Origin of the sequence: Streptomyces sp. NPDC053427 (assembly GCF_044544985.1) — a bacterium.
Lineage (GTDB): Bacteria > Actinomycetota > Actinomycetes > Streptomycetales > Streptomycetaceae > Streptomyces.
This window is the reverse complement of sequence record NZ_JBITYA010000015.1, coordinates 1-55,631: the sequence shown is the minus strand read 5'-3', so window position 1 is coordinate 55,631 and position 55,631 is coordinate 1. Positions and strand designations below refer to the sequence as shown.

The window sequence follows — 55,631 nt, the reverse complement described above, 5'->3', positions numbered from 1 at the left end:
GTACGGACCGCCGGCCCGCCGCCGATCCGGCAGGCGCAGACCGCACACCTCGATCGGACCCGGCAGGCACAGACCGCACACGTCCATCGGACCCGGCAGGTACGGACCGCCGGCCCGCCGCCGATCCGGCAGGCACAGACCGCACACGTCCATCGGACCCGGCAGGTACGGACCGCAGGCCCGCCGCCGATCCGGCAGGCGCAGACCGCACACCTCGATCGGATCCGGCAGGCACGCCGACCACCGCCCCGACCGATAGCGAGCGCACACCTTCGGCAGACCCCGCGCGCGTCAACTCCCCTGTGGACAACGGGACTGCGGGCAACGGCACCGTGGGCAACGGGACTGCGGGCAACGGAACCGTGGGCAACGGGACTGCGGGCAACGGAACCGTGGGCAACGGGACTGCGGGCAACCGAACTGCGGACAACGGAACCTCCGCGCCGGCGGACTCGCAGCGCTCAAACCGCGACGTTCCGCAGAAGGAGACCGGACTCACGGGCGCGGCAGAGACCCCGCGCCCCACCACCGTCGCCACGGCGGCGGGGGAGCAGGCCGGCGCCCCGAACCCATCCGCCGATGAGCCTCGTGAAGGCTCCCCCGCCTCGGACCAGGAGCCTCAAAAGCGAGGCCGGATCAAGCAGATCTGGCAGTCGATCACCCAGTCAGGCCCGGCCGAGCCGACCGAGATCACCACTGAGGTGGACCACCCGCAATTCGGCAACTACAACAAGCTGCCGGAGCACCAGGCCGACCGTTACGGCACTCCGCTGGACCGTCCCGACGGGACGCGCGTGCCGCTGTTCGACGGGCCTCCGTCGCGTGATCAGGCGCAGCAGGGTGAAATCGGTGACTGCGGCATCATCGCCACCATGGGAGCCGTCGCGAGCAGGTACCCGGATCTCCTCCAGGACATGATTCGCGAGACGGAGGACGGCAACTACGAGGTCCGCTTCCACGAGGTCGCGCGCAACAGGTACGGCAACAACGCTCCGACCGGGCGCATCCTGACCGTGCGGGTCACTCCCGACGTGCCCGTGTACAGCGACTTCCCCACCTACACCACCAACGCCAACGCCAACGACGTGGGTGTGGCCTGGCCAGCGATCTTGGAGAAGGCCATCGCGGGCTTGGACCAGTTCTGGGACGACAAGACGCGCGAGCACATGTTGCAGTTCCCCCGCTACAAGGACTTGGACGGCAACCTGCTGACGGGCTACTCCCGTATCACCCACGGCTCCACATCGGGCGACCGTGCCGAGCTGCTCGCCCAGATCACGGGACGTACGGCGGAGAATCACGATGTCCCGACGCAGTTCGATATGAACGGCCGCAGCCCGGAAAAGCAACTCCTGGCCCACCTGCGGGAGCTCACGGAAAGCGGCAGGCCGGTTGTTATCGGCACCGTCCCCAAGGGAACGGGTGTGGAGAACAAGATGGAGAAGGGCCTCCGGAGTTCCCACGCCTACGAGATCGTCTCGGTCGACGACAGGGGACTGATTCAGTTGCGCAATCCGCACAACGTGGAGCATCCCGAGCCGCTGACCGTCAAGGAATTCATGAAATACTGCAGCGACCAGTACGCATCTTTGGAGGATGAGAAGTGAGTGCCGACACGATTCATCTCTGGCACGGGATTCAGAAACATATCGAGAACGCGAGGTTCTCAGTGAGCGATATCTACCGGGAGTCCGACGCCTCGGTCAGGGTTCGGCTCGTGAGCGTCGCCACCGAAGAGCGGATTCACATCCTCCGCGTTGGTGAGAACTTCCCCGTGGGCGACGAGACATGGCAGCTCGCCGACTTGACGGGTTGGCCGAGCGAGGACGACTGGACCGTGGTGCTGCGCCGCGTCGCGACTGCCCCAGCCTGAGACCGCCACCGCCCACTTCTGCCGACGACACCGCCTGCCCGGGTCATGCGACAGCAAGAGCCCGGGCCGTTCCTTCACACGCGGCCACGCGTAGGGTCGAGGAGCCATCGCGCAACGAAGGAGGACCATGCCCGAGCCAACCACCGACACCCCCGGAATCCCCGAGGAAGAGGTCGCCGGTCGCGTCGGCGCATGGTGGCGTGAGGGTGGGCACGCCGGCCAAGTGGCGTTTCTTGTCGCTTTGGCCGGCCATGACGCCTCGGCTGTCGTGCGGGAGATTCACGAGCACGTGCCCGGCAGTGTTGTCGTCGACGCCACCGGTCTCACCGCCGAGCAGGTCATGCACCAGGCCCTCACGGCGCTCGGAGTCGATCTCTCCGCGGACAAGCGGGATGACTGGCGTTTCGCGCTCGGCTCCTGGCCCGAGGAACGGTTGCTGCTGGTCGTCAACGCGCACCGTGCCGGGCCGACCCGGCGGTCGTACGAGCCCGAGCGGCTGGTGACCCTGACGCTTCCGTGGTTGGCGCGTGGCAAGTTGGCCGTGGTGGCCCATGTGGTTCCCGAGTTGCTGCCGACCCACGTTGATCCCAGGGCGGTGTTTCGGCTGTCCGCGGCGGCCGTCGAGTCTCTGCCGGCGGTAACGGAGTCCGTTGCCGTGCGGGCGTTGGCGCTGGCCGAGCCCCGCTTCGTACCTCTTCCCGTCTGGGCCCAACTTGTCGCCGGGCTGAGCGGTGCAGCGGTATCCGAGGAGGAACTCGCGGATATCGCAGCGGAACAGTCCGACGTTCTCCGACTCGGGCCGCTCGGGGCTTTCTTCGTCGACGAGGCCGTGGCCGAAGCCGTGCGCCGCGAGATCGATTCCGCCGAACTCGCCCGTGTCAATGAACATGTGGTCGCTTGGCTCATGCGCTCGGCCCCGGATTTTCGCCACCCCGAAGGGTGGGCCAGGCGCGGTGCCGTCGGCCTGTACGCCGCCACCGGGGTCGCCATGCACGCCGTACAGGCGGGAACGTACGACGATGTTCTTCGGGACGGACGTGTCATCGCCAATCTGCCGCAAACGGCGCTCATGGACGCGGCACGAAGCATCACCTTCCTCATCCCCGGAAACACGGCCGCCGCCGACGCGCTTCATCTGTGGGGTTGGGGCGTCACGCCACAGCGCCAGACGGAGTGGGCCTCGTGGCTGCACTTGATGGCCTTTTCGCGCGACGATCACGCATTCGCGTCGGGTGTGACCTCCTCAGGCGTTGCACTGCCCTGGCGAGTGAAATGGGCACATTGGCGCCCGCCGGGTGGATATCACGCACGCTTTCTCCGGGCCGGAAAGTTCGCCGCGTCGGCGGAAGTGCGATGGCGGGGACGAGCCGCCATCGCCGGTTTGCAGCAGCGGACGGTGAACGGGGAACGGCAGCCGTACGTCTCGATCTGGGACGTGGAGGCGGGAGACCATGTCGCAGGCCCCTGGGAGTACGACGAGGTTCCGCAGGAGCATCGTGCGGATCTCACCTGGCCCGCGTCGTCCGGGAACGGCTCCGCCGCGCCGGCTCGGGTCCAAGAGTTGTTCGCCGCGTCGTCCACCCGAGGAGACGACCGCGCTTTCATGCTGCCCTGCGCGCCGCTGGCCGTGGGTGAAGTCGTCGTCTTCGCGGGCGCCCCGGGACTGATCGCCATCAAGCCAGCGGAGGGAGTGGACATCTCCGCCTTCGGTGCCCGGCTGCAACCTCTGAGCGGGGACTACACGGACGCGGGCCCGTGCCATCCGATCGACGCGCCGGCACCGAGTCACGAGGACCTCATCACACTGTTCGGCGAGGACCTGCTCTATCCCATCGAGGTCGAGGACTTTCCGGATCGGCTCACCCATGCGGGGACGCGCGAACTTCTCCTCGATTTCGGTCTGCCCTACATGAACGAAGGGGCCATGGGGCTTTTTCCGTTCGGCAACTGGGAGATGGGAATTCTCGACGAACTTCCCTCCTGGCCCGAGGGAATCGAGCCCGTCCCCGAAAGCGGGCCCTTCTTCCAGATCGGCAAGTGGATGGGCGGCAAGCTCGTCGTCGATGGGCCCACCGGACACGTCCTACGCGTTCCCACGGAGCCGGGCCAGGGGCACCTCGCCGGCCTTCCCATCGCGCACAGCCTCGAAGATTTCCTCACCATGGTCGCGCTGTTCGTTACCGGGTGGCGTACGCGGGACATTGCGCCCCGGGCCAGTTCCGAGCGCGAGCAGGTCGCATATTGGGTCCTGGGGGCGCTGGCCGAAGTCGATGAGACGGGCGGCGAGCAGCCCGCCTGGTCGTACGTGCTCCACAACACGTGACGCCGATCAGCCGGAAAGGCGCGCGACAAGGCGCCTCAGCCCCTCCTGGCAGTTGACCCCCGTCTGGAGCGCCTTCCAGGCCTGGGCGACCTGCAGCTCAGAGAGGCCGGGCAAGGTCTCGTCGATCCGTGTGCGCAGGCCCGGCATGGGCCTGGTGCCGATCAGGTCCTCGGGGCGCATCGTGGCCATCAGCCCTTCGACCGCTGGACGGTCGGCCTGGATCGGGAGGTCGGCCAGGACCAGTGCGGCGACGTCCACCGCCGCGAACTCCCGTGCCGCCGCTTCGTCCTTGAGCAGCTCGTCGACGACCCCACCGACGTGCACGAAGGGGGCGAGCAGGTGCTCGAGCCCGTTCAGGTCGAGGCCTGCGCGCAGGCGTGCGCGTTGGCGGTCCAGCCAGACGCGCAACACCTCACGGCCCAGAGGGGTACGGCAGAGGCCGGGGGTGCTTTGCCAGCTGTTCCGTTCCGTGGCGCGATGCGGGCGGTAGTGACGGTGGTACGAGATCCCTGCCTCCGGCAGCCCCACCAGCTCGAGTTCCGCGTCGAGCGCGCTGCGCAGCTCGCGGTCGAAGCGCGGGTCGGCAAGCAGCAGCGTCAGGTGCGGGCGGCGGTGGACGAGCATGTTGGCGATGCCCGCGCCGCCCAGTTCCGGCGGAGGGTCCGCCAACGGAACCCCGTGTTCGAGGAGTTCGTCCGCCAGGTCGAGCGGGATGAGGGCGCGCCTGCGGTCGGGCTCGGGGTAGGGCAGGCGCACCGGAACGGCGTCGGCCGCCAGGCGTGGGGCGAGGCGCACCGCCAGGTCGTACAGCTCGTCACTCCGTACGCGCCACGTCGGCTCGCTCGCCAGCCAGTCGTGCAGCACGCGGGCGGCCTCGCCGGCGGGGAGCCCCGGCCGTTCGCCCGTCAACAGGGCCAGGGCACCGCTGCGTCGGAGCAGCGACAGCCAGTCCTCCGTGCTGTTCGCGTCGTCGGGGATCAGCCGCAGCACGTCGTGCACCGTTTCCGGGCGCCGCTCGACCAGCAGCTCCAGGGCCTTTCCCTTCAGGGCGTCGACCCAGAACTTGTTCACGTCACCCGCGCACAGCCCGACCTTCGGCACGATGCCCTCGAGCAGCGCGGCCACTTCGGACTCGGGATTCGCTCCCGCCGCACGGGCCACCTTGCGCAGATCCGCGGCCATGCCCGGATACAGGTCGTGGGGCGTGTGGACGCGTCGCACCAGTACGTCGCGGAATCGACGGAGTTGGTCCGGCGAGACCACCGCGCCCCGGGGAGCCAGTTCCTTGGCACGCGCGCGTAGTGCCCCGTTGGCCAGCGCTCCATGGTCCGCGAAGGTGGCGTATCGGGCGTCGAGCCAGCGCTCGTCGGGCTTGGTGTGGTGCTCGCGTTCGGCGCTCCTGGCGCGCGTGAAGTACCCGGTGGCGTGCTCCTTGTGCTCTCCGCCCGCCTTCAGGCACATGTCGGCGAGTTCGTCGAGGAAGGCGGGGAGGAACCTGGGTGCCGTCGCGGCCAGGTTCTCCAAGTCGTCGTCCAGGATGGACTTGTAGAGAGGCGGGCTGCCCCAAAGGCTCCAACCGAAGGCGTAGGCCGCCTCCAGGGCCTCCTGCTCCCGGCCGGGATTCGCCGCCATCAGCCGCTCAGGGAACGGGAGTTCACTGTCCCCGGTATCCCCGGTGTCCCTGGGAGCCCCGGTATCCCCGGTGTCCCTGCGAGCCCGGATGCCGGTCGCGAACGTGTCCGTCAGCTCCCATTCCTCCTGCGACGCCAGCAGCGCGTCCCAGTGACGTGCGAAGGGAGACTCCAGGAGGAGCGTCATGGTGTGGCCGTCGGGGTGGACGTACGTCCGCGCGATCAGCGCCGCCTCGTCGGCATCCGATGCGGACGGGTCCCCCGCCGGCTCGACCCCGGCGTCGGTGAGCGCCTCGCGCCACACGGCGTCGGACTCGGCGAGGGCCCTGGGCACGCGCGTGCCCGCGGCGGCCCAGGCTTCGGCCTGCACGCGCGCGTCCCTGCGGTGTCTCGTGAGCGCCCGCCGCAGCCGGTACAGCCGGCGTACGCCTTCGGTGTCCGCGAGCCGGTCGGGTATCTTCTGAAGCTTCTTGCCGCGTGGATTGCGGTAGACGACCTGGAGTTCTTCGTCCAACTCGGCGGTGTAACCGTCCACTTCGTAGCGCCGACCCATGGTGCGGTACTGCCTCCCCGTCCTTACTGTCGCGGCCGTCCTCGTCCGCCTACCCCTGTACCGCTGTACCGCCTTCGCGTACATCCTCTCCGGTTGGGGACGTCGCGACGCGGCGCAGCATCACGAGCCAGTCGTCCTCGCTCGGCCAACCCGTCAAGTCGGTGAGCTGCCATGTCTCGGCGCCCACGGGGAAGGTCTCCCCGACACGGAGGGTGTGGATCCGCACCTCGGTGGCGACGGTCACGAGCCGGACCCTGACCGAGGCGTCGGACTCCCGGTAGATGTCCTGCACCGAGAAGCGGGCGTTCTCGCGATGTCGCTGAATCCCGTGCCAAAGAGCCACCGTGTCGGCGTTGCTCACTTCGCATCCTCCCGGCGGATGGGGCGATCAGAACAACCCGTGCCACATCTGCTCGACGATCACCGACCACCAGTTCCTCGGGTCGTCCAGGGCCGACGCGTCGATGGCGACGAGTTGCTCCTGGAAGTCGGCGACGGCGCTGCCCGCCAGGATCGGGTCGAGCGCGATCATCCTCTCGCGCGTGGTGTGCATCAGCGCGAGGGAGCGGACGAAGGCGGACACCGAGGCGTTGACCCGGCGGCCCGCGCCGCTTTCCGGAGTGACGGCCCAGAGCTGGCCGACCGGCTCACCCTCCAGATCGGACCCCGTGCACTGGACGGTGATCAGGGCGACCCCGTCGGTGCCGATCCTGACGTGACCCTCCAGGGACGCGAGGGAGTCGGGGCTCGCCTGGGAGCCGACCTCGCGCAGATGCGCGGCGGCATTGCCGAACAGGCCGCCCGGAAGCCCCGCCTCCGGGCTGTCGGCCGTGAAGAAGAACGGGATGTCGGTCGGAAGCCCGGCCCGTGTCAGCGTGCCCTTGGTGGCCTCGGGGAGCGGGGTGCCCGCCACGACGTCGGCGTCGTAGCGACGTACGTCGTCAGCGCCGAAGGCCTCCGTCAGCTCGTGGCCCAGGGCAACATCGCTGAGCGGCTCGGCCGGCTCGACGCCGGTCGGCACCGGCGCGCGGTGAGGCCGTGGCGGCGGCTGCTGCCCCGCGATCCGGTGCGTCTGCTCGACGTGCTCGATCAGCCCGGCGACCGCCTCGGCGCGCTCCTCGCCCCGCAGGCCGTACTCCTGCGTGCAGGAGAACCGGGCGTTGGGGTAGACACGGCCGATCAGCCGGCCCGGGTACCCGCCGGGGAGCAGGCTGGAGCTGAGGTCGGTGTGGATCGCAACCACGTTCTGAGCGGGGACGCCCAGGCTGTCGAGCTCCACCATCGCCTGGTACTCGGAGTGCGGCTCACCGGGGGCGGAGTTCTTGAAGAGGCTCGTCTCCTCGCCGGTGCGCGGGTCGACGTAGGTGATGACCGTGGTGTTGCCGGGGCCGGTGACCGGCGGCTGCGCGGGCGGCGCGGCCTCCTGGCCGCCGCCGTGCTTTTGCTGATACATCCGCACGACCTCCTCGACCGGCACGGACGGCCAGGTGCTCAGCTCGCCGGTGTGGCGGTCGACCACACCGCAGGAGTGGCCGATCGTGGCCGGCGGCCGGCGCTTGCCCGTGACCGGGTCACGCTCGAGCGGCGGGGCCGCGGCCCACACCACCCAGCCCAGATCGAACTCCTGCATCCGCACCTCACGGTGCGCCTGTCCCTCGGGGTTGAGCCACCCCTCGGCGGTCGCGAGCGCCTGCTCCTGGCTGATCACGGGAATCCCTTCGAGTCTTCGGGCGGACGGGGCCGGTGCGGCCGGGGTCGGTGCCGGGCGCGCTCCGCGGCCTCGTCCGAGTGGGCCTGGGTGCAGGCGGTCCGGTGCGGGCACCTTCGAGAGGCTTCGGGCCTCTGAGCCTAACGGCCTGCGGTGGGTGGGTGTCAGGCGGTCGGGTGGGCATCGGGCCCGGGGGCTTGTGGAGCCTGTGCGGCTTCCGGCTCGGGCTCGGCCGCCCGTGGGTCGGGTACGGAGCGCCGAGCGGTCGTGGCATGGGGCTGCGCCGGGCGGATCTGCAGCGCCTTCACACCGCTTTCCGTGGCAACAAGGAGGATGCCGTCGGGGGAGAGGTCGGTTCCCGTGAAGGGCGAGGCGGAGATCAGGGCCGTGACGATCTTCTCGTCGCCCTTCTGCTCGCCGCGACGCCAGACGCGTACATAGTCGGCGCCGCGGCTGAACCCGAGCGGCCCCGTGGCGCGCTCGTCATCCGAAAGGCGCAGGATCCGGGCCGGGTCGGCATCGATGACGGAGCCGGTGGCGAGGTCCTGCACCAGCACGGCGGGGGCCTGGGGATCGTCGGCCTTCAACGGGCGCGAACCCGGGGTGCCTCGAGGCACCGCGCTCACCGCGACCGCGAGCGGGGCCGACTCCGGAGGCTCCTGCCCCGCAGGGGCCTCCGCGGCGCTGTCCGACGCGGCCGCGGACGGGGGCAGTTTGCCGACGGTCACGGCGTCGACCCCGGCGACCGGCACGCTCCACAGGGTGTGCCAGGGAAGCTCGGGCACCGTGCGGCGCAATACCGCCGCATACTCCAGCAGTCCGTCTTCGACGAACGCGGTCTCCAGGAGCGCCGCTCGAAAGAGGGCGGGTGCCTGGGCGCGGGTGAGCAGCGGGGCCGTACGCAGATATGTGCGCGCCGGTGCGTCCAACCGCTCCGGGGGTACGGCCTCCACCGCGGCGCGCAACCGCACCGGCTCGGCGTGGGTGAACAGGCCGGGGTCGGTGAGGAGCCGGGGGAGCAGACCGGCCTCCAGGGTGTGTCCCGCGATGTGATCGCGAACGTACGTCCCTGCCTGCGCCCAGTCCTGATGGGGTACGGCCTCCAGCAACTCCATGGCGATACGCGCCTGAGCGCCCGGAACATCCGGAATGCCCGCCCGAACGGCCTCGCCGATGCCCGGGTGCTGCAATCCAAGGAGCGTCCGCTCGCCCTCGGGGATGCCTTCGCCGGCCCTCTCGATGGGGCGGACGAAGGGGGCGGCGAGCAGCATGCCTCGCGCCATGTCCTCGCTCATGTCCCGCCCGGCGACGGCGGAGGCGAGCGGGGTCAGCAGGTGCACGGGCAGGCCGTCGCCCTCGGCAAGGGCGAGGGGCGCGAGGAACTGCCGCAGGATGCGGGGGTGGGTGTCACGTCGCTGGGCGTGCAGATCGAGCACTTCGCCGACGCTGCCGGGCAGTTGGCTCTCATCCGCCGGGTCGAACCCCTCCGGGTGCATCAGGATCGACTGCACGGCGAGATGCACGGTCAGGCGGCTGCCCGCGCCGTCTTCCGCGTGCCGGGCGATGTCCTCGGCGAGCGCGCGTCGAGCGTCGGGATCGGTCGTGAACGGCAGTTCCGGGGCGCCGAATTGGGGATTGAGCAGCGCCTCGGCCTGCAGCACAAGCCCTTCGGGGTCGGCCCACTCGGGTGCGTCGAGGTCGATGATCTGGGCCACGCCGGGCGGCAGGCCCTCGGCGAGCTCGACGGCGAACTCCCGGGGCACGTCGGCGAGAAGGCGTACGGACTCGACGGCGGCGAGGGGCTTCAGCGCGTCCCGCACCACGCGCGCGGGCTCACCCGCCCCCCGCACCGGACCGGCCCGATCCACATCCGGCACCACGATCGTCACCGGCCGCCCGGACAAAGGGAGTTGACCGAGTTCGGGAAAGATGTCGGCGGTGCGGGTCGCGGACAACTCGTAGTGATCGGCGAGCAGCCACAGGGTCTGCGCTGCCGTCAGCCCGGCGACGCTCGGCACCGCGGGTGCGGGCAGGTCCGGAGGCACGGTCGCCGGATCGAGGGCGTCCAGCTCGAGCCCCATGCGATGCTCCGGGTCGCAGAGCATCAGGAACCCCGTGAGCAGCCGCGAGCACCCGGCGCCCGGACTTCCGGTCAGGATGACGACCCGAGGCGCGCCCGGCCTCTCCATCCGCCACGCGGCGAGCGCGCGCAGCGCGGCATTGCGCCCCCCGATGTAGGGGTGGGGCTCATGGGCCTTGGCCTGTTCTGGGGCCTGGGTCGGGCTGGTCATTGTCTCCCCGTTGTCCTGTCCGTCCGGCACCGTCAAGTCGTGTTGACCGTACGTCGTTCATCCTAGGCGCGTCGCACGGGGTGAATCGCACCCCGGCCGCCGCTTGTCCCCCACGTGTGGCGCGGCGCCGGCGACACGGCTCGGTGATCGATTCCGGCGGGGCGAGCTCGTACACCGACGTGGCGCCGACGTGCCGTTCGACAGGCGTGGTGGGAAAGCGCGCGGGCGACCTCACGGGGTGTCTGCGGCCACCCCGTGAAACGTTCGTACCCGCATCATGCCGCACCCCACTGACAACGCCCCTGACCTGTCGGTACCGAAGTCGTGGCCGGTCGCTGCGCCACGACAGGGGGCACGAGGCGACGTGGAGGCTGACCCCGATCTGGCGGTTGCCGACCTTTCCCGGGGTGCCGGAGTACACGGGCCCTCGGGAATGGATCACGGCATTCCGTGGCTGTCCTGCAGGGATCGCCATCGAGCCGGCGATTGCCACCACTCGGCCACACAGAAGCAGTATTGAAGGAGTGTCACCACCATGTCCGTTACACCGCCCGCCGCCGAGCGTGTACGCGTCTCCGCGGAGCCCGACTGGTACGAGTCGGCCGGCATATCGCTGGGCATCCGCGTCGGGAATCTGGTCTTCACCTCGGGCCAGGCCCCGATCGACGCCCAGGGGGCCACGGTCGGCGCCGGGGACTTCGAGGCGCAGGCCCGCCAGGCGCTCGCGAACCTGTCGACGGTATTGACGAACGCGGGCTCCAGCCTCGCCGACGTGGTCAAGGCGACCGTGTTCGTCACCGACATTGCACGGCAGGACGTCTTCGCCAAGCTGCGCGCGGAACATTTCCCCGACAAGCCCCACCTCGCGGAGTCGTTCGTCGAGGTCTCCTCGCTCGCCGACCCCGAGTGGATGATCGAGATTGAAGCCATCGGGCTCGTCCGGTGACGTGAGGGACCCAAGCGGTCGGCTCCCGAAGTCCTTCGGGGGCTGACCCCTGGGCCTGGTGGGTGTGTTCCGCTGCGCCGACGGCGGCTCGGGCGCTCCTCGCCGATCGTCACGCTCGGTTACTATGCTGACTTCATGCCGGAGGCCGGAGGCAAAGGGCGCGCCGTCATTGACGGGCTGCTCGGAAGGGGAGGGGAATCGGTATGCCAGTCGAAACTCCCCGGATTCTCCCCAGGGCTGATTGCGGACGATCCCGTGAAATGCACCCCTTGATGCGAGGCCGTGGAATCTAAGGAAGATGGCTCGTGGAACCTGCGAAAACGCTGAGGGAGGTCGTTGCGACCCGCTATGTCACGCCCTTGCGTGAGGGCGGCTCGCTCCCGGGGATCGTCGAGGCCGACGACCTCGGTACGTACATCATGAAGTTCACCGGTGCCGGTCAGGGCCGCAAGACGCTGGTGGCCGAGATCATCTGTGGGCTGTTGGGGCGTCGGCTCGGGCTGCGGGTGCCGGATCTGGTGCAGATGCAGCTGGACCCCGTGATCGGGCTGAGTGAGCCCGACCAGGAAGTGCAGGAACTGCTCAAGGCCAGCGGTGGACTGAATCTTGGGATGGACTACCTTCCCGGGTCGCTCGGTTTCGACCCGCTCGCGTTCGAGGTGAGCTCGCGCGAGGCGGGGCGCGTGGTGTGGTTCGATGCGCTGATCAACAACGTCGACCGGTCGTGGCGTAACCCCAACATGCTGGTCTGGCACGGCGAATTGTGGCTGATCGACCACGGCGCCACGATGATCTGGCACCACAACTGGCCCAGCGCGGAGAAGGCCGCCGTCAAGCCCTTCGACGCCTCCGACCATGTGCTGGCCAGTTTCGCCCCGGACATCGCCGGGGCCGCCGCCGAGTTCGCGCCGCGTATCACCGAGGAACTGCTTGCCGGGATCGCGGCCGAGGTGCCCGACGAATGGCTGGTCGACGAGCCGGGCTTCGATGCGCCGGACGAGGTGCGCCGGGCCTACGTCAGGGCGCTGCTGGCCCGCGCCGAGATGATCAGCGACCACATCACCATCGGGGACCGCACCGAGGACACCCCCTCGAAGGCACCGGAATGGCTGGCGGGCAAGCTGCCGCGGAGGGTAGTGAAGTGAGCGGTCTGCACAATGGGCGCGATGTTTTCGAGTACGCCCTGCTGAAGGTCGTCCCGCGGGTCGAGCGGGGCGAGATGATCAACGCCGGCGTGATCGTGTACTGCCGGGCGCGGCGCTTCGTCGAGGCCCGTACGCATCTGGACGAGGCCCGGCTGCTGGCCCTGGACCCCTCGTGCGACATCGACGGTGTGCGGGTCGCGCTCGCCGCGGTCGAGGGCATCTGCCACGGCGGCGCGGAGGCCGGACAGGCCGCGGGGGACGACGCGGGGCGCCGCTTCCGCTGGCTGATCGCGCCGCGCAGCACGATCGTCCAGCCGGGCCCGGTCCACACCGGACTGACCACCGACCCCGCCGCCGAGGTGAAGCGGCTGCTGGAGCTGCTGGTGCGCTGAGCCGCCGGAACGCCGCGCGAGGGCGCCGGGCCCGCCTTCGGACGGGACCGGCGCTTTTGCGTCGCGTGAGGTGGGTTACGGCGTGGCAGGGGGGCGTTGACAGCGGGTGGTCGGGCTTCTAGCGTCAGCCCTACTAAGCGGTTGCTCACCTGTTCGAGCGGTGCGGCGAGCCGCTTTCGAGGTTTCGAGGTGAGGAGAACCCGCATGTCCACCACCGAGCAGCGCGTCGCCATCGTGACGGGCGCGGCCCGCGGTATCGGCGCGGCCACCGCCGTACGCCTGGCCGCCGAGGGCCGTGCCGTCGCCGTACTCGACCTCGACGAGGCGGCCTGCAAGGACACCGTCGAGAAGATCACCACGGCGGGCGGTAAGGCCATCGCCGTCGGCTGCGACGTCTCCGACTCGGGGCAGGTGGAGGCGGCGGTCGCACGGGTCGCGGCCGAGCTCGGCGCGCCGACCGTGCTCGTCAACAATGCGGGCGTGCTCCGCGACAACCTGCTGTTCAAGATGAGCGAAACCGACTGGGACACGGTCATGAACGTGCATCTGCGGGGCGCGTTCCTGATGTCGCGGGCCTGTCAGAAGCACATGGTCGACGCCAAGTTCGGCCGGATCGTCAACCTCTCCTCCAGCTCGGCGCTCGGCAACCGCGGCCAGGTCAACTACTCCGCCGCCAAGGCCGGTCTGCAGGGCTTCACCAAGACCCTCGCCATCGAGCTCGGCAAGTTCGGCGTCACCGCCAACGCCGTCGCCCCCGGCTTCATCGCCACCGACATGACGGCGGCCACCGCCGAGCGCGTCGGCATGGGCTTCGAGGACTTCCAGGCCGCGGCCGCCACCCAGATCCCGGTGCAGCGCGTCGGCCGGCCCGAGGACATCGCCAACGCCATCGCCTTCTTCACGGGCGAGGCGGCCGGATTCGTCTCCGGCCAGGTCATGTACGTCGCCGGCGGACCGCTCAACTGACCACAGGAGTACAGGACATGACCGAGCAGGACAACGGGCTCCCCGAGCTCTCCGGCAAGGTGGCGCTGGTCACCGGCGCCAGCCGGGGCATCGGCTACGGCATCGCCGAGGCCCTGGTGGCCCGCGGCGACCGGGTCGTGATCACCGGCCGCAACGAGGACGCCCTGAAGGAGGCCGCCGACAAGCTGGGCGCGGACCGGGTGATCGGTGTCGCCGGCAAGGCGCACGACGAGGCCCACCAGGCCGTCGCCGTGGACCGCGCGATGGAGGCCTTCGGTCGCGTCGACTATCTCGTCAACAACGCCGGTACGAACCCGGTGTTCGGTCCCATGGCCGACCTCGACCTCGGCATCGCGCGCAAGGTCTTCGAGACCAACGTCATCTCGGCGCTGGGCTTCGCGCAGCGCACCTGGCACGCCTGGCAGAAGGACAACGGCGGCGCGATCGTCAACATCGCGTCGATCGCCGGCCTCAACGCCTCGCCCTTCATCGGCGCGTACGGCATGAGCAAGGCGGCGATGGTGAACCTGACTCTGCAGCTCGCGCACGAGTTCGCGCCGGTGGCCCGTGTCAACTCGATCGCGCCTGGGGTCGTCAAGACCAAGTTCGCGGCCGCGCTGTACGAGAACCGTGAGGAGGAGGCGGCGGCCGGCTACCCGATGGCGCGGCTCGGCGTCCCGGAGGACATCGGTGGGGCCGCGGCCTTCCTGTTGTCCGACGCCTCGGGGTGGATCACCGGGCAGACGCTGGTCGTGGACGGCGGGCTGTTCCTCAACGCCGGGGTCTGAGGGCTCCCGGCGGGGGCAGTCCGACCGCGGGGCCGCGGGCCTTGCGTTCGTGTGCGCTCCAAGAGGCAGAGTCCGTGGTGCCGGTCCCGTTCGGGGCCGGCACCACCTGCGTCAGCGGACCCTGTGAGGGAGACACGCCATGCACCACCGCAGCCTCGGCGGCGATCAAGGGCCCCGGATCAGCGCCGTGTGCCTGGGGGCGCTGCCGTTCGGGACCACGGTCGACGAGCCGACCTCGTACGCCATCCTGGACCGCTTCGCCGAGGCCGGCGGCACCTTCGTCGACACCGCGAACAACTACGCCTGCTGGGTGCCCGGCGCGACCGGCGACGAGAGCGAGCTGCTGCTCGGCCGCTGGCTGCGCAGCCGGGGCGCGGCCGGCCGTACGGTCCTGGCCACCAAGGCCGGCGCCCGCCCGGACCCGGCCCGCGGCGACCGGTGGCCCGCCAACGCCGAAGGGCTGGCCGGGCCCGTGCTCCGCGCCGCGCTCGAGGGCAGCCTGCGCCGCCTGGGCACCGACCGGGTCGATCTCTACTACGCGCATGTCGAGGACCGCGGCGTCCCCCTGGAGGAGACCGTGGAGGCGCTGGCCGGGCTTGTCCGGGACGGCAGGGTGGGCGCCCTCGGTGCCAGCAACCATCCGACGTGGCGGCTTGCCGAGGCCCGGACGGTTGCCGCGGGGCGCGGGCTGCCCGGCTTCCGGGCCGTACAGCAGCGGCACACCTATCTGCACCCGCGCCGGGACCTGCCGCCCGGGCTTCAGCGGGAGACCGACGAGGAGCTCCTCGACTACGCGGCCGCGCACCCCGATCTCACCCTCCTCGGCTACTCGCCCCTGATGGCGGGCGCCTACACTCGCGCGGACAGGCCGCTGCCGGAGCGCTACGACCATCCGGGCTCGGTGGTGCGGCTCCGGGTACTGGCGGAGGTCGCGGCGGAGTGCGGGGCCACCCGGAACCAGGTGGTGCTGGCATGGCTGATGGGCGGGCCGGTGCCGGTGGTGCCGGTGCTGGGGGTGAGTTCGGTGGGGCAGCTGGACGAGTGCCTGGCGGCGCTGGACCTTGAGCTGGATCCGTGCCAGCGAGCCCGGCTCGACACCGCTTGAGCGCACCGCCGCAGGTCCGCCGGTCCGCGCCGATGCCCGGATCCGGCGCCCGCGGACCGCGTTGTCAGTGGTCGCCGGTAAGTTCTGATGGTGAGAACGGAACGCACAACGGAGGTTGTTGACGTGGTGACCGACATGCTGCCCGAATCCTGGCGCGGGGTCCTCGGCGAGGAGTTGGAGAAGCCCTATTTCAAGGAGCTGACCGATTTCGTCGAGGAGGAGCGGGCCAAGGGTCCGGTGTACCCGCCCCGCGAGGAGGTCTTCGCGGCGCTGGAGGCCACGCCGTACGACCAGGTGAAGGTGCTGGTCCTCGGGCAGGACCCGTACCACGGAGCGGGGCAGGGGCACGGCCTGTGCTTCTCCGTGCAGCCCGGCGTCAAGACGCCGCCGTCGCTGCGCAACATCTACAAGGAGATGAAGGAGGAGCTGGGCCACCCGGTTCCCGACAACGGCTATCTGATGCCGTGGGCCGAGCAGGGCGTGCTGTTGCTGAACGCCGTCCTCACGGTCCGCGAGGGCGAGGCCAACTCCCACAAGGGCAAGGGATGGGAGAAGGTCACCGACGCGGTGATCCGCGCGGTGGCCGCCCGGCCCGACCCGGCGGTGTTCGTGCTGTGGGGCAATTACGCCAAGAAGAAGCTGCCGCTGATCGACGAGGAGCGGCATGCGGTGGTGCAGGGCGCGCACCCCTCCCCGCTGTCGGCGAAGAAGTTCTTCGGCTCCCGCCCCTTCACCCAGATCAACGAGGCGATCGCCGCACAGGGCCACACCCCGATCGACTGGCGCATCCCCGACCTGAACGCTGCCTGAGCCACAGCCTCCGGCGCGCCGCCCACCGCGCGCGGAGGCTCCCCCCGGCGGTTAGCGTCGGGGGGAGGGACGGCGAGCGAGCGCGGGGTGAGTTGCGGTGACGGAGGAGCGGCCAGACGAGGCGCCCCTGGACGGCGTGCTCATCCGGATCGGCCAGGCGATCATGCTGCATCGCGCCGGCGACCGGGAAGAGGCCCGCAACCGCCTCTCCGAGCTGTGGCACGAGATCGGACCGCAGGGTGACGCCTTCCACCGCTGCACGCTCGCCCACTACATGGCGGACACCCAGGACGACCCCAGGGACGAACTCGACTGGGACCTGCGCGCCCTCGAGGCGGCCGAGGGCTTCGTCACCGAGCGTGCCGCAGGCACGGACACCGGCGCCCTGTGCGCCTTCTTCCCCTCGCTGCACCTCAACCTCGCCGCCGACTACGTCGCCCTCGACCGCCCGGCCGACGCCCGCGCCCAGTTGCTCAGGGCCCGCGCCTCGACCAACGGTGTGGCGGACGGCGAATACCGCCAGGGGCTGAGGGAGGCCATCGACCGGCTGGCGGTGCGGCTCGAAGGCGGCGGGGGTGGCGGCTGGGGCGGGGGCTGGGGCGCGGAGGCATAGGCCCCGGGAACCGGCCGTCCCCGCAGCATCCCCGGGCTATCCCCGCAGCATCCCGTCCAGGAGTTCCGCGCACGACGCGCGCAGCGCGGCCCGGCTCGGCACGGCGCCGTGGAATTGCCCCGCCGTACAGGAGAACAGCATCCCGTCGCACCAGGCGATCGCGCTGAGCGCATGCCGCTCGGGGTCGGTGGAGCCGGCCGCCGTCAGCAGCGCGACCATCGGCTCCCGAAAGGCCCGCCCGGCCCGGTCGTACAGGGCCCGCAGCTCGGGCCGGCGGCCGGCCTCCAGAGCCAGCTCGTAGCGGGCGACGAGCAGCTGCCGGTGGCCCGAGAGGTAACGGTGCAGGGCCAGTGCCAGCGCGTCGGCGACCGCCGCCGGGGTGACGTCCGTGGCGGGTGGCATCTCGCTCGGGGTGAGGACGGCCGCCTCCCGCTCGGCCAGCCGCCGTACCGCCGTCTCCAGCAGCGCCGCGCGGGTGCGCGCGAGATTCGAGGTGGAACCCTGCGGCAGCCCGGCCGCCTCATCGACGGCCCGGTGGGTCAGCCCGCGCATTCCGCGTGCGGCGAGCAGGGCCAGGGCGGTGTCGGCGATCCGCTCATGGCGCGGCGTACTGCGAGCGTTCATGGCAGGTGAGCCTATCGCGCCGACTACAGCTGTAGTAGCGTGAAACTACAGTTGTAGTTACGCGGGCAAGGGGAGGGATCATGGGTCGACGCACCGCCCTCGTGATCGGCGGCGGAATCGGCGGACTGACCGCCGCGGTGGCCCTGGACCGCCGCGGCTGGGCCGTCACCGTCCTGGAGCGCGCCGCGGTCCTCGAACCGGGCCGCGCATCCGGGCGCGAGGCGAAGAACGGAGGCGGCGCGCGGCGAAGCGGGGCGGGGATCGGGCTGGCCGCCAATGCCCAGCGCGCCCTGGACGCCCTCGGCGCCGGCGACGCGGTCCGCGCCCTGGCTGCCCCGCAGATCAGCGGCGCGCTCTGCCTCCCCAGCGGCCGGCGGCTGGCCCGGATGGACACCGCCGCGGCCGCCCGGCGCTTCGGCGGCCCGGTCGTCGTCGTCCACCGCGCCGAGCTCAGCGCCCTCCTTGCCGCCCGGCTGCCCGAGGGCGTCATCCGCACCGACGCCGCCGCCACCCTCGTCGACGAGGGCGATCCGGCACCCGGCGGCCGGCCGGCGCGGGTACGGATCCGTGCGGAGGAGCTGACCGCGGACCTCGTCGTGGCCGCCGACGGCATCCACTCCGCCGTCCGCAGCGCCGTCTTCCCGGGCCATCCCGAGCCCCGCTACGCCGGTTTCACCGCCTGGCGCTTCGTCGTGCCCGCCCCCGACGGCCCGTACCCGGCACACGAGACATGGGGTCCCGGAAGCCTGTGGGGCTCGATTCCGCTGACCGACGGGCGCGTCTACGCCTACGCCACCGCCGCCGTGCCGCCCGGCGGACGGGCCGCCGACGGCGACGAACGGGCCGAACTGCTGCGCCGCTTCGGCGACTGGCACCACCCGGTCCCCGCGCTGCTGGCCGCCGCGGACCCCGCCGCCGTCCTCCGCAACGACGTCCGGACCGCGGCCGCCCCGCCGCCCGCCTTCCACCGGGGACGCGTCGCCCTGCTCGGCGACGCCGTCCACCCCATGACACCCAACCTCGGCCAGGGCGGCTGTCAGGCCATCGAGGACGCCGTCGTGCTCGCCCACGAGACCGCGGCGGACGGCGATCTCGGCGCCGCGCTCACCGCGTACACCCGGCAGCGGCTGCCGCGCGCCATGGAGGTGGTGCGCCGGGCGGAGCGGATCGGCCGCCTCACCACCTGGCGGTCCCGGCCGGCCTGTGCGCTGCGCGCCGCCGGGATGGCCGTCACCGCCCGGCTCGCGCCGGATCTCGCGCTGCGCGCTCTGGACGGCATCGCGGACTGGCGCCCGCCGACCGCCACGTAAGCTTCCGGCACACCGGGGTCATCCGGACCGCGGCACCCCGCGGCGCCGCCCGCGGCGTCGTCCCGGCAGAAGGAGCGCGCGTGAAGGTCGGCTGCATCGGACTCGGAGACATCGCCCAGAAGGCGTACCTCCCCGTACTGGGCATGCAGCCCGGCATCGAGCTGCATCTGCAGACGCGCACTCCGGCCACCCTCCAACGGGTCGGCGACGGCCACCGGCTGACCGGTCGGCAGCTGCACACCGACCTGGACTCGCTGCTCTCCGTCGGCCTGGACGCGGCCTTTGTGCATGCGCCGACCGCCGTGCACCCCGAGATCGTGACGCGGCTCATCGAGGCGGGCGTGCCGACCTATGTCGACAAGCCGATTTCCTACGAGTTCGCCGCATCGGAACGCATCGTGCGGCTCGCCGAGGACCGGGGCGTGGGGCTGACCGTCGGCTTCAACCGGCGCTTCGCGCCCGCGTACGCCCAGTGCCGGGAGCACGCCCGCGATCTGATCCTGATGCAGAAGAACCGCGTCGGCCTGCCCGAGGACCCGCGCACCCTGGTACTCGACGACTTCATCCACGTCGTCGACACCCTGCGGTTCCTCGTCCCCGGCGAGATCGATCACATCGATGTCCGGGCGCGGATGCGCGACGGGCTGCTGGAGCACGTAGTACTCCAGCTCTCCGGCGACAGTGGTTCCCCAGCGCGATCCGGCTTCACGGCCATCGGCGTCATGAACCGGCTCAGCGGCTCCGCCGAGGAGATCCTGGAGGTCTCCGGCCAGGACACCAAGCGCCAGGTCGTGAACCTCGCCGAGATCATCGACCACAAGGGGCAGCCGAGCGTCCGGCGGCGCGGCGACTGGGTGCCGGTCGCCCGGCAGCGCGGCATCGAGCAGATCGTGCTGGCGTTCCTGGACGACGTACGGGCGGGGCGGCAGCCGTCGGCGCGGGACGCGCTGCGCACCCATGAGCTGTGCGAGCGGGTGGTCACCGAGGCGCTCGCGCAGGCCGCCTCCTGAGCGCCCGTACGCCCGCGTACGCGCCGGCGAGCAGCAGAGCGCCCATTGCCCCGTACAGCGCCCAGTCGCCGAACCGGCTGTAGGGGCTGGTGCCCTCGGCCAGCGGCAGATCGTAGACGGCGGCCGCGCTGCGGTCGGTGCCCAGCCGCTCGCCGACCGGCTCGCCGCGGGGGCCGTACACCGCGCTGATGCCGGTGAGCGTGGCGTGGACCATGGGCCGCCAGTTCTCCGCGGCGCGCAGCGCGGCGAGTGAGGCGTGCTGGGCCGGTGCCCAGCTGTCCTGGAACGTCGAGGTGGAGGACTGGGCGACCAGCACCTGCGCCCCGTCGCGCGCCAGGTGACGGCTCATGTCGGGGAAGGCCGTCTCGAAGCACACCAAGGGGCCGATGCGAAGCCCGTCCGCGGTGGCGACCCGCATCACGACCTGATGGGTGCCGCGGATCCGGTCGGTGGTCGCGGCCCTGCCGACATGGGTCGCCCAGCCGAGCAGGGACCTTGCGGGTATGTATTCGCCGAAGGGCACCAGGCGCATCTTGGCGTAGCGGTCGCCGGTCGGCCCGTGCGGCCCGATCAGCACCGCGCTCTTCTCGATGCCCGGCCGGCCCGCCCGCCGCGCATCCGCGTTGATCAGCAGGTCAGCGCCGGTCTGCCGGGACAGCGTGCCGAGCCGGGCGGCGAGTGCGGGATGGTCGCCCGGGTCCTCGTAGAGGCTGCTCTCGCCCCAGACGACGAGCCGTACGCCGCGGCCCGCCAGCGACCGGGTCAGCGACTCGCTCCGGGCCAGCCGCTCGGTGGGGGTGCCGCCGAGACCGGGCTGGACGACGGCGATCCGTACGGTGCCCGAGGGGCGGGGGACCGGCGCCCAGAACCAGGCCGCGGCGCCCGCCAGGACGGGGACCAGCAGCCCGGCGACGGCCGGCCACCAGGACGCGGGACGGGCGATCAGCTCGGCCACCGCGGTGTTCACCGCCACGATCAGCAGGCTCAGCAGCCACACCCCGCCGAGCGACGCCAGCCGCAGCGCGGGCGGCACCTGCCACTGACTGGCGCCGAGCAGCCCCCAGGGGCCGCCCAGGTACTCCCAGGAACGGACGAGTTCGACCATCAGCCAGCCCGACGGCACCAGCACCAGCGCGGCGGCGTACCGCCCGCCCGTCGCCCGCCCGCGCCCGTCCGCGAGCAGGGCGTGCACCAGGATCCCCCAGGGCGCCCACAACGCACCCAGGAGCAGGGCCAGCACGAGGATGAAGACGTGCAGGTTCGGCAGCAGCCAGTGGTGGACGGCCAGCATGAACCCCGCACCCCCCAGCCAGCCGTCCAGCGCCGCCCGCCGCACCGTCGGCGCCGAGCGCACCAGCAGCAACCAGGGGACGAGGGCGAAATACGCCAGCCACCACCAGGAGGGCGCCGGAAAGGTGAGCGCCGGCAGCGCCCCGCACAGCGCCGCGGCCAGGCCACGCCACCAGGGGGAGCGGAGCCGGGACGCCCGATCGCCGAGCGGTGTGCGCATACCGTCTCCTTCTCGTCGCCCGGGTGGGCTCGTCGCGCGGATCGGGCCGTCGGTGAAGATCGGGGGATCATTCCCCGTCGGGCACCACCTCGCGCCATTTCTCGTGGACGACGACCTCGGCCAGCCGCCAGCCGTCGGTGGTGCGGCGGGCGGCGAACGCGTAGCGGCCGGCGCAGGTGTAGTTGGGGGCGGTGGGGCCGGCATCGTCATCCGCAGTGGTGCCGTCGAGCCGCATCGGGTTGAGGTAGTCGGCCTGGACGGTGGCCGTGTCGCCCGGTGCGCCGTCCCGCCGGGCGAGGGTGATCCGGCGATTGACGATCAGGTGCTGACGCACCGAGAAGTGACGCAGCACCTCGGTGAGCCAGTCTGCGATCTCCGCCGTGCTGCCCTCGATGCCGCCCGCGGAGCGGTAGTCGGCACGGCCGTCGTCGGTGAACAGGGCCCGGTAGCCGACCCAGTCCCCGTCATCGAGGGCTATGGCGTAGCCGGTGACCAGATCGTCGATGGCGAGGCGGTCCATGACTGTCGAGTGTTCCGCGCGCTGCGTCATTGCCTCAGTTTTCGGCATACCGCGGCCCCCGCCAAGAGAGCGGGGGCCAAGCGGCGCGGTGTCCCGGGCGGTATCACCCCACCAGCACGGTGTCCTCGGCGAAGCCCTCGCCCGGATTCTGGCCGGAATCCGCTCCGGTCACCGCCTTTGACCCGCCGGAATCCGTCCCGCCCGCCTCCGAGGCGAACTGGGTCCGGTACAGCTCCGCATACCGCCCGTCGGCCGCCAGCAGCGTCGCATGCGTGCCGCGCTCGACGATCCGGCCGCCCTCGACGACGAGGATCAGATCGGCGGCCCGTACGGTCGACAGCCGGTGGGCGATCACCAGCGCGGTCCGGCCCTCCAGGGCCTCGGTCAGCGCCTCCTGGACGGCGGCCTCGGAGGTGTTGTCCAGGTGGGCGGTGGCCTCGTCGAGGATCACCACCCGGGGGTGGGCGAGCAGCAGCCGGGCGATCGTCAGGCGCTGGCGTTCGCCGCCGGAGAGCCGGTAGCCGCGCTCGCCGACGACGGTGTCCAGGCCGTCGGGCAGGCTGCGGATCAGCGCCTCCAGGCGGGCGCGGCGCAGCGCGTCCCACAGCTCGTCCTCGGCCGCCTCCGGCTTGGCCAGCAGCAGGTTCTCGCGGATCGAGTCGTGGAAGAGGTGCCCGTCCTGGGTGACCATGCCGAGCGCTTCGCGCAGCGAGGCCGCGGTCAGATCGCGGACGTCCACCCCGGCCAGCCGGACCGCGCCGCCGTCGGCGTCGTACAGCCGCGGCAGCAGCTGCGCGATGGTCGACTTGCCGGCGCCCGAGGAGCCCACCAGGGCGACCATCTGGCCGGGCTCGGCGCGGAAGGAGACGTCGTGCAGGACCTGCTCCCCGCCGCGGGTGTCGAGGGTGGCGACCTCTTCGAGGGAGGCGAGGGAGACCTTGTCGGCGGCGGGGTAGCCGAAGCGTACGGTGTCGAACTCCACCGACACCGGGCCGTCGGGCACCGCGCGGGCGTCCGGCTTCTCGGTGATCAGCGGCTTGAGGTCCAGCACCTCGAAGACCCGCTCGAAGCTGACCAGCGCGCTCATCACCTCGATATGCGCGCCGGACAGGGCGGTCAGCGGGGCATAGAGCCGGGTGAGCAGCAGGGCGAGCGAGACGATCGCGCCGGGCTCCAGGTGGCCGCGCAGCGCGAGGTAGCCGCCGAGCCCGTAGACCACGGCCAGCGCCAGCGCGGAGACCAGGGTGAGCGCGGTGACGAAGTACGTCTGCACCATCGCCTGACGCACGCCGATGTCGCGCACCCGACGGGCGCGGGCGGTGAATTCGGCGGACTCACGGGACGGCCGGCCCATCAGCTTGACGAGGGTGGCGCCCGGCGCGGAGAACCGTTCGGTCATCTGCGTGCCCATCGCGGCGTTGTGGTCGGCGCCCTCGCGCCGCAGCGCCGCGAGCCGCCGGCCGACCCGCCGGGCGGGCAGCACGAACACCGGCAGCAGGACGAGCGCGATCAGGGTGATCTGCCAGGACAGGCTCAGCATCACCACGAGGGTCAGCAGAAGCGTCGCGATATTGCTGACGACCCCGGAGAGGGTGTCGCTGAACGCCCGCTGGGCGCCGATCACATCGTTGTTGAGGCGGCTGACCAGCGCTCCGGTGCGGGTGCGGGTGAAGAACGCGATCGGCATCCGCTGGACGTGGTCGTACACGGTCGTCCGCAGATCCAGGATCAGCCCCTCGCCGAGGCTCGCCGACAGCCACCGGGTCACCAGGCCCAGGCCCGCCTCGGCGAGCGCGATGACGGCGATCAGTCCGGACAGTCCGAGGACGACGGAGGCGGAATCGCGATGCCAGATCGCGTCCACCACCCGGCCCGCGAGCAGCGGGGTGGCCACCGCGAGCATCGCGGTCACGGTGCTGAGCAGCAGGAACCACACCAGACGGCGCCGGTGCGGGCGGGCGAAGCCGCCGATCCGGCGCAGCGTTCCGCGGGAGAAGCGGCGGCTGCCCTGCTGTGCGGTCATCGTGCTGTGCAGCGAATGCCAGGCGGTGACTTCCATGTCCATCGCGGCCTCCAAGGTGTCGGGGTCGGCACGGGATCGCCGTGGCTGACCGGCGACATGAAAGGAACCTAGGACCTAAACCAATGTTGAGGTCAAGAGATTCCTTGCCGGTCACCCTCCAGGGCGCGCGTCCGGTCCCCCGCTCACCCTTTCAGGACTCCCGTACGGGCCCCGTCCGTCCTCGGGCCGCCCCGACCGCCCGCCCGGACCGCCCCCGCAGCCCGCCGATACCATGATCGCCATGCGACACGGGGGCCATGGCGACGACGCCCACACCACGGCAGCCGCTTCCCACGCGGCGACGCTGTTCCTGCCGCCGCGCCTGACGGCATCGGCCACCGAGCTGCGCGACACCGCCCGGCGGCGCGGACTGCGCACCGTCCAGCTGCCCACCTTCGCCCTCCCGGAGGGACTGCGCGCCGGGGGGCCGGAGCATCTGCACGCCGGGCCGTCCTTCGCCGACGCGCTGGCGGGCCCGCTCGGCATCGCCCCGCTCGAAGCCCCGGCACGCTGGCTCGCCGATCTGCCCCGCGACCTCGTACGGCGCGAGATCCGCGCGCTGGCCCTCCGCGAGGCGTACGCCCTGCGCCGACCGGTCTTCGTCAAGTCACCCAACGACAAGGGCATCCGGGCCATGGTCTACGCCGACGGATCCCGGCTGCCCGGCGCCGACGCCGTCGACCCCGACACCCTCGTGCTGGTCTCCGACGTCGTGTCCTTCGCCGCCGAATACCGCCTCTACCTCCTGGACGGCGAGGTGTGCACCGGCAGCCGCTACGCCGAGGACGGGCGGCTGAGCCTCGGCCCGCTCACCCCGGACGCGGCGGCCTTCGGCGCCGAACTCCTCGCGCGCTGCGGCGCCGGCCTGCCGTCCGCGATCGTCGTCGACGTCGGCCGCCTCGACGGCCACTGGGCGGTCATCGAGGCCAACGCGGCCTGGGCGAGCGGGCGTTACACCAGCGACCCGGAGCGGGCCCTGGACACCGTGCTGCGGGCGGCGGGCCCGGCGGAGCGGGTGACGGCGCGCGACCGGCCGTTCATCAGGGCGACGGCGCGGTGACCGGCCGGCGCTGCCGACGACCCGGAGCGTACCGGCGGGCCGCTGTGCCGCCCGCCGTCTCCGCGATCCGGCCGAGGTCGTCGCGCTCCTGACGGTTACGGTCTGTGCCAAGCCGAAAACCGCTGTTTCAAGCCACGCGGTCAACGGAGTCCGATGACGGGTGTCCGGCGGGCGCCGCCGCGGCCGGATCGCGGAGACGCGTCAGCTCCGTGATGTGCTTCGAACTCGCCCCGGAAAACGGCCCGTTGGCCGCCCGCCTCGGGCACGCGCGCACGAGGCGACGGCGGTCCGACGCGGGAAGTCCGCTCTGAGCTGGTCCGCTGCAATTGAGACAACCTCTTTATGCGGTTCTCGCCAGGGCTTGACGCTACGACAGGCGGGTAAGCCGTAGAACGTAACGCACAGCAGCGATGTCAGGGCACAGCCGACGACCGGATACGGACGCATCCGCCGGGATCGCGACGGGCGCTTCCCCCTTCTCTCCGTACGCCTTCGCCACCTGCGTGGCGCTGTCTCGCTCTCTGGCACGAAAGTGGGTCGGGCTGATGGTCGAGGGCCACAACTACCAGGAATTCGTCGGCCACATCCGCGAGGCGGGCAGCACGATCGTGCTGGAGCTCCGCGGCGAATGGGACATCCTCACCGCCTCGGTGGTCTCCGACCGGCTGGACGCGCTGACCGGCGTGCCGCGCCCCGATCTCGTCCTCGATGTGAGCGCGGTGACCTTCATGGACTGCGCCGGGCTGGGCCTGCTGTGCCGCGCCCGGCACCGGGCGCGCGACCGGGGCGGGCGGCTGCGGCTGACCGGGGTCGCGGAGAGCGGGTGGGTCGCCCGGCTGCTGGGGATGGCCTCGCTGACCGGTGAGTTCGAGACGGTCGCCGAAGCGATCGCCGGAGCCACCTGCCTGGCCGACTGCGTGGCCGTCTGACGGCCGGCGGGCGGAAGGCGGGCGGATGGCCGGCCGCGCGGCACCGGCCCGGGCCGCGCGCGGCGACCGGCCCGGGCGCCCGTGGCTCAGGCCGGCAGGGCCGCCTCGATGGCCGCGACCAGCTCGTCGGCCTCCGGCTCCGTGCGCGGCCGGAACCGGCCCACGACCTCGCCCTGATGGTCGATCAGGAACTTCTCGAAGTTCCACTGGATGTCCCCGGCCGCGCCCTCCGCGTCCTGGGTGCCGGTCAGCTCCGCATACAGCGGATGCCGCTCCGCGCCGTTGACATCGGTCTTCTCGAACAGCGGGAAACTGACGCCGTACTGTGCGGAGCAGAACGTGGCGATCTCCTCGGCGGTGCCCGGCTCCTGGCCCGCGAACTGATTGCTGGGGAAGCCCAGCACGCTGAAGCCGCGGTCGGCATAGCGCTCCTGGAGCCGCTCCAGGCCCGAGTACTGCAGGGTCAGCCCGCACTTGGACGCCACATTGACCACCAGCAGCGCGCGGCCGCGGTAGTCGGCGAGCGAGGCGGGCTCACCGGTCAGGGTGCGCAGGGGAATGTCGTACAGGCTCACGGTCATGCTCCTCAATGCGGTTCCGCGGATAGGGACGGCCATCATCGGTTCCAACAGTGGCGCCCGGCTTGATCTTCCCGGAATCGTCGATCGGCCACGAGACCACCGGCCGCAGCGCCCCCGCACGCCACTCCCGGAGCAATTGGTCGAAGATCGGGGTCGCCTCCTCGGTGGACCGCCGGGCGTACGGGGGCGAGAGGGAGAGGCGCTGGAAAACATGACCCGTGGTCTTTTTGGCGTCCATGTCAGGACTCAACCTGGAGAGTGCTGCCCTGGTTGCGGTGCGTGCGGGGGACGGCGGCCAGATGTGCCTGAGCCGGTGACGGGCAGAAGATACGTTCCCGCGCGGCCCAGTGCCGACAGATCCACCGCCTGCGCCATGGCGTACATCCCGGCGGTGTTCGGATGCACCCCGTCGCCGCTGTTGTACGCGCGCCGCAGCCGCCGCGGCGCGGCCGGGTCGCGCAGCGCCGCATCGAAGTCGACGACGCCGTCGAAGGCCCGCCCGGTACGGATCCAGTGGTTGACCTGCGCCCGCATCCGTTCCCCCGTCGGGCTCAGCAGGGCGTTGGGGGTGATGGTGCCGGCATGCAGCGCGATGCCGGCGGCGTGCGCCCGGCTGGCCAGCGAGGCCAGTCCGGCGATCACCTGGTCGGCCGTCACCCTGGTGCCCCGGTGCACCCCGGTGCCGGCCCCCAGGTCGTTGGTGCCGAGAAGCACGATCGCGTCGGACACGGCGGTCTGCCGGAGCACATCGCGGGCGAACCGCGCCTCGCCGTTGATCCCGAGGTGGATCCGCCCGTCGGCGCCGGTTCCGACGTCGCTCAGCAGCCGGTTGCCGCCGATGCCCGCGTTGACGACGGAGAGCCCGCGGCCGCGCCGCGCGGCAGCGGCCAGCCGCCGCGCCAGCACGTCCGGCCAGCGCACATTGACGTCGTCGGGGATCTTGCCGCCCTCGGTGATGGAGTCGCCGAAGGCCACCACCGTGCCGTCCGCGGTCGCCGCGGCGACATCGACGCCTTCCAGGAAGAACCAGGAAAGCGTCCGGTGGTGGAAGGCCGAGCCGCTCTCGTCGGCGGTGTGATCCCCCCGCGTGGACAGGTAGCTGGTCTGTTTCGCCCCGCCGTGCCAGGTGGTCGGCCCGGTCGGGGTCGGCAGATGGATGCTCACCACCAGGTCGTGGTCGGCGTGCACGGTCAGCCGTACGGGATCGCTGACGACCTCCGCACCTACGGGGACGGTGGCCGAGCGCCGCCCGGCGAAGGTCACCCGGCGCCGGGTTCCCGGCACGGTGGCGGCACCCTTGGCCCGTCGCGCGACCGTCACCGCGCCCAGATCCAGCGGCCGGGTGCCGTACAGGTTGGACAGGCGCAGCCGGACCCGGTCGCCACCGACCGAGAGGCGCACCACCAGGCGGAGGGTGTGGTGGGCGAATCCATGGACGGACCGGCCCCTGCGCGCCGGCGGGGTGAGGGCGGCGGCCCAGCCGCCCACCCAGTAGCGGCTGCCGCCCGCGGCTGCCGCCGGTCTCGCGGCCGCCCCCAGGAGACCGAGCGACGCCGCTCCGGCCAGCAGCGATCTGCGCGGCAAGGGTCGTCCTCGCACGGGTGCCTCCCGTCGTCGGTCACTTCGTCAACAGCGCTCGGTCATGGTCCACGGACGCTCCCATTGCCGTGGGCCCGGTCGGCGTCGTACACGCCGTTCTCGCCCTTCTGGCGGAACCCGAGTGGCTGGTAGAGAAGTGCGGGACGGGGTCGGCGCGACATCGGAGCGGCGTTACGACGGGGTCATGGGGCGGCCTTGTCCATCGTCGCCTCGATGCCGTCCAGGATGACGGCCAGGCCGACCTCGAAGGTGGTCTTCGCCTCGCGCTCCATGTACGGCTCCGAGCTGTCCGTATGGGGTGTGGCGCCCTCGGTCTCGAGGCGGACCAGGAGCGGGAAGCGGTGCTGGAAGTCGGGCACGACCTCGCCGAGCACGGTGGAGCGGGACTGCCACCACTCCTCGTCGGACATGCCCGTGGCCGCCGCGGCCAGCCGCGATTCCGTGACGGTCTGTGCGGCGCCGCGGACGAAGTGGAAGAGCGCCCCGACGATGCGGCGCAGCACGGCGGAGTCCAGCTCGGTGGCGTACAGCAGCCGCACCAGCGTCTCCAGCGCGACGTATTCGTTCGGCCCGAGCACCGGCCGGGCCTGGGAGACCTGGAGCACCCAGGGGTGGCGCAGATAGAACTCCCAGGTGTCCTCGGCCCAGGACGACACCGCGGGTCGCCAGCCCGGCGCGAGGTCGTAGTCGGTCGGCAGCTCGGCCAGCGCCCGGTCGTACATCAGGTCCATCAGCTCGTTCTTGCTGGGGACATAGGTGTACAACGCCATCGCCGTCCGCCCGAGGCGCTCGCCCACCGCGCGCATCGACAGCGCGGCCAGGCCTTCGGAGTCGGCGAGCTCGATCGCCGCGTCGACGATGGCGTCCACGCTCAGCGCCGGTTTGGGGCCGGGCGCTGCGCGCTTTCCGGCCGTGTCCTTGTCCTTGGCGCGCCACAGCAGGGACATCGAACGGCGGGCGTCGCCCTGGCCGGCGAAGAGAACCACTTGCCAACTCCTTACAGCATAAAGTAACGTCGTCGGGAGAACTCTTTACAACGTAAAGATATCAGGGGGCGGGATGGGGTACCAGGGGTCCGGCGAGCGGTCTGTTCGGTCTGCCGCCGACAGTCACGACGTCATCGAGGTCCGCGGCGCACGGGAGAACAACCTCACGGAGGTGTCCCTCGACATCCCCAAACGCCGCCTCACGGTCTTCACCGGAGTCTCCGGATCGGGCAAGTCCTCCCTGGTCTTCGGCACCATCGCCGCGGAGTCCCAGCGGCTGATCAACGAGACCTATACGGCCTTCGTCCAGTCGTTCATGCCGAGCCAGGCAAGGCCCGATGTCGACGCGTTGCGGAACCTGAGCGCGGCGATCGTCGTCGACCAGGAACGGATGGGCGTCAACTCCCGCTCCACGGTCGGCACCGCGACCGACGCCCACACCATGCTGCGGATCATCTTCAGCCGCCTCGGTGAGCCCCACGTCGGCACCTCGACCGCCTTCGGCTTCAACAGCGCCGAGGGAATGTGCCAGACGTGCGAGGGGCTGGGGCGGGTCTCGACGATCGACATCGACGCGCTGGTGGACACCGAACTCTCCCTCAACGAGGGCGCGATCACCGCACCGGGCTTCACCGTCGGCTCCTTCTACTGGCAGACCCTCGCCCACTCCGGCTACTTCGACCCCGACGCCAAACTCAAGGAGTACACCCCCGAGCAGTGGGACACATTCCTGCACCAGCCCGCCACCAAAACCAGACAGGGCACCTTCAACATCACCTGCGAGGGCCTGCTGGTGAAGGTGCAGCGGGTGTATCTCGCCAAGGACCGCGAGTCCATGCAGCCGCACATCCGGGCCTTCGTCGACCGCGCGGTGACCTTCACCGCCTGCGGCGACTGCGGTGGCACGCGCCTCAACCCCGCCGCCCTCGGCTCCCGTATCGCCGGCCGCAACATCGCCGAATGCTGCGCCCTCCAGATCAGCGACCTCGCCGCCTTCGCGCGGACCATCGACGACCCGTCCGTGGCCCCGCTCGTCACCACCCTCTCCCACACCCTGGATTCGCTGGTCGAGATCGGCCTGGGCTATCTGAGCCTGGACCGCGAATCGGGCACGCTGTCCGGTGGCGAGGCCCAGCGGGTCAAGATGGTCCGCCACCTCGGGTCCAGCCTGACCGACGTCACCTATGTCTTCGACGAGCCGACCGTCGGACTGCATCCGCACGACATCCAGCGGATGAACGACCTCCTGCTGCGGCTGCGCGACAAGGGCAACACCGTCCTGGTCGTCGAGCACAAACCCGAGACCATCGAGATCGCCGACCATGTGGTCGACCTCGGCCCCGGCGCCGGATCCGCCGGCGGCCGGATCTGCTTCACCGGCGAGGTCGCCGCGCTACGCCGCTCCGGTACGTTGACGGGCCGCCATCTCGACCACCGCGCCGGGTTGCGCGAGACGGTCCGCCGGCCCAGCGGCCATCTGTCCATCACCGGCGCGACCCGGCACAACCTCAAGGACGTCAGCGTCGACATCCCGCTCGGCGTACTCACCGTCGTCACCGGGGTCGCGGGATCGGGCAAGAGCTCCCTGATCCATGGCTCGCTGCCCCGGCGGGACGGCGTGATCGTCGCCGACCAGTCCGCCATCCGCGGCTCCCGCCGCAGTAATCCGGCCACCTACACGGGGCTGCTCGGCCCCATCCGTACGGCCTTCGCCAAGGCCAACGGCGTCAAGGCCGCGCTGTTCAGCGCCAATTCCGAAGGAGCCTGCCCGCACTGCAAGGGCATCGGGCTGGTCTACACCGATCTCGCGATGATGGCGGGCGTCGCCTCGGTCTGTGAGGAGTGCGAGGGCAGGCGGTTCACCCCGAAGGTGCTCACGTACACCCTGCGCGGCAAGAACATCAGCGAGGTGCTGGCCATGTCCGTGGCCGAGGCCCGCGCGTTCTTCCCCGCCGGACAGGCCCGCACCATCCTCGAGCGGCTGAGTGACGTCGGCCTCGGCTACCTCAGCCTCGGCCAGCCGCTCACGACCCTCTCCGGCGGCGAACGCCAACGCCTCAAGCTCGCCCTCCACATGGCGGAGAAGGCCGCCGTCTACGTCCTGGACGAGCCGACCACCGGCCTCCATCTCGCCGATGTGGACCAGCTCCTGGGCCTGCTCGACAGGCTGGTGGACGACGGAAACACCGTCATCGTCATCGAACACCACCAGGCCGTGATGGCCCATGCCGACTGGCTGATAGACCTCGGCCCCGGCGCGGGACACGACGGCGGCCGCGTGGTGTTCAGCGGCACCCCGGCCGACCTCGTCGCCCACGGCGATTCACTGACGGCCCATCATCTTCGGGCCTACCTCCAACCACCCGCGGCGCCAAGGCCGTAGGGCCGGCGCTACCACCCACCACTTCCCACACCCGCATGGAGGATCCAGTGACGGACGTGCCCGTCGCCCTCATCCAGGTCACCGACGTCCGGCGGATCACGCCGCGCATGGTCCGTGTCACCTTCGCCGGGGACGGCCTCGACGCCTTCCCCACCTGGCCCGACCAGCAGCTCAAGCTGCTCTTTCCCCGACCGGGCCAGACCGCGCCCCGGCTCCCGGACAAGGGCGCGGACGGGGATGTGATGCGCTGGTACGAGGCGTTCCTCGCCATACCCGAGGACGAACGGCCGTGGATGCGCAGCTACACGGTGCGGTCCTACGACGCCGAACGGCACCGGATCACCGTCGACTTCGTCCTGCACGCGGCGGCGGAGGCGCCGGAGGCCGATACCGCAGCCGGTCCGGCCACCCGCTGGGCGGCCAAGGCGCAACGGGGCGACACCCTCGCTCGCTACGGGCCGTCGGCAATCTACGCCAGGCCGCTGCCCCTCGACGGCGCCGACTGGCTGTTGCTGGCCGGTGACGAGACGGCGCTTCCGGCCATCGGTTCGCTGGTGGAGGCGCTGCCCGAGGGCGCCCGCGCGGTGGCGTACATCGAGGTGGCCGACGCCGCGGAGGAACAGTTTTTCGCGACCCCGGCCGACCTCACCGTCCGCTGGGTCCACCGCAACGACGTTGCAGCCGGAAACGGCGAGGCCCTGCTGAGCGCGGTACGCGACGCGGCCTTCCCCTCCTCCGGGGAGGCCTTCGCCTGGCTCGCCGGTGAGGCCGGCACGGTCCGCGCACTACGGCGCCACCTGGTCAACGAGCGCGGCCTGGCCACCACTCAGATCGACTTCACCGGCTACTGGCGCCGCAAACTCACTCAGGACGACGCCCCGACGGCGGAGGACCTGGCCGAGGCGCAGGAGAAGATAGCCGAGGCCCGGGCGCAAGCCGGGGAATAGGACGGCGAACGACGCCCGGTGCGCGACCGGGCGCCGATCACCGCCGGCCCGTCCTCCCGAGGGGCCCGACGGCGCCGGGCGTGACGCTCGTACGACGTCCTCGTACGACGTCCTGGTACGGCCTCACCCCGCCGCCCGCTCGGCCGCGCTCCGCTCCACACAGAACTCATTGCCCTCGGGATCGGCCAACGTCGCCCACCCCGTGCCGTCGGGGCGGCGATGATCGGCTACCAAGGCCGCGCCCAGTGCCAGCAGCCGCTCGACCTCCTCGTCCCGGCTGCGGTCCTGCGGCTGAAGATCCAGATGCAGCCGGTTCTTGGTGGCCTTCTTCTCCGGTACCGCGATGAACAGCAGCCCGCTGCCCGCAGCGGTCACCAAGGCCTCCGGGTCGCCCGGAAAGTCATCCTCGGCGAGCGAGCCGTCCAGCACCTCGGCCCAGAACTGCGCCAGGCGATAAGGGTCGGCGCAGTCGATCGTGATGTGGCGTACCAGTGACGTCATGAGGTGCCTTTCGGTGAGGGGGACCACCGCCCCGCGGGCCCGACCGTAGGGCATACCGCCCGGCCTCGTCAGAAGGTTCGACCGTCGTCGTCCCGCGGATCATGCCTGCCGGTCGGCAGGTGGCCGGGGCGGCCGCCGACGAAGGCAGCCGCCCCGGCCGTTCCGCTCAGCGCCCGACGGAGCTGCGGCGGCGGCCCGCGAGCAGCAGACCGGCGCCCGTGGCGAGGGCGGCCGCCGTACCCCCGACCGCCCAAGAGGTGGCCGATCCGGCTCCCGTGTCGGCCAGTTCGCCGCTGTCGCCGGGGCGCGTCACGGCGCTCCGGGACGACGCGAGGGCGGGCCTGACAGCCTCACCCGTGGCCTCACCGGTGGCCTCCTTCGGCCGGTCGCCGGTAGCCGCCTGGGTGTCCTCGCCGCCCTTGCCGCCGTTGTTGCCGTTGCCGTCGGCGTTGTCGTCGGACCCCGGTGTGGGCTCGTTCTTGGCCGCGCCCTCGGCGGCCTCGTCCTTGGCGCGAGCCTCGTACTGGCCGACCTCCAGGAACCGCCGGACGTCTTCCGGGGTGCCCTGCAAAGCCTTCTTGGCGGCTTCCTTCACCGCGGGGCCGCCGGCGCCGTAGATCTGGGTGGCCCGCACCCGGTCGTCGATCGCGCGGGCCTCGTACTGGCCGACCTCCAGGAAATGCCGGACGTCTTCCGGCGTGCCGTCCAGGGCTTCACTGCCGGCCGCCCTCACCGAGGGACCACCGGAGTGGATGATCTGGGCGACGCGAACCCGGTCGTCCTCCTCCTGGGCGCGACGCAGGCCCGATTCCAGGAAGCGCACGCGGTCCTCCGCCGTGCCGTTCAAGGCCTTCTGCGCGGCCTCGCGGACTCCCCGGCCCGTGTCCTTGTTCGCAAGGATCTTCAAGATGGCGAACCGGTTGTCCTCGTCGCGCGCCGTGTACTGGCCGGATTCGAGGAACTGGCGCATGTCCTGCGCGGTGCCGTCGAGCGCCTTCTGCGCCGCGGTGCGGAGTCCCTTGCCGATGTTCTTGTCGGCCAGCATCCGCAGGATCGCGATCCGGTCCTCTTCCGCCGAGGTGGCGTCTCCCGACGCGTCCTGATGCGCATCCGACGCCGTGTCGGGAGCCGAGGCCGCTCGCGAAGGCGCAGCATCGTCGGCGGCCGCCGGGGAGGCGAACAGGACGGCCGGGGCTATCGCGGCAGCTGCGACCACGGCCGAAACGCGAGTCAACTTCACGTATGACACCGATCCTAGGAAAGATCCGAATATTTGGCAGCCCAGGGTAAAGCAGGCGCAAAACGCGTCGATCACCTGCCCCGCCTGCCATGCCGTAAAGGCACCACCCTCCGGAGCGCTGCACGTATCTCCACCCGCCGACTGCCACGCGAAGATCCATGAGGCTGCGGTGGGGAGAGGGATCCGCCTGATGCGACGAAGGCACGAACTCGCGGCTGGTTGAACCCAGTTGGCTTCGGTGTGCACCGTGCCGGCGACAAGCCCGACAGCCGTGCGGCCCGGGATAATCTGCGGGCATGACCGAGAGCGACACAAGTATCGCGGGGAGCGACGCGGCCCATCAGGCGGAGCAGTTGCGGGCGTGGCTCAAGGCGCGGGCCCCCTTTCACCGATTCCAGGCGGAGGAGGTCACGCGGCACCTGACGCGGTGCGTCGAGGAGTGGGGCGTGAGCCAGCGGTGGACCGCCCGGCGGGAGGCCCCGAGTTGCGCGAAGCCGGCTGAGGGGAGGCCGCCGCGGCAGGGGTATCTGGACGTGAAGTTCTACCGGCCCGGGATGTCTGCGGTCGCCGTGGAGATCGATCGCGGCAACAAACGGTGGTCGCTGGAGAAACTCGAGGCGGAGGCCGCCAACGGGGCGTGCGCGCTGTGGCTGCGGTGGAGTGCGCGGCCGAGCACGATCAGCCCACCTGCGGGCGTCGGGCTCGTGGAGTTGAGGGTGTTGCGCCATCGCCGGCCGGGAAATCAGCCGCAGTTGTATTCCCTGGCCTGACCGGCTCCCGCGCGTCACTGTGCGGTCGACGGACGGGGGCGCCCACCGGATTGCCTGAGCCGGTGGCCTTCGCCCGCGGCGGCGCGGATCAGCAGGGTGGTCAGCTCGTCCGGGTGGGACAGCATCGGGTAGTGCCCGGTGTCCAGGTCGAAGAAGCCGACCTGGGGGTCGGTGAGCTTGTGGAAGCGGGGATCGCCCGACGCCACCAGCGACTCGACGACGGCGATGCTCGCCCCGTTCGCCGTGCAGAAGATGCCGGTGGCCGGGATCCGTGCCGCCTCGCCGGTCAGGCGGAGCGGCTGGGTCAGCGTGCCCAGCGGCTGGGGTGCGGCGAGCCGCTCCAGGCGGCGCCGGGCGGACTCCGGGAGCAGCGCGAGGCTGCCCCACAGCTCTTCGTCGTCCAGGGGCGGCGGCGGCACGATGCGCCCGCCGCCCAGCTCCCGGGCCCGCCGTAGCAGCCGGTCCCGTACGGCCGGGTCGGGCATCACGTCGACCGCCGCGTCGCCGTCGCCGGGCATCCCCGCGTCCAGATGGACGAGGCGGCGGATCCGGTCCGGGCGCCGATCGACGGCCCCCAACGCGGGATGCAGGCCGTAGCAGTGGCCGACGACCACGGTGTCCGCCGGCTCCTCGTGGTCCAGCAGCTGCACCACGTCCTCGATATGCGTCTCGAGATCCGTGCCGGGTCCCGTCAGGTGCCGTCGGTCGCCCATCCCGGTGAGCGTCACCGGGTGCGCCTGATGGCCCCGTTCGCGAAGCCGGGCGGCCACGTCCCGCCAGATCCAGCCACCGGTGTAGCCGCCTGATACCAGGACGAATGCGGTCATGGTCTCTCCTTCGGGTCAGGGTGTTCGCGGCCCGCCGCTACCGGCTTCGGCCGCGCCTGCCGGCACCGTAAAAGCTCCTCCAACGGGAGATTCAAGCCCGGCCGCGCGGGGGGAGGGCGGGTGTGCGGGGCGAGGGGAGGGAGGGGAGGCGCGGTCGCATCGGGTGAGGCGGGCGCTCCGGGGCTGCCGGGGCTTCCGGGCCCGCTCGCGACGTGCCGGCCCGGGCGTCGAGGCCTTTTGCCGCCATCGGATGCATTGTGTCCGCCCCACCCATAGGGGCGGCCCGCCCTTGTCGTCTACAGTTGCAGAATTCCGCAATTCAACAGATGACGCGACGGCCGGTCGGCCTGGACGCGGAGGGCAAGCGTGGGCGGATTCGCCGAGTCGGTACGGGAACGGGTACGAGCTGCGCGCGCCGCCGTCGCCGCCGCGCAGACGGCGGACGACGCCTATGCGCTGGCCGTGGCGGAGGACGAGCTGGACGACGCGCTGCGGGTGGCCGGCAATGTGGGCATCGACCCGGACGGCGGACCCGGGGCCGGGCCGGAGAGCGGGGCGCCGGAGTGAACGGCGCGGGCGTTCCGCTCTATCAGGCGAAGGCCGAATTCTTCCGGATGCTGGGTCATCCGGTCCGCATCCGGGTGCTGGAACTGCTCCAGGACGGGCCGCTGCCGGTCCGCAGCCTGCTGTCCGCGATCGAGGTGGAGCCGTCCGCGCTCTCCCAGCAGCTGGCGATCCTGCGCCGCTCGGGCATCGTGACGGCGACCCGGAGCGGCTCCACCGTCGTCTACGAGCTCGCCGGCGGCGACGTCGCGGAGCTGCTGCGCGCCGCCCGCCGGGTCCTCACCGATGTGCTCACCGTTCGCCATGCGCTGCTCACCGAGCTTCGGAAGGCCGAAGTCGGCGCCGTACGGACGGTCGGAGGGGTGGCGACGGCCGACAGCATGGGGGCGGTGTCGTGACGTACGCGCGCCGCCCCGAGGGGTGATCGCAGATGGCCGCAGCGAGGCGTAAGGGACCGCCGCCGTGGCGGGCGGTCCGCTCCCGCACCTGCATACCGTCGGCCACCGGGCCGGGCTCCGCCCGACCCTGCCGAGGCCGCCACCACCGACGGGGCACGCTGAGAACCGCCCCCGGACACGGCCGCGGCTGCCCGGAATTCGCCGCCCGCCACCGCACGTCACCGCGCTGCGGCCGGCGGCGCGGCACCACCGTCACCGCCGTCCGCCCCGGCCGCCAGCTGGCGCGGCTGCCCGGCGCGGTCCATGTGCCGCACCGCACCGTCCAGCGCGGCGTATGGCGACGGGTGTTGCTCGCCATCCTCGTCAGCCAGCTCCTGATCGTCTTCCTGGCGCTGGTCGTCTACCTGGGGCGGCACGCGGGAACGTGACGGCCGCGCCGCGCTCGGCGCGGCCCGGCCTCACGCGGCGGACTCCCGGGTCCGCCACAGCCAGGCGACGTCCCGCCCGAACGACCACACCAGCAGCGCCAGCGCCAGCCCCACGGCGAGGAACGCCCACGCCGTCGGCACGATTCCGGCACCGGCCACCACCAGGACGATCCCCTGCAAGGCGGCCACCGTCTTGCGGGCCATGCTGTGCGGCAAGTCGCCGCGCAGCCACGGCAGTGCCCAGGACGCCGCGACGAAGGCGTACCGCATGAGGCCGATGAGCAGGACCCATGCGCCCAGCGGCATCGCGACGTAGATGGACAGCACCAGGATGAGGAAGGCGTCCACCTCCATGTCGAAGCGCGCGCCCAGCTCCGTCGCCGTTCCCGTGCGCCGCGCCACATGCCCGTCGACGGCGTCCAGGATCAGGGCCACGGTGGCCAGCGCGACCAGCACCGCGACCGGCACCCGGTGCGCGAAGGAGTCCGCGACCAGGGCCGTCACCCCGCCTACAAGGACCGCGCGGGCCAGCGTGACGCGATTGGCCGGGCCGAACGAGCCCGTCCATGACCGGCGCAGCGCGAGGGTGAGCACGGCCCAGGTGACCACCGCGAACGTGGAGCCCGTCAGCCAGCCCGCGGTACCCAGGCCGACCGCCCGGCACAGCACTTCCAGCATCAGCAGCTGTACGCCCATGCCCGTCGTGGTGTCCTGGCCGAAGGGCCTTGTGTCGTACGGATCTTGTACGGCCACCGTGCCTCCCGGGACGTGTGGCGGAGTCGATGACTGCCGCGTATGGTAACCGCGTCATCATGATCCATCGCAGGCGGCTCCCGCACGGCAGCTTCCCGCACGCAGTTCACCCGCACGCAGCTCACCCGCACCGATGAACCGTCGCCGGAGCGTCCAGGAGGATCCCGATGTCGCGCGCTGCCCGGGCCTTCTGGGTCGTCTCTCCCGGTCGGGGCGAGATCCGCGAGGTCGCGCTGCCCGGACCCGGCGATGACGAGGTGCTGGTGCGTGCGCTGTTCTCCGGTGTGAGCCGGGGGACGGAGAGCCTGGTGTTTCGCGGCGGGGTGCCCGAGAGCCAGTACGCCGCGATGCGGGCGCCGTTCCAGGAGGGGGCGTTCCCGGGACCGGTGACCAGCGGCTATCTCAGCGTCGGGGTCGTGGAGGAGGGGCCGGCGCGGCTCCTCGGCCGTACGGTGTTCTGCCTCTATCCGCACCAGACGCGCTATGTCGTCCCGGCGAGCGCCGTCGTCCCCGTGCCGGACGGCGTCCCCGCGTCGCGGGCCGTGCTGGCGGGGACGGTGGAGACCGCGGTGAACGCCCTGTGGGATGCGGCGCCGCTGGTGGGGGACCGGATCGCGGTGGTCGGCGGGGGGATGGTCGGGTGCAGCGTCGCCGCCGTCCTCGCGCGTTTTCCCGGGGCCCGGGTGCAGTTGGTCGACGCGGATCCCGCGCGGGCCGGGACGGCCACGGCGCTGGGCGTCGCCTTCGCATCGCCCGAGGACGCGCTGGGCGACTGCGACCTCGTCGTCCATGCCAGCGCCACCGACGCCGGACTGGCCCGCTCGCTCGAACTGCTGGCCCCGGAGGGCACGGTCATCGAGCTGAGCTGGTACGGCGACCGGCCGGTCAGCCTGCCGCTGGGCGAGGCCTTCCACTCCCGGCGCCTGACCGTCCGCAGCAGCCAAGTGGGCACGGTCTCCCCGGCGCGGCGCGCCCGCCGCAGCTTCGCCGACCGGCTCGCGCTCGCCCTCGAACTGCTCGCCGACCCCGCCTTCGACGCGCTGATCACCGGCGAATCCGCGTTCGCGGACCTGCCGGGAGTGCTGCCCCGGCTCGCCTCGGGTGAGCTGCCGGCGCTGTGCCATCGCATCCGGTACGGGGACGCGGACGTGGCCCCGGTGACCGGCCCTTAGCGCTGCGGTCCCGTGCCCGTCGCCCGGCCGCGCCTGCCTCGCGCACCTGCGTCACCCTCCCCCTCTGCCACCCCCCCATCTCCCCGTCCGACACCACCGGAGGACCATTTTGTTCAGCATCACCGTCCGCGATCACCTGATGGTCGCCCACAGCTTCCGCGGCGCGGTCTTCGGGCCCGCGCAGCGCCTGCACGGTGCGACCTACGTCGTGGACGCCACCTTCCGGCGCGCCGACCTCGACTCGGACAACATCGTCGTCGACATCGGCCTGGCCACCCAGGAACTCGGCGGAGTGATCGGCGAGTTGAACTACCGCAACCTCGACGACGAGGCCGCCTTCGCCGGCATCAACACCTCGACGGAGGCCCTGGCCAAGGTCATTGCCGACCGGCTCGCCGACCGCGTGCAGGCCGGCAACCTCGGCGAGAGCGCCCGCGAGCTGGCCGGGATATCGGTCACGTTGCACGAGTCGCACATCGCCTGGGCGACGTACGAGCGCGCTCTGTGACCGACACCGGGCCGGGACCGCAGCGCGTGGTGCACTTCGTCCTGCCCGGTGAGGTGGACGACCCGGCCGCCCCCAGCGGCGGGAACACCTACGACCGCCGGGTGTGCCGGGGCCTCCCGGCGGCCGGATGGCGGGTGCGTTCGCATGCCGTGCACGGGAGGTGGCCGCGGCCGGACCCGGCGGCCCGTGGCGGACTGGCGCGCTGCCTGGCCGCGTTGCCGGACGGCGCGCCCGTCCTCCTGGACGGTCTCGTTGCCTGCGGCGTCCCGGAGGTCATCGCTCCGGAGGCCGAGCGGCTGCGGATCGCGGTGCTGGTGCATCTGCCGCTGGCCGACGAGACCGGGCTCGACCCCGGCGTGGCCGGGGACCTGGACGCCCGGGAGCGCCGCACCCTGCATGCCGCACGGGCCGTGGTTGCCACGAGCCGTTGGGCCGCCCGGCGGCTGGTGGCGCGGCACGGGCTCGCGGCCGACCGGGTCCATGTCGCCACGCCCGGCGCCGACCCCGCGCCCCTCGCGCCCGGAACGGACGGCGCGACCAGGCTGCTGTGCGTCGCCTCGGTCGTCCCGCGCAAGGGCCACGGCCGTCTGATGGACGCCCTCGCCGCCGTCGCCGACCTGCCCTGGAGCTGCGACTGCGTGGGCGGGGTGCGGGCGGATCCCGACCTTGTCGGGCAACTGCGGTCAAAGGCATCCGAGTTGGGGCTCGGCGACCGGATGCGCTTCGTCGGGCCGCGGGCCGGTGCGGAGCTGGCGGCGCGTTACGCGGCCGCCGATCTCCTGGTGCTCGCGTCGCACGCCGAGACCTACGGAATGGTCGTCACCGAGGCCCTGGCGCGGGGGATTCCGGTACTGGCGACGGCGGTGGACGGCGTCCCGGAGGCCGTCGGGCGGGCCCCGGACGGCAGCGTGCCGGGGCTCCTCGTACCGTCCGACGACCCCGCGGCGCTCGCCGGGGCGCTGCGCGAGTGGCTCGGGGATCCGGCGGCGCGGCGGCGGCTGAAGATCTCGGCGCGCGGTCGGCGTGCCATGCTGGAGGGGTGGGAGACGACGTCGCACAGGCTGGCGAGAGTGCTGGAACGGCTTCGGTGCGAGCCCCGGACGACGGGGTGAGTACGGCCGGACGGCCCCGGTTCGCCCCGGAATGGCTGGAGTTGCGGGAGCCCGCCGATGCCGCCGCCCGCGCGCCGGGACTGCTGTCCCCGCTGCGGGCCGCGCTGTCCGCCGGGTCCGGGGCCCCGCGGGGGACGGTGATCCGCGATCTGGGCTGTGGCACGGGCTCCATGGCGCGCTGGCTCGCGGTCCGGCTGCCCGGCCCGCAGCACTGGATCCTGTACGACCACGACCCCGCGTTGCTCGCCCGCGCGGCGGAGGCGATGCCCGCGGCGGCCGCCGACGGTGCCGCCGTCAGTGCCACCACGGAGCGCGGCGACCTCGCCCGGCTGACCGCCGCGGCGCTCGCCGGGACCTCCCTGGTCACCGCCTCCGCGCTGCTGGATCTGCTCACCCGCGACGAGGTGGCGGGGCTCGCCGAGGCCTGCGTCGGCGCCGGCTGCCCCGCCCTGCTGGCGCTCTCCGTCGCCGGGCGCGTCGAGCTCACCCCGTACGAGCCGCTCGACGACGAGATCGGCGCCGCCTTCAACGGCCACCAGCGCCGCAGGGCCGACGGCCGGCAACTGCTCGGGCCGGATGCGGTGGTGGCGGCGACGGAGGCGTTCGAGCGGCGGGGCGCGACGGTCCTGACGCGGTCCAGCCCCTGGCGGCTGGCCGCCCCGGAGGCCGAGCTCACCGCCGCATGGCTGCGCGGCTGGGTGGCCGCCGCGCGCGAGCAGCGCCCGGAGCTGGGGGCCCGCGCGGACGCCTATCTGGGACGGCGGCTGGCGGCCTGCGCCGCCGGGGAGTTGACCGTCACCGTGCACCACACGGATCTGCTGGCACTGCCCGGGCCACGCCCGGGGGCCGATCCCTCGGATGCCGGTGCCGCACGATGAAACGGTCCGTCTGGGTGTGGCTGAGGACGCTCGGGGGGCTGGCCATTCTCGCGGTGCTGGTGTGGCACCTAGGGTCCCGGGCCTTCCTGGACGGCCTGCGTCGGATCGACGCCGGAGCGCTGCTGGCCGCCCTCGGCATCGGCCTGCTCACCACGGTGTTCAGCGCCTGGCGCTGGTGCCTGGTGGCCCGCGCCCTCGGACTGCGGCTGCCGCTCGGCCGGGCCGTCGCGGACTACTACCGCGCGCTGTTCCTCAACGCCGCGCTGCCCGGCGGCGTGCTCGGCGACGTACACCGCGCGGTACGGCACGGCCAAAGCGCCCGCGACCTGGGGCGGGGCGTCCGCGCCGTCGTTCTGGAACGGACCGCGGGCCAGCTCGTCCTGTTCGTGGCCGGCGCGGTGGTGCTCCTCGTGCGGCCGTCCCCGGTCCTCGCGCAGGCGGGCCGCTCCCTCGGCGCGCCCGGCGCGGTGCTCGCGGCCGCCGCGGCGGGCGCCCTGGCGCTCGGTGTCGCCTGCTGGAGCCGCCGGGGCGCCTCGCGCGGCGCGCGGGCCGTTAGCGCCACGCTGGCCGAGGCTCGCCGGGCCCTGTTCGCCCGCGGCAGCCGGACGGGCGTGGCGCTCTCGTCCGCGGTGGTCCTGGCGGGATACCTCGGGATGTTCCTGCTCGCCGCCCGCGTGGCGGGAGTCGGCGCGCCCTCGGCCGAGCTGGTGCCGCTGGCGGTGCTGGCCCTGCTGGCGATGGCGCTGCCGCTGAACGTCGGCGGCTGGGGTCCGCGGGAGGGCGTCGCGGCGTGGGCGTTCGGCGCGGCCGGACTAGGCGCGGCGCAAGGCCTCACCACCGCCGTCGTCTACGGGGTCCTCGCCTTCGCCGCGAGCCTGCCGGGCGCCGGGGTCCTGGTCGTACGCGGGGTCGCCGGACTGCGTGCCGGGCGCCCGCAGATCGAGCTCGAAGAGCGTGTCCTCGCCGAGCAGGCTGCGCCGCAGCGGCGGACGTAGCGCGTCGCGCATCACCGGCGTACCGGGAAACCGCAGGCCGGGCACGCCGTCGCCGAGCAGTACCGGCGCGACGGTCACATACAGCCGGTGCAGCGCCCCCGCCCGCAGGAACCTCGAGACGGTGATGCCGCCGCCCTCGACCAGCACCCGGCCGAGGCCGCGCCGTGCCAGGGTCGCCAGGAGGCGCTGCGGGGCGAAGGCATCGGCGTCGGGCAGCACCAGTACGTCGACGTCGGTTCCGCAGCCCGATCCGCCGGCTCCGGATGCGCGTGCCGCCCCCTCCGGCCCCACCACCCACACCGTCGGCGCGGCCCCGTCCCTGAACACCCCGCGCTGCCACGGCACCCGGCCGCGCGGATCGAGCACCACGCGCACCGGGTTGTCGCCCGTGCAGGCGCGCACCGTCAGTTGGGGATCGTCCGCCACGGCGGTGCCGGCCCCGACGATCACCGCGTCGGCCAGCGCGCGCAGCCGGTGCAGATGGCGGCGGTCCTCCTCCCCGGTGACGTAGTCCGCGTCGCCGGTGCGGGTCGCGATGAAGCCGTCCAGGCTCTGGCCGAGCTGCGCCACCGCGGTCCGGGGGCCGGCCAGGCACAGCGGCAGATAGCGCTCGGCCAGCAGCGCCGCCTCGGGCGAGGCGTCCGCCCGCCACCGGAGTCCGCCGTGCCCGTCCGGTACCAGCCCGGCGGCCCCGGCGTCCGCCGCCGTGCGGACGCGCCGCAGCCGGTCCCAGGCCGTCGCCGCGTCGAGCCGCTCAGTCATCGGATTCCGCCGGTATGCCGAACAGTTCCGCATATGCTTCGAATGCCTCGGTGAGCCCGGCCAGCAGTTCCTCGCCTTTCCGGGCGGAGGCGAGGGAGGGGCGTCCGATGACTCCGGAGTCCGTATAGGCCGACATACCGAGCGTCAGCAGGTGTCTCCGCTCATCGGCGACGCAATCCGCCGATGCATAACCGGGCCGTACCACTTCGGGATGGGCGTGCAGAAGAATGGAGGTTTCCACCTCTCCCGCGTGCATATCGCTGTGCGCCGAAGTTTCCGCCCCGGCCCGCGTACGCGCCGCGTCCCAGTCGGCCGAGCCGGGGAAGAGCGCCATCCGCGTCCCCGTCCCGGCGGATTCCTGGACCACGTTGCGCAGTACGTAATTTCCGCCGTGACCGTTGACGAGAATCAGGGTGTGGATGCCCGACCGCCGCAGCGAATCGGCGATGTCCGTCACGACGGCGCCCAGCGTCCGCGCAGAAATGCTGACCGTGCCCGGCCAGGCGGCGTGTTCGTGGGAACAGGAGACGGTCAGCGGCGGCAGTAGCAGGACGGAACGGTCGGCGGCGATCCGCTCGGCGATGGTGCAGGCGATGACCGTATCGGTGGTCAACGGCAGGAAGGGGCCGTGCTGTTCGAAGCTGCCGACGGGAAGCAGGGCGCAGTGCGGCTGCCGGTCCCCGACCTCCCCGGTGGTGTCCGCCGGCAGAAGCCCGCGGGGGGATATCCGGTGTGCCGAAGCGGTCATGACGGATGCGGCCTTTCGTCGTGCTCAATCGCCGGGCCGTCGCAGCATAGGCATGACCAGACACCATGCCAACCGGCCGCCCCCGCCGGTAAGATCGCGCCATGACGGACCCCGATGGTGAAATCGCTGCCGATGACGACACCCAGGTGGAACGGGTGGTGGCGGTCCGACTCCCCACCACACACGGCGAATTCCTCGCCGTGGGCTATCTCGACCTCCGTAGCGGGACCGAGCAAGTGGCCCTGGTGCACGGCGATGTCGCGGGGGAGTCCGTACTGACCCGGGTGCATTCGGAGTGTCTGACCGGAGATGTCTTCGCCTCCACGCACTGCGAATGCGGCGATCAATTGTCCGCGGCGCTGGCGGAGATCGTGGCGGCCGGAAGCGGAATTCTCGTCTATCTGCAGGGCCATGAGGGCCGGGGGATAGGGCTGCTGGCCAAGCTCCGAGCGATGAAACTGCAGGAGGGCGGCCTGGACACGGTGGACGCGAATATCGCGCTCGGACTGCCGGTCGACGCCCGCGAATACGGCGTCGCGGCCGGCATTCTGCGGGACCTCGGAGTCCGGTCGATAAGGCTGCTCTCGAACAATCCGCACAAGCGGGCGGCGCTGCTGCGGCACGGTATCGCGGTCGCCGAACAGGTCCCGCTGCTGATGCCGCCCGGCGTGGAGAACATCCGCTATCTGCGGACCAAACGGGAACGGCTCGACCATGACCTGCCGCACTTGGACGGCATTCCCGGCCTGCCCTGACGCCTACGGAAGGGCCCGCGACGCAGGTACGTTGCGGGCCCTTGCCGGTGAGGTGATCGTCAGGACGCGGCGGGTGCCGCCTCCTCCGTGGCCGCCTCCGCGGCCGCGGCTTCCCGGGCCGGGGCGACGACGCGTTCCGCGAGGTGACCGAAGAGCAGCCCGAAGGCGGTCCACAGCACCAGCTGGATGGCGATCGCCGACAGCCGGAACTGCCAGAGCAGAGTGGCCGAGAAGTCGTGCGGCACCTCGTTGATGGCCGGCAGGAAGGCGTACGCGATCCCGATGGCGACGACGAACGCCGCGCCGGCCGCCACCGTGGCGTACCAGTTGCCCAGCTTGGGAGCCAGCCGCCGGCCGAAGAGCGTGGCGCCGACCGCCAGCAGGATGCCGAGCAGCATCATCAGGAAGTACAGGGCCGTGCGCTTGCCGATGGTGTCGGGGTCACCGACGGACGGCGGGTTGGCCGGGTACTTGAGGAACGGTACGAGGTAGACGGCGAGCAGCGCCCCGCCGGAGAGCAGCGCGGCGGTGGCCCGGGGGCCGAAGCGGCCGATCCGGCCCAGCGCGCAGCAGAAGGCCAGCGCGGCGATGCCGCCCAGCGCCACGCCGTAGATCAGCACGCCGGTCGCCAGCCCGAACGTGGACTGCACGCCGCGGCTGACGACCTCCATCTCGTGCTCGTGGCTGTGCGCTTCCTCGAAGGCGATCGCGGCATCCACCCTCGGCTCGCCCAGCAGGTAGGCGACGACGAGCGCGAGGATGCCGGCGCCGAGACCGGCGAGCATGCCGCGCATCAGGAGATTTCTGATGGTGACGGAGTTCATGGAACGGCTTCCGATCAGTGGCAGGGGAAGCCGAGAAGGTGGCGTCCGTCGTGGACCCACTCGTGGACGTCCGTACCGGACAGCAGCGAGGTGGCGCCCTGCTCGGCGCCGACGAAGTACAGCAGAACCAGCATCAGGACGCCGACGAACAGCGCCCAGGGGGCAATCGCCTTGAGGGGGAGCGGGGCCGGGGTGATGGTGCCGGTGGCCGGGGGTGCGATGGTCTGAGCCATGGCGGGGGACCTCCTGTTAGGGGGAACTCGCGTCCCTAGTTGCGGGAGTGCTAACAACATGCCGGGTCTGGCTCGCCCGGTCCCGGCCCCCTGGGGCTGCGTCAAAACCGGACATACAGTGGCGCGACCGCGCCGGGATCCCACCGGCTTCCGTCATGTCGTCGTCAATATCATCGGGAAGGTACCGCGAACCGACCGGCGGGCCAAGACCACGGAGGGGGCGGAGGGGCGCAGGGAGGGGCGCGCCGCGCGGACAACTCCCTTGAACAGGGACGTTGTTGCCGTCGTCGATGTACAGCGAGGGAAGAGGTCATGACAACTCGGGTGATGTTGGTCTCACCGGCCGCGGGCGATGCGCAGCGCGAGGTGCGCTTCGACGACGACGGGCCGCTGAGTCGGGCCGGTCTGCGGCGGGCCCGCGCGGTGGCCGGAAGCTTGCCCTCCGTGGAGCGGATCGTGGTATCGCCCTCCGCCCGGTGTCGTCGTACGGCCCAGGAGCTCGGGCTGCCGGTGGATTCCACGTCCGAGCCGGGACCGCCCGGCTGCGCGATGGGCCGCTGGCGGGGGCGGACCCTGGCCGAGGTGGCCGGGGCCGAAGCGGAGGCGGTGTCCGCCTGGCTGTCGGACCCCGGGTTCGCGGGGCACGGCGGGGAATCGCTGCGCGCGCTCTGCGTACGCACCGGGGACTGGCTCACGCGGCTGGCCGCCACCCCCGGGCGCGTCCTGGCCGTCGTGGAGGTGGACGTGGTGCGCGCCGCCGCGGTGTGCGCCCTGGGGGTCCCGGTGGAGGCCTTCTGGAGGCTGGACGTGCCGCCGCTCACCGCGACCGAGCTCAGCGGGCGGAGCGGGCGCTGGAACCTGGGGCTGGGTCGGCCGCTGGGGGAGGGGTGCCCGGCGGGCCCGCAAAGTTGATCCGTCCGTCATCTACACATAAAGGCGACATAAGCGCAGAATAAAGAGTGCGCGGTTCCTATGCCGCGAGACGGCCAGGCTTGCGGAGCGAAGGAGGCGAGTCGCATGGCCGACGTCTCACACCACAGGGGAGATCTCGCAGGTCACCCCGACGTATCCGAAATGCAGGAGCGTTACGAGCGCGTGCTCGGCGGACGTGACGTCATCCTCGTGGACGGGCCGGTGTTCCTGGTCGGCCTGTACTGCGCCGCGTCGCCGTGGATCGTCCACTACGCGGCCTCGCAGCCCGCTCTGTTGACCCACAACCTGATCCTCGGCGTCGCCATAGCCCTGCTGGCGATCGGGTTCACCGTCGCACCGGACCGCATGTACGGCCTGAGCGGCGCCATGTGCGCCATGGGCGTGTGGATGATCGTGGCGCCATGGATCGTCGGTAGCAGCCCGGACGCCGGCGTGATCTGGAACAACCTCATCATCGGAGCCCTCACGTTCCTGCTGGGGGCGATGTGCATCGGGGTGGCAGCAAAGAGCCGCCGCACGACATGAGGCATGCCCCGGAGCGGGGCATGTGAGGGCCGCCGGCCCGCTCACCCTCGCCGAGGGCGGGCGGGCCGGCCGGTGTCCGGGGGCAGCAGATGCCCGAAGATCCCGGCCAGCACCAGCCCGCCCGCCACCAGCAGGCCGTGTCCGAGCGCGATGCCGGCGCCCAGGCCGCCGAGCGCGACGGCCAACAGCAGCCAGGCGGCGGCGCGCCGGAACTGCCGGGTGGGCGAGGAGAGTTGGCGGTCGTCGTCGGGGGACACGGGGCGTCCCTCCCCTCCCGGAGCGGGTCGGCGGTCGCGTTGCACGGGCCGGATCGCGGGGGCATTGCCCCGGTGATCCAGAGAACTTAGGGTTCCCTAACAAGGGTGGGTGTGGTGAGCCGGCGGCCGCCACGCCACAGGCGTTGTTGTGCCCTGCCCGGCCCCGCCCGTAACGCAGGAGCCCTTCCCGTGACGTGGGAAGCCCTGCCCGTAACGCCGTTGAACAGAGAGGTGTTCCCGTATGTCCAGCGAGAATCAGTCAGTGGACGAGGGCCGTGAGGTGCTGACCCGGATCGCATACGGCGCCATGGCATCGCATGTCGTGGGCGCCGCCGCCCGCCTCGGGATCGCCGAGCTGATCGGCGACGGCGAGCGCACGGCGGACGAGCTGGCGGCGGAGTGCGCGGCCCAACCCGAGGCCATGGCCCGGTTACTGAGGGCGCTGGCCGGGCTGGGGCTGCTCGGCGAGATCACCCCGGGGCGATTCACCGTCACCCCGGCCGGCGCCCTGCTGCGCGCCGACGGGCCGCAGTCGCTGTACTCCTTCGTCCGGATGTTCACCGACCCCACCCTCCTCAGGGCCTGGGAGCATCTGGACGACAGCGTACGGACCGGCGAGCCGGCCTTCGATGCGGTCTTCGGCAAGGACTTCTTCGGCCATCTCGCCGAACGGCCGGAACTCTCCGCCGTGTTCAATGCCGCGATGGGGCAGGCCACCCGCGATACGGCGGCGTTGGTGCCGACGGCCTTCGACTTCGGTCGCTTCTCGACGGTGGCCGACATCGGCGGCGGCGACGGCACGCTCCTCGCCGCGATCCTCAAGGCCCATCCGTCGCTGCACGGGATCGTCTTCGACCGGGCGGAAGGCCTCGCCCAGGCCTCCGGCACGCTGGCGCGGGACGGGCTGGACGGCCGCTGTTCCCTGGTCACCGGGGACTTCTTCGCCACCGCCCCCGAAGGTGCCGACCTGTATCTCCTCAAGAGCGTGATCCACGACTGGAACGACACGCAGTGCACGGACATCCTCCGCCACTGCCGCCGGGTCGTCCCGGACAACGGCCGGCTGCTGATCATCGAGCCGGTGCTGCCGCCCGTCGTGGACCCCTCGGCGGCCGGCGTCGCCTACATCAGCGACCTCAACATGCTGGTCAACGTCGGGGGCCGGGAGCGCACCCGGGACGACTTCGAGCGGCTGTGCCGCGGCGCGGGCTTCGCTCTGCGGTCCGTGACGCCGCTGGCGAAGCCCAACCGCTTCTCCCTGATCGAGGCCGAGCCGGTGTGAGGCCGGGGCGGGCGGGGCGACGGGCGGGGGCCGTGGGCGGCGCGGGCACATATGCATCATGACCCTACATTGGGGTTAAATCGATTGTGTGGGTCCTGGCCCGCCGGACGGCCGTGCCGCCCGTCCCGCCCGCTCGGAGAGGGAGTGCCAGGTGACCGTTCAGCCCGTCGAAGACCACGAAGACTTCGCCGATGCCGACCGTGGCTTCATCGCCGCCCTCTACCCGCCCGAGATCACCACGAAGGACGGGCGGGTGGTCTGGGACGCCGAGGCCTACAGCTTCCTGGCCGGAAATTGCCCCGACACCGCGCACGAGAGCCTGTGGCGCCAGGGCAGGCTGGTGAGCCGGCAGGGCCTCTACGAGGTCACGGAGGGCATCTATCAGGTGCGTGGTCTGGACCTGTCCAATATGACGCTGGTCGAGGGCGACCAGGGCGTTCTCGTCATCGACCCGCTGATGTCCGCCGAGACCGCCGCCGCCGCGCTCGAGCTGTACCGCAAGCACCGCGGTGACCGGCCGGTCACCGCGCTGATCTACACCCACTCGCACGCGGATCACTTCGGCGGCGGGCGCGGGGTGCTCCCGCACGGCCAGGACACCGTGCCGGTCCTCGCGCCCGCCGGCTTCATGGTGCACGCGGTCAGCGAGAACATCGCCGCGGGCACGGCGATGGCCCGGCGCGCCGTCTACATGTACGGCTCCGAACTCGCCAAGGGTCCGGCCGGCCAGATCGGCTGCGGCCTCGGCGCCACCATGTCCACCGGCACCCTCACCCTCATCCCGCCCACCGTGGACATCACCCGCACCGGCCAGGAGGAGATCGTCGACGGGGTACGGATCGTCTTCCAGCTCACGCCGGGAACCGAGGCGCCCGCGGAGATGAACTTCTACTTCCCGGCGCACCTCGCGCTGTGCATGGCCGAGAACGCCACCCACACCATGCACAACATCCTGACCCTGCGCGGCGCGGCCGTCCGGGACGCCCGCAACTGGGCCCGCTACCTCAACGAGGCGCTCGCCCTCTTCGGCGCGGACGCGGCCATCGCTTTCGCCTCGCACCACTGGCCGACCTGGGGCAACGACCGAATCCGCAATCTGCTCGCCAACCAGCGCGACCTGTACGCGTATCTGCACGACCAGACGCTGCGGCTGCTCAACCAGGGCCTGACCGGCACCGAGATCGCCGAGGCGCTGCGGCTGCCCCCGAGCCTGGAGCGGACCTGGGCCGGGCACGGCTACTACGGCTCGCTGAGCCACAACGTCAAGGCGATCTATCAGCGCTACATGGGCTGGTTCGACGGGAACCCCGCGCATCTGTGGGAACACCCCCCGGTCGCGCAGGCCAAGCGGTACGTCGCCGCCCTGGGCGGCGTGGACGCCACGGTCGGGATCGGCCGGCGCTACGCGGACGACGGCGACCTCCGCTTCGCGGCCACCCTCCTCAACCACGCCGTCTTCGCCGACCCCGGCCACACCGCCGCCCGGCAGGAGCTGGCCGCCGTCTACGACCGGCTGGGCCAGGGCTGCGAGAACGGCACCTGGCGCAACTTCTATCTGACCGCCGCCATGGAACTGCGCGGCATCCAGGCTCCGGTACGGGTCGACTCCGCCAACCCCGAGATGACCAGGGCGCTGACCGTCGACCAGCTCATCGACTCGCTGGCCATCCGCATCGACGGCCCCCGGGCCTGGGCGGCCGCCCTCACCTTCGACTGGTACCTCGCCGACGAGGACCGCACCTGGCAGCTGACGCTGTCCAACGGGGCGCTCACCCACTTCAGTTCGCCCGGCCCCCCGAGCGCTTCCGCGGAGCGCCACCCGGACCTGACCCTGACCCTCACCAAGCCCCAGCTGCGGGACCTCCTCGCGGGCCGGGGCGCGGCCGGGGTGACGCATGAGGGCGAGGCCGGGGCGCTGGGCGAACTCCTCGGGCTGCTCGACGACGCGGACCCCGACTTCCCTATCGTCACGCCGTGATGGCGGGCGGGTCGGCCGCTACGGGACCGGGCCGGAGCCCGGGCGCCAGCGCCGCGGTGACCGCGACCGACGCCGCAGCCATCACCGCCATGGCCGTCGAGGGCGCGGTGGCCTGGGCGACGGCACCGGCCAGGGCGGCGCCCACCCCCTGCCAGGTCAGCATGCCGCAGGAGTGCAGCCCCAGGGCGTGGCCGCTCAACTCCGGTGGCGTCAGGGACATCAGACGCTCCTGGAGCAGCAGGCCCGACGCGTAGCCGACGGTGGCGAGGACGACCGCCGCAGCGGCGAGCGGCAACGCCGGGTGCAGCGCGAAGAGAAGGTAGGGCGCGGCGAGCAGCAGACACAGCGGGACCACGAGCCGCGTACGCCACCGCGGCGGGACGAACCGGCCGACCGCGGTGTCCCCGGCCAGCATGCCGAGCGCGCCACAGGCGTACAGGAGTCCCGCGTGCCGGGGCGCGTAGGGGACGTAGAGGGACTCGCAGCCGACGATCAGCCCGTTGGGAACCCAGAGGGCGAGAAGGACATGGCGGCGGGGCCGCGCGGACCACAGCCGGGCGTTGGTGCGCCAGGTGCCGGTGAGCGACGGTCGCCCGGTGGCGCGCGGCGGCCGGCGCCCCAGGCCGAAGCGGGCGGCGGCCGCGGCGGCGACGTACAGGCCGGCGCCGACGAGCAGCGTGCCGCGCGGCGACAAGCCGGCCACCAGCACGCCGCCGACCGCGAACCCGGCGATCTGCAGCACGCCGACGGACATGTTGAGCACCGACCGGCCCAGCAGATAGCCCTCCCCGGCCAGGATCTCGTTGAGCAGCCCGTAGCGCACCCCGCCGCCCAGCGAGCCGAAGACCCCGAGCACGAGGAGGACGGCGAACACGGCCCGTACGGGGAGGCCGGGCAGGGCCTGGACGGCGGTGCCGAGACCGAAGAGCAGCGACAGACCGGTCAGCGCGGCGCGCGGCGGCAGCCGGTCGGCCGCCGACAGCAGCGTGGCCGCGCCGATCACCTGGGCGAGCGAGGGGCCGAACATGGCGAGGGCGGAGAGCAGCGGCGAGCCGGTCGAGGAGAAGACCAGCGTGCCGAGCGCCAGGCCGGTCACCGTCTGGGCCGCCACCTGGCCCGCGGATGCCAGGAACAGCGCCGTGAACTCCGGCGTACGGAACAGCTGTTGGTAGGTGTGCATGGCGGGGAGTCTCGGCGGCCCCCGGCCGGGGCGTTACTGTTTCGCGGGGAGGCGAAACGATGGGCTGGTGGCAGGTGGGTGCGGACACCCTCGCAGACAGCCGGTTCCTCGTCTCCCCGCTGGCCGAGGCCATCGCGAGCCTGAAGACCCTGGAGCGGGGCACCGCCGCCCACCCGGGCGAGCGCGACTGGCTCCGGGCCCACCTGCCCGCCTACCGCGCACGCCTGGGCGACGACCCGGTCACCGCACTCCTCGTCCGCGCCGCGCTGGGCCGCAACTGGAACGCGACCTTCCTGACCCCCACGCCGACCGACGAACGCCCCGGCATCGAAGAGGAGCTGGCGCGGATGCGCGCCACACCGCCCGAGACCGCCCGCGCCGACCTGGCCGTATCGCTGCGCGGCCCGCTGCCGGCCCGGCTGCGCCGCGACGATCTGCCGGAGCGCACCGCGGACCTCCTGGAGTGGGTCTGGACGCGCGCGGTGCTCCCCGACTGGCCGCGGCGCCGGCACGTCCTCGAGGCCGATGTCGTGGCGCGGACGGCGCAGTTGAGCCGGCGGGGCTGGGCCGCGGCTCTGGAGGGGATGCGGCCGGGAATGCGGTGGATGGGGGAGAGCCGGTTGGGGATCACCACGGACGACTGCCCTCCGCGCGAGCTGTCCGGGGCGCGGCTGATGTTCGTCCCCGTGACGCCGTCGCAGACCTGGGTTTCGTGGGACGCGCGGCGTTACGCGGTGGTCTACCCGTGCGCGGGCGCGCTGGCCGGTGCGGGCGGCGGCCGGGTATCGGCGCCGGAGGCCCTGGCCAGGCTGCTCGGCCCCGGGCGGGCGGTCGTCCTGGCCCTGCTCGGCACCCCGAAGAGCACCACGCAGCTGGTGGCGCTCACCGGCCAGGGCCTGGGGTCGGTGGGCCGCCATCTCAAGGTGCTGCTGGATGCCCGCCTGGTCGGGCGGCGGCGGTCCGGGCGGTCCGTGCTCTATTACCGGACGGACGCCGGCGAGGTGCTGGTGAACGCCCAGGGGGAGGAGACCGGCAACCCTTCTTAGGTTAGGCTTGCCTAAATTGATCTGGGGCGAGGGGATACGGCGTGTGGGATTCGGAGCTTTCCGGGCGGACGGCGCTGGTCACCGGTGGCGGGCGGGGGATCGGCGAGGCCGTGGCGCGGCTGCTGGCCGAGGAAGGCGCACGGGTGATCGCCGTGGACCGGGACACCCGCGGCATTGCTGCCCTGGAGGCTGCATACGGGCCGGCGCGGATCATCGCCCGCCCCGTGGACATCACCGACCGCACGGCCGTCGAGGCCCTGGTGGACGAGGTCGAACGCAGCATCGGCCCCCTGGACATCCTCGTCAACGTCGCCGGAGTGCTGCGGACCGCGTCCGTCGTCGACCTCACCGACGAGGACTGGGACGCCACCTTCGCCGTCAACACCACCGGCGTCTTCCGCCTCTCCCGCGCCGTGGCCCGGCGCATGACCGCCCGCCGGGCCGGCAGCATCATCACCGTGGGCTCCCACGCCGCGGGCGTACCGCGCGCCGGACTCGCCGCCTATGCCGCGTCCAAGGCCGCCGCCACCCTCTTCACCAAATCGCTCGGCCTCGAACTGGCCGGCAGCGGCGTGCGCTGCAACGTCGTCTCGCCCGGCTGCACCTACGGGGACCTCCAGCCCCCACACAGCGACACCCCCCTCGGCCGGATCGCCGAACCCCTCGACATCGCCGAGGCCGTCGCCTTCCTCGTCTCGGACCGCGCCCGCCACATCACCATGCACGACCTCTACGTCGACGGCGGCGCGACGCAGTACGCCTGAGCGGACCTCCCCGCACCCCCTCGCTCCCCGCACCAGCGAAAGGCCCCGTCATGGCGCGCCCCCTCCTCGCTCCGCTCACCGCCGCCCAGCTCGCCCTCTGGCACGCGCAGGCCCGCGACCCGGACAGCCCCGCCCACACCACCGCGGCCGCCATCGAGATCCGCGGTCCGCTCGACCCGGTGCTCTTCGCCGAGGCGCTGCACCGGACCGTCGGCGAAACCGATGCGCTGCGCGTACGTATCGAGGAAACGCCCGACGGGCCACGGCAGTTCCCCCTCGAGATCGAGCCGCCGGGACACGGCTTCGCGCTGCACGCCGCGGACCTGCAGGACCTGGGCGACCCGGACGCGGTGGCCCACGCCTGGATGCGCAACGACCTCGCCCGCCCCTTCGACCTCGCCACCGGACCGCTCTTCCGCAACGCCCTGTTCCAGGTCGGTGAACGCCGCTGGATCTGGTACCAGCGAGCACACCGGATCGCCCTCGACGGCCACGGCTTCGCGCTCGTCGTGCGCCGCGTCGCCGACGTCTACACGAACCTCGCGGCGGGGGAGGAGGCCGGGCCCAGCCCCTTCGGACGGCTCGCCGACCTGGCGGCCGAGGAGGCGGCCTACCGGGCGAGCGAGGCCTACGCGGGCGACCGCGCCCACTGGCGGCACACCTTCGCCGACCGCCCCCAGGCCCCCACCCTCGCCGGGCGCACCGCCCCCGCCGCACCCACCGCGCTGCGCGCCACCGCCTGGCTCGGCACCGACCTCACCGAACGGATCGACGCCCTGGCCGAGGCCGTCCGCGCCACCTGGCCCGACGTCCTCATCGCCACCCACGCGTGCTATCTCGCACACGCCACCCGCAGCCCCGAGGTCGTCCTCGGCCTCCCGATGCGGGGCCGGATGGGCGCCGCCGCGCTCCGCGTCCCCGGCACCGTGGCCAATGTCCTGCCGCTGCGCCTGGCCGTGCCCCCGGAGGCGACCTTCGCCGAACTCACCCGCCAGGTCGTCGTGGGCATCCGCGCCGCCCGCCGCCACCAGCGCTACCGCCACGAGGACCTGCGCCGCGACCTCGGCCTGCCCCCGGCCGGATGCCCGTCGGCCGGCCCCCAGGTCGCCCTCATGCTCTGCGACGACGCACCGACGTTCGCCGGAGCGCCCTCCGCGGTCCACCACCTCGCCGCCGGCGCCGTCGACGATCTGACCCTCACCCTCCACCACCGCGCCGACACCACCGGACTGCGGATCGACCACGACGCCAACCCCGCCCTCTACGAGGAACACGAACTCGCCACCCACCAGGACGGTTTCCTGCAACTGCTCCGCCGCGTGGTGGATGCCGACCCCCATGCGGTGCTTTGTCTCGGCCCCACGTTGTCGGCTTTCCCGCCGTAGGGGTTCGTCGCCGTTGCTCCCCCACTGCCTAATGGGCGTGGGAGGTACCCCCAGCGGCGGGCTGGTTGCCGCTGCGCGGGGCTGTTCGGCAGCGGCACCGGGCCTACACGGCTCCGCCGCTACGACCCGGCACCTCCCCGTTGGGGGT

General features: G+C 72.1%; 54 protein-coding genes, 1 pseudogene and 1 riboswitch (1 of these 56 running past the window's edge). Of the genes and pseudogenes, 34 read left to right on the top strand and 21 right to left on the bottom strand.

Annotated elements, in window-relative coordinates; genetic code table 11:
- From ACIGWZ_RS34345 to ACIGWZ_RS34335, 3 genes are all read left to right on the top strand, one after another.
- Nucleotides 1-1,607: the end of a toxin glutamine deamidase domain-containing protein gene (locus tag ACIGWZ_RS34345; protein WP_400071030.1), read on the top strand. It extends 6,328 nt beyond the left edge of the window; 1,607 of the gene's 7,935 nt are visible here — the last part of the coding sequence; its start codon lies beyond the left edge, outside the window; the stop codon is at nt 1,605-1,607.
- Nucleotides 1,604-1,873, top strand: coding sequence for a DUF6406 domain-containing protein (locus ACIGWZ_RS34340; protein WP_400071028.1), 270 nt, complete (start codon nt 1,604-1,606; stop codon nt 1,871-1,873). Before ACIGWZ_RS34345 ends, ACIGWZ_RS34340 begins: the two co-directional genes overlap by 4 nt.
- Nucleotides 1,874-2,000: 127 nt before the next feature.
- Nucleotides 2,001-4,196 (top strand): SUKH-4 family immunity protein, encoded by a 2,196-nt coding sequence (locus tag ACIGWZ_RS34335; RefSeq protein WP_400071026.1) that lies wholly within the window; start codon nt 2,001-2,003, stop codon nt 4,194-4,196.
- A 6-nt stretch (nt 4,197-4,202) separates the two neighbouring features.
- Here the strand turns inward: ACIGWZ_RS34335 and ACIGWZ_RS34330 are convergent, their stop codons facing one another.
- From ACIGWZ_RS34330 to ACIGWZ_RS34315, 4 genes are all read right to left on the bottom strand, one after another.
- A complete protein-coding gene (locus tag ACIGWZ_RS34330; protein WP_400071024.1) occupies nt 4,203-6,380 on the bottom strand; it encodes a hypothetical protein in 2,178 nt (725 codons plus the stop codon).
- A gap of 49 nt (nt 6,381-6,429) precedes the next feature.
- Nucleotides 6,430-6,741 (bottom strand): DUF6406 domain-containing protein, encoded by a 312-nt coding sequence (locus tag ACIGWZ_RS34325; RefSeq protein WP_400071022.1) that lies wholly within the window; start codon nt 6,739-6,741, stop codon nt 6,430-6,432.
- Nucleotides 6,742-6,768: 27 nt separating this feature from the next.
- On the bottom strand, nt 6,769-8,088 hold the full coding sequence (locus tag ACIGWZ_RS34320; protein WP_400071020.1) for an SUKH-4 family immunity protein: 1,320 nt from the start codon (nt 8,086-8,088) through the stop codon (nt 6,769-6,771).
- Between the two features lie 164 nt (nt 8,089-8,252).
- Nucleotides 8,253-10,379: an ATP-binding protein gene (locus ACIGWZ_RS34315; RefSeq protein ID WP_400071018.1), complete on the bottom strand. Its 2,127-nt coding sequence runs from the start codon at nt 10,377-10,379 to the stop codon at nt 8,253-8,255.
- 535 nt (nt 10,380-10,914) lie between these two features.
- Between ACIGWZ_RS34315 and ACIGWZ_RS34310 the strand changes: the two genes are divergently transcribed.
- The 8 genes from ACIGWZ_RS34310 to ACIGWZ_RS34275 all read left to right on the top strand — a co-directional run bounded on the left by ACIGWZ_RS34310 (nt 10,915) and on the right by ACIGWZ_RS34275 (nt 17,144).
- Nucleotides 10,915-11,325: a RidA family protein gene (locus ACIGWZ_RS34310; RefSeq protein WP_400071016.1), complete on the top strand. Its 411-nt coding sequence runs from the start codon at nt 10,915-10,917 to the stop codon at nt 11,323-11,325.
- 323 nt (nt 11,326-11,648) lie between these two features.
- Entirely contained in the window at nt 11,649-12,470 is an 822-nt protein-coding gene (locus tag ACIGWZ_RS34305; RefSeq protein WP_400071368.1) for a HipA family kinase, read from the top strand.
- On the top strand, nt 12,467-12,862 hold the full coding sequence (locus ACIGWZ_RS34300) for a DUF3037 domain-containing protein (RefSeq protein WP_400071014.1): 396 nt from the start codon (nt 12,467-12,469) through the stop codon (nt 12,860-12,862). Before ACIGWZ_RS34305 ends, ACIGWZ_RS34300 begins: the two co-directional genes overlap by 4 nt.
- A 204-nt stretch (nt 12,863-13,066) precedes the next feature.
- Nucleotides 13,067-13,828 (top strand): 3-oxoacyl-ACP reductase FabG, encoded by a 762-nt coding sequence (gene fabG, locus ACIGWZ_RS34295; RefSeq protein WP_400071012.1) that lies wholly within the window; start codon nt 13,067-13,069, stop codon nt 13,826-13,828.
- A gap of 17 nt (nt 13,829-13,845) precedes the next feature.
- Nucleotides 13,846-14,616: an SDR family oxidoreductase gene (locus ACIGWZ_RS34290; protein WP_400071010.1), complete on the top strand. Its 771-nt coding sequence runs from the start codon at nt 13,846-13,848 to the stop codon at nt 14,614-14,616.
- Between the two features lie 139 nt (nt 14,617-14,755).
- A complete protein-coding gene (locus ACIGWZ_RS34285) occupies nt 14,756-15,721 on the top strand; it encodes an aldo/keto reductase (protein WP_400071008.1) in 966 nt (321 codons plus the stop codon).
- 135 nt (nt 15,722-15,856) lie between these two features.
- A complete protein-coding gene (locus tag ACIGWZ_RS34280; protein ID WP_400071366.1) occupies nt 15,857-16,531 on the top strand; it encodes a uracil-DNA glycosylase in 675 nt (224 codons plus the stop codon).
- A 97-nt stretch (nt 16,532-16,628) separates the two neighbouring features.
- Entirely contained in the window at nt 16,629-17,144 is a 516-nt protein-coding gene (locus tag ACIGWZ_RS34275) for a hypothetical protein (RefSeq protein WP_400071006.1), read from the top strand.
- A gap of 36 nt (nt 17,145-17,180) precedes the next feature.
- On the opposite strand, the gene ACIGWZ_RS34270 is transcribed toward ACIGWZ_RS34275, so the two are convergent.
- Nucleotides 17,181-17,768, bottom strand: a complete 588-nt coding sequence (locus ACIGWZ_RS34270) for a TetR/AcrR family transcriptional regulator (RefSeq protein ID WP_400071004.1) — start codon at nt 17,766-17,768, stop codon at nt 17,181-17,183.
- An 80-nt stretch (nt 17,769-17,848) separates the two neighbouring features.
- Between ACIGWZ_RS34270 and ACIGWZ_RS34265 the strand changes: the two genes are divergently transcribed.
- On the top strand, nt 17,849-19,078 hold the full coding sequence (locus ACIGWZ_RS34265) for an FAD-dependent oxidoreductase (RefSeq protein ID WP_400071002.1): 1,230 nt from the start codon (nt 17,849-17,851) through the stop codon (nt 19,076-19,078).
- 80 nt (nt 19,079-19,158) lie between these two features.
- Nucleotides 19,159-20,088, top strand: coding sequence for a Gfo/Idh/MocA family protein (locus ACIGWZ_RS34260; RefSeq protein ID WP_400071000.1), 930 nt, complete (start codon nt 19,159-19,161; stop codon nt 20,086-20,088).
- On the opposite strand, the gene lnt is transcribed toward ACIGWZ_RS34260, so the two are convergent.
- The 3 genes from lnt to ACIGWZ_RS34245 all read right to left on the bottom strand — a co-directional run bounded on the left by lnt (nt 20,057) and on the right by ACIGWZ_RS34245 (nt 24,183).
- Nucleotides 20,057-21,598, bottom strand: coding sequence for an apolipoprotein N-acyltransferase (gene lnt, locus ACIGWZ_RS34255; protein WP_400070998.1), 1,542 nt, complete (start codon nt 21,596-21,598; stop codon nt 20,057-20,059). The two genes, ACIGWZ_RS34260 and lnt, sit on opposite strands and share 32 nt — an antisense overlap.
- Before the next feature lie 67 nt (nt 21,599-21,665).
- Complete coding sequence (locus ACIGWZ_RS34250; protein ID WP_400070996.1) at nt 21,666-22,148, bottom strand: nuclear transport factor 2 family protein; 483 nt, start codon at nt 22,146-22,148, stop codon at nt 21,666-21,668.
- A 73-nt stretch (nt 22,149-22,221) separates the two neighbouring features.
- Nucleotides 22,222-24,183 carry an ABC transporter ATP-binding protein gene (locus tag ACIGWZ_RS34245; protein ID WP_400070994.1) on the bottom strand — a complete coding sequence of 654 codons (1,962 nt, stop codon included), beginning with the start codon at nt 24,181-24,183 and terminating at the stop codon, nt 22,222-22,224.
- A gap of 238 nt (nt 24,184-24,421) precedes the next feature.
- Here ACIGWZ_RS34245 and ACIGWZ_RS34240 point away from each other — a divergent pair, with 238 nt between their 5' ends.
- Both ACIGWZ_RS34240 and ACIGWZ_RS34235 read left to right on the top strand, forming a co-directional pair.
- On the top strand, nt 24,422-25,240 hold the full coding sequence (locus ACIGWZ_RS34240; protein WP_400070992.1) for an ATP-grasp domain-containing protein: 819 nt from the start codon (nt 24,422-24,424) through the stop codon (nt 25,238-25,240).
- Nucleotides 25,241-25,785: 545 nt separating this feature from the next.
- Entirely contained in the window at nt 25,786-26,169 is a 384-nt protein-coding gene (locus ACIGWZ_RS34235) for an STAS domain-containing protein (RefSeq protein ID WP_400070990.1), read from the top strand.
- An 86-nt stretch (nt 26,170-26,255) separates the two neighbouring features.
- Here the strand turns inward: ACIGWZ_RS34235 and ACIGWZ_RS34230 are convergent, their stop codons facing one another.
- From ACIGWZ_RS34230 to ACIGWZ_RS34220, 3 genes are all read right to left on the bottom strand, one after another.
- Nucleotides 26,256-26,744 (bottom strand): glutathione peroxidase, encoded by a 489-nt coding sequence (locus ACIGWZ_RS34230; RefSeq protein ID WP_400070988.1) that lies wholly within the window; start codon nt 26,742-26,744, stop codon nt 26,256-26,258.
- 252 nt (nt 26,745-26,996) lie between these two features.
- On the bottom strand, nt 26,997-28,334 hold the full coding sequence (locus ACIGWZ_RS34225) for an SGNH/GDSL hydrolase family protein (RefSeq protein ID WP_400070986.1): 1,338 nt from the start codon (nt 28,332-28,334) through the stop codon (nt 26,997-26,999).
- Nucleotides 28,335-28,531: 197 nt separating this feature from the next.
- A complete protein-coding gene (locus ACIGWZ_RS34220) occupies nt 28,532-29,335 on the bottom strand; it encodes a TetR/AcrR family transcriptional regulator (RefSeq protein ID WP_400070984.1) in 804 nt (267 codons plus the stop codon).
- Nucleotides 29,336-29,408: 73 nt separating this feature from the next.
- On the opposite strand from ACIGWZ_RS34220, the gene ACIGWZ_RS34215 reads away from it, so the two are divergent.
- Complete coding sequence (locus ACIGWZ_RS34215; RefSeq protein ID WP_400070982.1) at nt 29,409-31,718, top strand: ATP-binding cassette domain-containing protein; 2,310 nt, start codon at nt 29,409-29,411, stop codon at nt 31,716-31,718.
- 47 nt (nt 31,719-31,765) lie between these two features.
- Nucleotides 31,766-32,665 carry a siderophore-interacting protein gene (locus ACIGWZ_RS34210; protein WP_400070980.1) on the top strand — a complete coding sequence of 300 codons (900 nt, stop codon included), beginning with the start codon at nt 31,766-31,768 and terminating at the stop codon, nt 32,663-32,665.
- Between the two features lie 123 nt (nt 32,666-32,788).
- Here ACIGWZ_RS34210 and ACIGWZ_RS34205 read toward each other — a convergent pair whose 3' ends face one another.
- Both ACIGWZ_RS34205 and ACIGWZ_RS34200 read right to left on the bottom strand, forming a co-directional pair.
- Entirely contained in the window at nt 32,789-33,166 is a 378-nt protein-coding gene (locus ACIGWZ_RS34205) for a VOC family protein (protein ID WP_400070979.1), read from the bottom strand.
- Between the two features lie 166 nt (nt 33,167-33,332).
- Nucleotides 33,333-34,382 (bottom strand): ALF repeat-containing protein, encoded by a 1,050-nt coding sequence (locus ACIGWZ_RS34200; protein WP_400070977.1) that lies wholly within the window; start codon nt 34,380-34,382, stop codon nt 33,333-33,335.
- Nucleotides 34,383-34,702: 320 nt separating this feature from the next.
- Between ACIGWZ_RS34200 and ACIGWZ_RS34195 the strand changes: the two genes are divergently transcribed.
- Nucleotides 34,703-35,176, top strand: coding sequence for a hypothetical protein (locus tag ACIGWZ_RS34195; protein WP_400070975.1), 474 nt, complete (start codon nt 34,703-34,705; stop codon nt 35,174-35,176).
- A 14-nt stretch (nt 35,177-35,190) separates the two neighbouring features.
- Here ACIGWZ_RS34195 and ACIGWZ_RS34190 read toward each other — a convergent pair whose 3' ends face one another.
- Nucleotides 35,191-36,003 carry an alpha/beta fold hydrolase gene (locus tag ACIGWZ_RS34190; protein WP_400070972.1) on the bottom strand — a complete coding sequence of 271 codons (813 nt, stop codon included), beginning with the start codon at nt 36,001-36,003 and terminating at the stop codon, nt 35,191-35,193.
- Between the two features lie 366 nt (nt 36,004-36,369).
- On the opposite strand from ACIGWZ_RS34190, the gene ACIGWZ_RS34185 reads away from it, so the two are divergent.
- The 3 genes from ACIGWZ_RS34185 to ACIGWZ_RS34175 are packed head-to-tail and all read left to right on the top strand — an operon-like array spanning nt 36,370 to nt 37,393.
- Entirely contained in the window at nt 36,370-36,570 is a 201-nt protein-coding gene (locus tag ACIGWZ_RS34185; RefSeq protein ID WP_400070970.1) for a hypothetical protein, read from the top strand.
- Nucleotides 36,567-36,965, top strand: a complete 399-nt coding sequence (locus ACIGWZ_RS34180; RefSeq protein WP_400070968.1) for an ArsR/SmtB family transcription factor — start codon at nt 36,567-36,569, stop codon at nt 36,963-36,965. Before ACIGWZ_RS34185 ends, ACIGWZ_RS34180 begins: the two co-directional genes overlap by 4 nt.
- A gap of 32 nt (nt 36,966-36,997) precedes the next feature.
- Entirely contained in the window at nt 36,998-37,393 is a 396-nt protein-coding gene (locus ACIGWZ_RS34175) for a hypothetical protein (RefSeq protein WP_400070966.1), read from the top strand.
- 30 nt (nt 37,394-37,423) lie between these two features.
- On the opposite strand, the gene ACIGWZ_RS34170 is transcribed toward ACIGWZ_RS34175, so the two are convergent.
- The gene (locus ACIGWZ_RS34170) at nt 37,424-38,146 is read right to left on the bottom strand and encodes a CDP-alcohol phosphatidyltransferase family protein (RefSeq protein WP_400070964.1); all 723 of its coding nucleotides are present in this window, start codon (nt 38,144-38,146) and stop codon (nt 37,424-37,426) included.
- Nucleotides 38,147-38,313: 167 nt separating this feature from the next.
- On the opposite strand from ACIGWZ_RS34170, the gene ACIGWZ_RS34165 reads away from it, so the two are divergent.
- The 5 genes from ACIGWZ_RS34165 to ACIGWZ_RS34145 all read left to right on the top strand — a co-directional run bounded on the left by ACIGWZ_RS34165 (nt 38,314) and on the right by ACIGWZ_RS34145 (nt 42,811).
- A complete protein-coding gene (locus ACIGWZ_RS34165; RefSeq protein ID WP_400070962.1) occupies nt 38,314-39,318 on the top strand; it encodes a zinc-binding alcohol dehydrogenase in 1,005 nt (334 codons plus the stop codon).
- 109 nt (nt 39,319-39,427) lie between these two features.
- Entirely contained in the window at nt 39,428-39,826 is a 399-nt protein-coding gene (locus tag ACIGWZ_RS34160) for a 6-pyruvoyl trahydropterin synthase family protein (protein WP_400070960.1), read from the top strand.
- Entirely contained in the window at nt 39,823-40,938 is a 1,116-nt protein-coding gene (locus ACIGWZ_RS34155) for a glycosyltransferase family 4 protein (RefSeq protein WP_400070958.1), read from the top strand. The genes ACIGWZ_RS34160 and ACIGWZ_RS34155 overlap by 4 nt, the downstream gene beginning before the upstream one ends.
- The gene (locus tag ACIGWZ_RS34150) at nt 40,914-41,816 is read left to right on the top strand and encodes a methyltransferase domain-containing protein (RefSeq protein ID WP_400070957.1); all 903 of its coding nucleotides are present in this window, start codon (nt 40,914-40,916) and stop codon (nt 41,814-41,816) included. The genes ACIGWZ_RS34155 and ACIGWZ_RS34150 overlap by 25 nt, the downstream gene beginning before the upstream one ends.
- Nucleotides 41,813-42,811 (top strand): lysylphosphatidylglycerol synthase transmembrane domain-containing protein, encoded by a 999-nt coding sequence (locus ACIGWZ_RS34145; RefSeq protein ID WP_400070955.1) that lies wholly within the window; start codon nt 41,813-41,815, stop codon nt 42,809-42,811. The genes ACIGWZ_RS34150 and ACIGWZ_RS34145 overlap by 4 nt, the downstream gene beginning before the upstream one ends.
- 102 nt (nt 42,812-42,913) lie before the next feature.
- On the opposite strand, the pseudogene ACIGWZ_RS34140 reads toward ACIGWZ_RS34145, so the two are convergent.
- Both ACIGWZ_RS34140 and ACIGWZ_RS34135 read right to left on the bottom strand, forming a co-directional pair.
- Nucleotides 42,914-43,573, bottom strand: a pseudogene (locus ACIGWZ_RS34140) (RibD family protein); the annotation flags it as partial.
- Nucleotides 43,566-44,321 carry a creatininase family protein gene (locus ACIGWZ_RS34135; RefSeq protein ID WP_400070953.1) on the bottom strand — a complete coding sequence of 252 codons (756 nt, stop codon included), beginning with the start codon at nt 44,319-44,321 and terminating at the stop codon, nt 43,566-43,568. The pseudogene ACIGWZ_RS34140 and the gene ACIGWZ_RS34135, both read right to left, overlap by 8 nt.
- 101 nt (nt 44,322-44,422) lie before the next feature.
- On the opposite strand from ACIGWZ_RS34135, the gene ribA reads away from it, so the two are divergent.
- A complete protein-coding gene (gene ribA / locus ACIGWZ_RS34130; protein WP_400070951.1) occupies nt 44,423-45,076 on the top strand; it encodes a GTP cyclohydrolase II RibA in 654 nt (217 codons plus the stop codon).
- Nucleotides 45,077-45,135: 59 nt separating this feature from the next.
- On the opposite strand, the gene ACIGWZ_RS34125 is transcribed toward ribA, so the two are convergent.
- Nucleotides 45,136-45,900, bottom strand: a complete 765-nt coding sequence (locus ACIGWZ_RS34125) for a CbtA family protein (protein WP_400070949.1) — start codon at nt 45,898-45,900, stop codon at nt 45,136-45,138.
- 14 nt (nt 45,901-45,914) lie between these two features.
- Complete coding sequence (locus tag ACIGWZ_RS34120) at nt 45,915-46,133, bottom strand: CbtB-domain containing protein (RefSeq protein ID WP_362703214.1); 219 nt, start codon at nt 46,131-46,133, stop codon at nt 45,915-45,917.
- A gap of 44 nt (nt 46,134-46,177) precedes the next feature.
- Nucleotides 46,178-46,345: riboswitch (cobalamin riboswitch) on the bottom strand.
- A gap of 100 nt (nt 46,346-46,445) precedes the next feature.
- Here ACIGWZ_RS34120 and ACIGWZ_RS34115 point away from each other — a divergent pair.
- Both ACIGWZ_RS34115 and ACIGWZ_RS34110 read left to right on the top strand, forming a co-directional pair.
- Complete coding sequence (locus ACIGWZ_RS34115) at nt 46,446-47,045, top strand: histidine phosphatase family protein (RefSeq protein WP_400070946.1); 600 nt, start codon at nt 46,446-46,448, stop codon at nt 47,043-47,045.
- A gap of 105 nt (nt 47,046-47,150) precedes the next feature.
- Nucleotides 47,151-47,591: an SPW repeat protein gene (locus tag ACIGWZ_RS34110; RefSeq protein ID WP_400070944.1), complete on the top strand. Its 441-nt coding sequence runs from the start codon at nt 47,151-47,153 to the stop codon at nt 47,589-47,591.
- Between the two features lie 41 nt (nt 47,592-47,632).
- On the opposite strand, the gene ACIGWZ_RS34105 is transcribed toward ACIGWZ_RS34110, so the two are convergent.
- On the bottom strand, nt 47,633-47,848 hold the full coding sequence (locus ACIGWZ_RS34105) for a hypothetical protein (protein ID WP_400070942.1): 216 nt from the start codon (nt 47,846-47,848) through the stop codon (nt 47,633-47,635).
- Nucleotides 47,849-48,089: 241 nt separating this feature from the next.
- Here ACIGWZ_RS34105 and ACIGWZ_RS34100 point away from each other — a divergent pair, with 241 nt between their 5' ends.
- Together ACIGWZ_RS34100 and ACIGWZ_RS34095 are read left to right on the top strand one after the other, a co-directional pair.
- Nucleotides 48,090-49,130, top strand: coding sequence for a methyltransferase (locus ACIGWZ_RS34100; RefSeq protein WP_400070940.1), 1,041 nt, complete (start codon nt 48,090-48,092; stop codon nt 49,128-49,130).
- A 151-nt stretch (nt 49,131-49,281) separates the two neighbouring features.
- Nucleotides 49,282-51,108, top strand: a complete 1,827-nt coding sequence (locus ACIGWZ_RS34095; RefSeq protein ID WP_400070938.1) for an alkyl/aryl-sulfatase — start codon at nt 49,282-49,284, stop codon at nt 51,106-51,108.
- On the opposite strand, the gene ACIGWZ_RS34090 is transcribed toward ACIGWZ_RS34095, so the two are convergent.
- Nucleotides 51,098-52,288 carry an MFS transporter gene (locus ACIGWZ_RS34090; protein WP_400070937.1) on the bottom strand — a complete coding sequence of 397 codons (1,191 nt, stop codon included), beginning with the start codon at nt 52,286-52,288 and terminating at the stop codon, nt 51,098-51,100. The two genes, ACIGWZ_RS34095 and ACIGWZ_RS34090, sit on opposite strands and share 11 nt — an antisense overlap.
- 59 nt (nt 52,289-52,347) lie before the next feature.
- Between ACIGWZ_RS34090 and ACIGWZ_RS34085 the strand changes: the two genes are divergently transcribed.
- From ACIGWZ_RS34085 to ACIGWZ_RS34075, 3 genes are read left to right on the top strand one after another with little or no spacing between them, the layout of a single operon-like run.
- On the top strand, nt 52,348-53,334 hold the full coding sequence (locus ACIGWZ_RS34085; protein WP_400070935.1) for an ArsR/SmtB family transcription factor: 987 nt from the start codon (nt 52,348-52,350) through the stop codon (nt 53,332-53,334).
- Between the two features lie 41 nt (nt 53,335-53,375).
- The gene (locus ACIGWZ_RS34080) at nt 53,376-54,098 is read left to right on the top strand and encodes an SDR family oxidoreductase (RefSeq protein ID WP_400070932.1); all 723 of its coding nucleotides are present in this window, start codon (nt 53,376-53,378) and stop codon (nt 54,096-54,098) included.
- Between the two features lie 50 nt (nt 54,099-54,148).
- Nucleotides 54,149-55,483: a condensation domain-containing protein gene (locus tag ACIGWZ_RS34075; protein ID WP_400070930.1), complete on the top strand. Its 1,335-nt coding sequence runs from the start codon at nt 54,149-54,151 to the stop codon at nt 55,481-55,483.
- Nucleotides 55,484-55,631: the final 148 nt, after the last annotated feature.

Coding starts and splice junctions, on each gene's coding strand:
- ACIGWZ_RS34250 (WP_400070996.1), bottom strand. CDS start 22,148: ATGACGCAGCGCGCGGAACACTCGACAGTCATGGACCGCCTCGCCATC.
- ACIGWZ_RS34190 (WP_400070972.1), bottom strand. CDS start 36,003: ATGACCGCATTCGTCCTGGTATCAGGCGGCTACACCGGTGGCTGGATC.
- ACIGWZ_RS34145 (WP_400070955.1), top strand. CDS start 41,813: ATGAAACGGTCCGTCTGGGTGTGGCTGAGGACGCTCGGGGGGCTGGCC.
- ACIGWZ_RS34175 (WP_400070966.1), top strand. CDS start 36,998: ATGGCCGCAGCGAGGCGTAAGGGACCGCCGCCGTGGCGGGCGGTCCGC.
- ACIGWZ_RS34120 (WP_362703214.1), bottom strand. CDS start 46,133: ATGGCTCAGACCATCGCACCCCCGGCCACCGGCACCATCACCCCGGCC.
- ACIGWZ_RS34135 (WP_400070953.1), bottom strand. CDS start 44,321: ATGACCGCTTCGGCACACCGGATATCCCCCCGCGGGCTTCTGCCGGCG.
- ACIGWZ_RS34310 (WP_400071016.1), top strand. CDS start 10,915: ATGTCCGTTACACCGCCCGCCGCCGAGCGTGTACGCGTCTCCGCGGAG.
- ribA (WP_400070951.1), top strand. CDS start 44,423: ATGACGGACCCCGATGGTGAAATCGCTGCCGATGACGACACCCAGGTG.
- ACIGWZ_RS34270 (WP_400071004.1), bottom strand. CDS start 17,768: ATGAACGCTCGCAGTACGCCGCGCCATGAGCGGATCGCCGACACCGCC.
- ACIGWZ_RS34215 (WP_400070982.1), top strand. CDS start 29,409: ATGGGGTACCAGGGGTCCGGCGAGCGGTCTGTTCGGTCTGCCGCCGAC.
- ACIGWZ_RS34110 (WP_400070944.1), top strand. CDS start 47,151: ATGGCCGACGTCTCACACCACAGGGGAGATCTCGCAGGTCACCCCGAC.
- ACIGWZ_RS34125 (WP_400070949.1), bottom strand. CDS start 45,900: ATGAACTCCGTCACCATCAGAAATCTCCTGATGCGCGGCATGCTCGCC.
- ACIGWZ_RS34195 (WP_400070975.1), top strand. CDS start 34,703: ATGACCGAGAGCGACACAAGTATCGCGGGGAGCGACGCGGCCCATCAG.
- ACIGWZ_RS34265 (WP_400071002.1), top strand. CDS start 17,849: ATGGGTCGACGCACCGCCCTCGTGATCGGCGGCGGAATCGGCGGACTG.
- ACIGWZ_RS34315 (WP_400071018.1), bottom strand. CDS start 10,379: ATGACCAGCCCGACCCAGGCCCCAGAACAGGCCAAGGCCCATGAGCCC.
- ACIGWZ_RS34280 (WP_400071366.1), top strand. CDS start 15,857: ATGCTGCCCGAATCCTGGCGCGGGGTCCTCGGCGAGGAGTTGGAGAAG.
- ACIGWZ_RS34245 (WP_400070994.1), bottom strand. CDS start 24,183: ATGGACATGGAAGTCACCGCCTGGCATTCGCTGCACAGCACGATGACC.
- ACIGWZ_RS34090 (WP_400070937.1), bottom strand. CDS start 52,288: ATGCACACCTACCAACAGCTGTTCCGTACGCCGGAGTTCACGGCGCTG.
- ACIGWZ_RS34115 (WP_400070946.1), top strand. CDS start 46,446: ATGACAACTCGGGTGATGTTGGTCTCACCGGCCGCGGGCGATGCGCAG.
- ACIGWZ_RS34240 (WP_400070992.1), top strand. CDS start 24,422: ATGCGACACGGGGGCCATGGCGACGACGCCCACACCACGGCAGCCGCT.
- lnt (WP_400070998.1), bottom strand. CDS start 21,598: ATGCGCACACCGCTCGGCGATCGGGCGTCCCGGCTCCGCTCCCCCTGG.
- ACIGWZ_RS34335 (WP_400071026.1), top strand. CDS start 2,001: ATGCCCGAGCCAACCACCGACACCCCCGGAATCCCCGAGGAAGAGGTC.
- ACIGWZ_RS34205 (WP_400070979.1), bottom strand. CDS start 33,166: ATGACGTCACTGGTACGCCACATCACGATCGACTGCGCCGACCCTTAT.
- ACIGWZ_RS34235 (WP_400070990.1), top strand. CDS start 25,786: ATGGTCGAGGGCCACAACTACCAGGAATTCGTCGGCCACATCCGCGAG.
- ACIGWZ_RS34165 (WP_400070962.1), top strand. CDS start 38,314: ATGTCGCGCGCTGCCCGGGCCTTCTGGGTCGTCTCTCCCGGTCGGGGC.
- ACIGWZ_RS34290 (WP_400071010.1), top strand. CDS start 13,846: ATGACCGAGCAGGACAACGGGCTCCCCGAGCTCTCCGGCAAGGTGGCG.
- ACIGWZ_RS34085 (WP_400070935.1), top strand. CDS start 52,348: ATGGGCTGGTGGCAGGTGGGTGCGGACACCCTCGCAGACAGCCGGTTC.
- ACIGWZ_RS34285 (WP_400071008.1), top strand. CDS start 14,756: ATGCACCACCGCAGCCTCGGCGGCGATCAAGGGCCCCGGATCAGCGCC.
- fabG (WP_400071012.1), top strand. CDS start 13,067: ATGTCCACCACCGAGCAGCGCGTCGCCATCGTGACGGGCGCGGCCCGC.
- ACIGWZ_RS34330 (WP_400071024.1), bottom strand. CDS start 6,380: ATGGGTCGGCGCTACGAAGTGGACGGTTACACCGCCGAGTTGGACGAA.
- ACIGWZ_RS34075 (WP_400070930.1), top strand. CDS start 54,149: ATGGCGCGCCCCCTCCTCGCTCCGCTCACCGCCGCCCAGCTCGCCCTC.
- ACIGWZ_RS34100 (WP_400070940.1), top strand. CDS start 48,090: ATGTCCAGCGAGAATCAGTCAGTGGACGAGGGCCGTGAGGTGCTGACC.